Annotated in this window: 54 protein-coding genes (1 of these 54 cut by a window edge); 9 read left to right on the forward strand and 45 right to left on the reverse strand. The window is 67.2% G+C overall.

What is annotated here, in order from left to right:
- Positions 1–533: 533 nt before the first annotated feature.
- The 14 genes from tyrS to infC form a co-directional block, all read right to left on the reverse strand.
- Complete coding sequence (tyrS, locus tag EDF39_RS08765; protein WP_123942417.1) at positions 534–1,847, reverse strand: tyrosine--tRNA ligase; 1,314 nt, start codon at positions 1,845–1,847, stop codon at positions 534–536.
- Positions 1,848–1,856: 9 nt separating this feature from the next.
- Positions 1,857–2,459 (reverse strand): DNA-3-methyladenine glycosylase, encoded by a 603-nt coding sequence (locus tag EDF39_RS08770; RefSeq protein ID WP_233573106.1) that lies wholly within the window; start codon positions 2,457–2,459, stop codon positions 1,857–1,859.
- A gap of 113 nt (positions 2,460–2,572) precedes the next feature.
- The gene (argH, locus tag EDF39_RS08775; RefSeq protein ID WP_199726199.1) at positions 2,573–4,012 is read right to left on the reverse strand and encodes an argininosuccinate lyase; all 1,440 of its coding nucleotides are present in this window, start codon (positions 4,010–4,012) and stop codon (positions 2,573–2,575) included.
- Entirely contained in the window at positions 4,009–4,932 is a 924-nt protein-coding gene (gene argF / locus EDF39_RS08780; RefSeq protein WP_123942421.1) for an ornithine carbamoyltransferase, read from the reverse strand. The genes argH and argF overlap by 4 nt, the downstream gene beginning before the upstream one ends.
- Positions 4,929–6,137 (reverse strand): acetylornithine transaminase, encoded by a 1,209-nt coding sequence (locus EDF39_RS08785; protein WP_123942423.1) that lies wholly within the window; start codon positions 6,135–6,137, stop codon positions 4,929–4,931. Before EDF39_RS08785 ends, argF begins: the two co-directional genes overlap by 4 nt.
- Positions 6,134–7,084: an acetylglutamate kinase gene (gene argB, locus EDF39_RS08790; protein WP_055962464.1), complete on the reverse strand. Its 951-nt coding sequence runs from the start codon at positions 7,082–7,084 to the stop codon at positions 6,134–6,136. Before argB ends, EDF39_RS08785 begins: the two co-directional genes overlap by 4 nt.
- Before the next feature lie 10 nt (positions 7,085–7,094).
- The gene (gene argJ, locus EDF39_RS08795) at positions 7,095–8,252 is read right to left on the reverse strand and encodes a bifunctional glutamate N-acetyltransferase/amino-acid acetyltransferase ArgJ (protein WP_123942425.1); all 1,158 of its coding nucleotides are present in this window, start codon (positions 8,250–8,252) and stop codon (positions 7,095–7,097) included.
- Complete coding sequence (argC, locus tag EDF39_RS08800) at positions 8,249–9,295, reverse strand: N-acetyl-gamma-glutamyl-phosphate reductase (protein ID WP_123942427.1); 1,047 nt, start codon at positions 9,293–9,295, stop codon at positions 8,249–8,251. Before argC ends, argJ begins: the two co-directional genes overlap by 4 nt.
- Positions 9,296–9,350: 55 nt before the next feature.
- Positions 9,351–11,885 carry a phenylalanine--tRNA ligase subunit beta gene (gene pheT / locus EDF39_RS08805; RefSeq protein ID WP_123942429.1) on the reverse strand — a complete coding sequence of 845 codons (2,535 nt, stop codon included), beginning with the start codon at positions 11,883–11,885 and terminating at the stop codon, positions 9,351–9,353.
- Complete coding sequence (gene pheS / locus EDF39_RS08810; RefSeq protein ID WP_199726198.1) at positions 11,885–12,958, reverse strand: phenylalanine--tRNA ligase subunit alpha; 1,074 nt, start codon at positions 12,956–12,958, stop codon at positions 11,885–11,887. The genes pheT and pheS overlap by 1 nt, the downstream gene beginning before the upstream one ends.
- Complete coding sequence (locus tag EDF39_RS08815; RefSeq protein ID WP_055963856.1) at positions 12,958–13,761, reverse strand: RNA methyltransferase; 804 nt, start codon at positions 13,759–13,761, stop codon at positions 12,958–12,960. The genes pheS and EDF39_RS08815 overlap by 1 nt, the downstream gene beginning before the upstream one ends.
- 76 nt (positions 13,762–13,837) lie before the next feature.
- Positions 13,838–14,227, reverse strand: a complete 390-nt coding sequence (gene rplT / locus EDF39_RS08820; RefSeq protein ID WP_055962480.1) for a 50S ribosomal protein L20 — start codon at positions 14,225–14,227, stop codon at positions 13,838–13,840.
- A 41-nt stretch (positions 14,228–14,268) separates the two neighbouring features.
- Positions 14,269–14,463 (reverse strand): 50S ribosomal protein L35, encoded by a 195-nt coding sequence (rpmI, locus tag EDF39_RS08825; protein WP_055962484.1) that lies wholly within the window; start codon positions 14,461–14,463, stop codon positions 14,269–14,271.
- Between the two features lie 50 nt (positions 14,464–14,513).
- Positions 14,514–15,146 carry a translation initiation factor IF-3 gene (infC, locus tag EDF39_RS08830; protein WP_084816184.1) on the reverse strand — a complete coding sequence of 211 codons (633 nt, stop codon included), beginning with the start codon at positions 15,144–15,146 and terminating at the stop codon, positions 14,514–14,516.
- Between the two features lie 271 nt (positions 15,147–15,417).
- On the opposite strand from infC, the gene EDF39_RS08835 reads away from it, so the two are divergent.
- Positions 15,418–15,777 (forward strand): DUF1844 domain-containing protein, encoded by a 360-nt coding sequence (locus EDF39_RS08835; protein ID WP_123943370.1) that lies wholly within the window; start codon positions 15,418–15,420, stop codon positions 15,775–15,777.
- Positions 15,778–15,828: 51 nt separating this feature from the next.
- On the opposite strand, the gene EDF39_RS08840 is transcribed toward EDF39_RS08835, so the two are convergent.
- The 6 genes from EDF39_RS08840 to EDF39_RS08865 form a co-directional block, all read right to left on the reverse strand.
- Positions 15,829–16,623, reverse strand: a complete 795-nt coding sequence (locus tag EDF39_RS08840; RefSeq protein ID WP_123942438.1) for an SseB family protein — start codon at positions 16,621–16,623, stop codon at positions 15,829–15,831.
- Complete coding sequence (gene priA / locus EDF39_RS08845; RefSeq protein WP_123942440.1) at positions 16,623–17,369, reverse strand: bifunctional 1-(5-phosphoribosyl)-5-((5-phosphoribosylamino)methylideneamino)imidazole-4-carboxamide isomerase/phosphoribosylanthranilate isomerase PriA; 747 nt, start codon at positions 17,367–17,369, stop codon at positions 16,623–16,625. Before priA ends, EDF39_RS08840 begins: the two co-directional genes overlap by 1 nt.
- A 64-nt stretch (positions 17,370–17,433) precedes the next feature.
- Positions 17,434–18,078: an imidazole glycerol phosphate synthase subunit HisH gene (gene hisH, locus EDF39_RS08850; protein WP_123942442.1), complete on the reverse strand. Its 645-nt coding sequence runs from the start codon at positions 18,076–18,078 to the stop codon at positions 17,434–17,436.
- Positions 18,075–18,698 (reverse strand): imidazoleglycerol-phosphate dehydratase HisB, encoded by a 624-nt coding sequence (hisB, locus tag EDF39_RS08855; protein ID WP_123942444.1) that lies wholly within the window; start codon positions 18,696–18,698, stop codon positions 18,075–18,077. The genes hisH and hisB overlap by 4 nt, the downstream gene beginning before the upstream one ends.
- The gene (locus EDF39_RS08860) at positions 18,695–19,798 is read right to left on the reverse strand and encodes a histidinol-phosphate transaminase (protein ID WP_123942446.1); all 1,104 of its coding nucleotides are present in this window, start codon (positions 19,796–19,798) and stop codon (positions 18,695–18,697) included. The genes hisB and EDF39_RS08860 overlap by 4 nt, the downstream gene beginning before the upstream one ends.
- Before the next feature lie 191 nt (positions 19,799–19,989).
- Positions 19,990–20,388, reverse strand: a complete 399-nt coding sequence (locus tag EDF39_RS08865; RefSeq protein ID WP_055962506.1) for a LysM peptidoglycan-binding domain-containing protein — start codon at positions 20,386–20,388, stop codon at positions 19,990–19,992.
- Positions 20,389–20,614: 226 nt separating this feature from the next.
- Here EDF39_RS08865 and lexA point away from each other — a divergent pair, with 226 nt between their 5' ends.
- Positions 20,615–21,322: a transcriptional repressor LexA gene (gene lexA, locus EDF39_RS08870; protein ID WP_123942448.1), complete on the forward strand. Its 708-nt coding sequence runs from the start codon at positions 20,615–20,617 to the stop codon at positions 21,320–21,322.
- A gap of 79 nt (positions 21,323–21,401) precedes the next feature.
- Here the strand turns inward: lexA and hflX are convergent, their stop codons facing one another.
- Positions 21,402–22,937: a GTPase HflX gene (gene hflX, locus EDF39_RS08875; RefSeq protein WP_123942450.1), complete on the reverse strand. Its 1,536-nt coding sequence runs from the start codon at positions 22,935–22,937 to the stop codon at positions 21,402–21,404.
- A 41-nt stretch (positions 22,938–22,978) separates the two neighbouring features.
- On the opposite strand from hflX, the gene EDF39_RS08880 reads away from it, so the two are divergent.
- Positions 22,979–23,587 carry a class I SAM-dependent methyltransferase gene (locus tag EDF39_RS08880; RefSeq protein WP_123942452.1) on the forward strand — a complete coding sequence of 203 codons (609 nt, stop codon included), beginning with the start codon at positions 22,979–22,981 and terminating at the stop codon, positions 23,585–23,587.
- 83 nt (positions 23,588–23,670) lie between these two features.
- Here the strand turns inward: EDF39_RS08880 and dapF are convergent, their stop codons facing one another.
- From dapF to thyX, 13 genes are all read right to left on the reverse strand, one after another.
- Positions 23,671–24,546 (reverse strand): diaminopimelate epimerase, encoded by an 876-nt coding sequence (dapF, locus tag EDF39_RS08885; RefSeq protein WP_123942454.1) that lies wholly within the window; start codon positions 24,544–24,546, stop codon positions 23,671–23,673.
- Positions 24,543–25,475, reverse strand: a complete 933-nt coding sequence (gene miaA, locus EDF39_RS08890; protein WP_233573105.1) for a tRNA (adenosine(37)-N6)-dimethylallyltransferase MiaA — start codon at positions 25,473–25,475, stop codon at positions 24,543–24,545. Before miaA ends, dapF begins: the two co-directional genes overlap by 4 nt.
- A gap of 11 nt (positions 25,476–25,486) precedes the next feature.
- Positions 25,487–27,052 (reverse strand): tRNA (N6-isopentenyl adenosine(37)-C2)-methylthiotransferase MiaB, encoded by a 1,566-nt coding sequence (gene miaB / locus EDF39_RS08895; RefSeq protein WP_123942456.1) that lies wholly within the window; start codon positions 27,050–27,052, stop codon positions 25,487–25,489.
- Positions 27,053–27,124: 72 nt separating this feature from the next.
- The gene (locus tag EDF39_RS08900; protein ID WP_123942458.1) at positions 27,125–28,003 is read right to left on the reverse strand and encodes a regulatory protein RecX; all 879 of its coding nucleotides are present in this window, start codon (positions 28,001–28,003) and stop codon (positions 27,125–27,127) included.
- The gene (recA, locus tag EDF39_RS08905) at positions 28,000–29,109 is read right to left on the reverse strand and encodes a recombinase RecA (protein ID WP_123942460.1); all 1,110 of its coding nucleotides are present in this window, start codon (positions 29,107–29,109) and stop codon (positions 28,000–28,002) included. The genes EDF39_RS08900 and recA overlap by 4 nt, the downstream gene beginning before the upstream one ends.
- Positions 29,110–29,490: 381 nt before the next feature.
- Complete coding sequence (locus EDF39_RS08910; RefSeq protein WP_055962522.1) at positions 29,491–29,715, reverse strand: DUF3046 domain-containing protein; 225 nt, start codon at positions 29,713–29,715, stop codon at positions 29,491–29,493.
- A gap of 157 nt (positions 29,716–29,872) precedes the next feature.
- Positions 29,873–30,181: a helix-turn-helix domain-containing protein gene (locus EDF39_RS08915; RefSeq protein ID WP_055962525.1), complete on the reverse strand. Its 309-nt coding sequence runs from the start codon at positions 30,179–30,181 to the stop codon at positions 29,873–29,875.
- A gap of 147 nt (positions 30,182–30,328) precedes the next feature.
- On the reverse strand, positions 30,329–30,820 hold the full coding sequence (locus tag EDF39_RS08920; protein WP_123942462.1) for a CinA family protein: 492 nt from the start codon (positions 30,818–30,820) through the stop codon (positions 30,329–30,331).
- Positions 30,817–31,458 (reverse strand): CDP-diacylglycerol--glycerol-3-phosphate 3-phosphatidyltransferase, encoded by a 642-nt coding sequence (gene pgsA, locus EDF39_RS08925; protein ID WP_123942464.1) that lies wholly within the window; start codon positions 31,456–31,458, stop codon positions 30,817–30,819. Before pgsA ends, EDF39_RS08920 begins: the two co-directional genes overlap by 4 nt.
- A 4-nt stretch (positions 31,459–31,462) precedes the next feature.
- Positions 31,463–34,381 (reverse strand): DNA translocase FtsK, encoded by a 2,919-nt coding sequence (locus EDF39_RS08930; RefSeq protein ID WP_123942466.1) that lies wholly within the window; start codon positions 34,379–34,381, stop codon positions 31,463–31,465.
- 192 nt (positions 34,382–34,573) lie between these two features.
- Positions 34,574–36,250: a ribonuclease J gene (locus tag EDF39_RS08935; protein WP_055962538.1), complete on the reverse strand. Its 1,677-nt coding sequence runs from the start codon at positions 36,248–36,250 to the stop codon at positions 34,574–34,576.
- 73 nt (positions 36,251–36,323) lie between these two features.
- Positions 36,324–37,301: a 4-hydroxy-tetrahydrodipicolinate synthase gene (gene dapA, locus EDF39_RS08940; RefSeq protein ID WP_055962541.1), complete on the reverse strand. Its 978-nt coding sequence runs from the start codon at positions 37,299–37,301 to the stop codon at positions 36,324–36,326.
- A gap of 25 nt (positions 37,302–37,326) precedes the next feature.
- On the reverse strand, positions 37,327–38,079 hold the full coding sequence (gene thyX / locus EDF39_RS08945) for an FAD-dependent thymidylate synthase (RefSeq protein WP_123942468.1): 753 nt from the start codon (positions 38,077–38,079) through the stop codon (positions 37,327–37,329).
- A gap of 80 nt (positions 38,080–38,159) precedes the next feature.
- On the opposite strand from thyX, the gene EDF39_RS08950 reads away from it, so the two are divergent.
- Complete coding sequence (locus tag EDF39_RS08950; protein ID WP_055962546.1) at positions 38,160–39,068, forward strand: TIGR01777 family oxidoreductase; 909 nt, start codon at positions 38,160–38,162, stop codon at positions 39,066–39,068.
- A gap of 53 nt (positions 39,069–39,121) precedes the next feature.
- Here EDF39_RS08950 and EDF39_RS08955 read toward each other — a convergent pair whose 3' ends face one another.
- Together EDF39_RS08955 and dapB are read right to left on the reverse strand one after the other, a co-directional pair.
- Positions 39,122–39,568: a hypothetical protein gene (locus EDF39_RS08955; protein WP_370275176.1), complete on the reverse strand. Its 447-nt coding sequence runs from the start codon at positions 39,566–39,568 to the stop codon at positions 39,122–39,124.
- A gap of 37 nt (positions 39,569–39,605) precedes the next feature.
- A complete protein-coding gene (dapB, locus tag EDF39_RS08960; protein WP_123942470.1) occupies positions 39,606–40,349 on the reverse strand; it encodes a 4-hydroxy-tetrahydrodipicolinate reductase in 744 nt (247 codons plus the stop codon).
- A 30-nt stretch (positions 40,350–40,379) separates the two neighbouring features.
- Between dapB and EDF39_RS08965 the strand changes: the two genes are divergently transcribed.
- Entirely contained in the window at positions 40,380–40,865 is a 486-nt protein-coding gene (locus EDF39_RS08965; RefSeq protein WP_123942471.1) for a GNAT family N-acetyltransferase, read from the forward strand.
- A 147-nt stretch (positions 40,866–41,012) separates the two neighbouring features.
- Here the strand turns inward: EDF39_RS08965 and EDF39_RS08970 are convergent, their stop codons facing one another.
- Together EDF39_RS08970 and EDF39_RS08975 are read right to left on the reverse strand one after the other, a co-directional pair.
- Positions 41,013–41,615 (reverse strand): histidine phosphatase family protein, encoded by a 603-nt coding sequence (locus EDF39_RS08970; protein ID WP_055963877.1) that lies wholly within the window; start codon positions 41,613–41,615, stop codon positions 41,013–41,015.
- Between the two features lie 11 nt (positions 41,616–41,626).
- Complete coding sequence (locus EDF39_RS08975; protein ID WP_123942473.1) at positions 41,627–42,997, reverse strand: pitrilysin family protein; 1,371 nt, start codon at positions 42,995–42,997, stop codon at positions 41,627–41,629.
- Between the two features lie 256 nt (positions 42,998–43,253).
- Between EDF39_RS08975 and EDF39_RS08980 the strand changes: the two genes are divergently transcribed.
- Positions 43,254–43,886, forward strand: coding sequence for a TetR/AcrR family transcriptional regulator (locus EDF39_RS08980; RefSeq protein WP_233573103.1), 633 nt, complete (start codon positions 43,254–43,256; stop codon positions 43,884–43,886).
- A 124-nt stretch (positions 43,887–44,010) separates the two neighbouring features.
- Here the strand turns inward: EDF39_RS08980 and EDF39_RS08985 are convergent, their stop codons facing one another.
- Together EDF39_RS08985 and EDF39_RS08990 are read right to left on the reverse strand one after the other, a co-directional pair.
- Complete coding sequence (locus EDF39_RS08985) at positions 44,011–45,084, reverse strand: aldo/keto reductase (RefSeq protein WP_233573102.1); 1,074 nt, start codon at positions 45,082–45,084, stop codon at positions 44,011–44,013.
- Between the two features lie 542 nt (positions 45,085–45,626).
- Positions 45,627–47,900, reverse strand: a complete 2,274-nt coding sequence (locus EDF39_RS08990; RefSeq protein WP_123942475.1) for a polyribonucleotide nucleotidyltransferase — start codon at positions 47,898–47,900, stop codon at positions 45,627–45,629.
- Between the two features lie 338 nt (positions 47,901–48,238).
- On the opposite strand from EDF39_RS08990, the gene EDF39_RS08995 reads away from it, so the two are divergent.
- The gene (locus EDF39_RS08995) at positions 48,239–49,540 is read left to right on the forward strand and encodes a lytic transglycosylase domain-containing protein (protein WP_123942477.1); all 1,302 of its coding nucleotides are present in this window, start codon (positions 48,239–48,241) and stop codon (positions 49,538–49,540) included.
- Positions 49,541–49,695: 155 nt separating this feature from the next.
- Here the strand turns inward: EDF39_RS08995 and rpsO are convergent, their stop codons facing one another.
- Complete coding sequence (gene rpsO / locus EDF39_RS09000; RefSeq protein ID WP_055962559.1) at positions 49,696–49,965, reverse strand: 30S ribosomal protein S15; 270 nt, start codon at positions 49,963–49,965, stop codon at positions 49,696–49,698.
- An 86-nt stretch (positions 49,966–50,051) separates the two neighbouring features.
- A complete protein-coding gene (locus EDF39_RS09005; RefSeq protein WP_123942479.1) occupies positions 50,052–50,531 on the reverse strand; it encodes a VanZ family protein in 480 nt (159 codons plus the stop codon).
- Positions 50,532–50,699: 168 nt separating this feature from the next.
- On the opposite strand from EDF39_RS09005, the gene EDF39_RS09010 reads away from it, so the two are divergent.
- On the forward strand, positions 50,700–51,422 hold the full coding sequence (locus tag EDF39_RS09010) for a M50 family metallopeptidase (RefSeq protein ID WP_233573101.1): 723 nt from the start codon (positions 50,700–50,702) through the stop codon (positions 51,420–51,422).
- Between the two features lie 26 nt (positions 51,423–51,448).
- Here the strand turns inward: EDF39_RS09010 and EDF39_RS09015 are convergent, their stop codons facing one another.
- The gene (locus EDF39_RS09015) at positions 51,449–51,988 is read right to left on the reverse strand and encodes an adenine phosphoribosyltransferase (protein ID WP_123942481.1); all 540 of its coding nucleotides are present in this window, start codon (positions 51,986–51,988) and stop codon (positions 51,449–51,451) included.
- A gap of 181 nt (positions 51,989–52,169) precedes the next feature.
- Here EDF39_RS09015 and EDF39_RS09020 point away from each other — a divergent pair, with 181 nt between their 5' ends.
- A complete protein-coding gene (locus tag EDF39_RS09020) occupies positions 52,170–53,195 on the forward strand; it encodes a glycoside hydrolase family 6 protein (protein ID WP_158613196.1) in 1,026 nt (341 codons plus the stop codon).
- A gap of 17 nt (positions 53,196–53,212) precedes the next feature.
- Here the strand turns inward: EDF39_RS09020 and EDF39_RS09025 are convergent, their stop codons facing one another.
- Positions 53,213–55,534, reverse strand: a complete 2,322-nt coding sequence (locus tag EDF39_RS09025) for a UvrD-helicase domain-containing protein (RefSeq protein ID WP_370275177.1) — start codon at positions 55,532–55,534, stop codon at positions 53,213–53,215.
- 160 nt (positions 55,535–55,694) lie between these two features.
- Positions 55,695–56,443, reverse strand: the 3' portion of a protein-coding gene (locus EDF39_RS09030; RefSeq protein WP_123942485.1) for an aldo/keto reductase. It continues 94 nt past the right edge of the window; 749 of the gene's 843 nt are visible here — the last part of the coding sequence; its start codon lies off the right edge, out of view; its stop codon occupies positions 55,695–55,697.

Below are 56,443 nucleotides of genomic sequence, written 5' to 3' on the forward strand. Positions count from 1 at the left end.
CCACTACACCGAAGGCATAGATCCACTGAATGCCGAGGTATAATTTGGCATTTGACAATGTGCACGCTGTTGAGTTCTCAAGGACCAAACGCACCTGAGACCCGATGATGTTTATCATCTTCGCTCAAGGCAACTTTGAAACCTTATCCACCCCGTCGGGCCCTGTCAAACCCGCTCTTTCGAGAAGATCTAACGGACTTCAAGAGCCTCAGAGGCCCTTGCGCCCAGCCTTGGCCGGGAGGTGGAGGACTTGCAACCTTACTCACAACCGGTTCGAAGTTCAAGACCGAAGTCGAAGAAGAACCGGGGAGAAAGGGCCCCCGCTTGAGGCCGGTAAGAGGAGCCGCTAGGCCCTTCCGTTTCCGTTCCTTTGGGGTGACAAGAAGAAACAATACGGGCGGATGAACACCTCGGCAAATCTCGGCTGCATCCCGGGCGTGTCGTCGATGAGAGGCCCGGAAATACGGGGGTTTACGCACGATGGCCCGGTTTTCTCCCTATGGGGAGCACACCGGGCCATCAACGTCACCGCCTCAACTCGAGACGGTCACACCGGCGAGGGTCTTCTTGCCGCGTCGAAGAACAGCTCGCTTCCCGTCGAACGCGAGTGACACCACGAGTGCCGAATCATCACTGATCCGCTCGTTGTTCACGTAGATGCCGCCCTCGGCGGCCGCCCGGCGAGCTGCCCCGAGCGACGCCACTAGTCCGGTGGCGACGAGAGCCTGCGACACGGTGGTCGAGGGATCGACGATCGCGTGCGGCAATTCGGCAATCGCCGCTTCGAGTACCTCGGAAGGGAGAACCGCCAAGTCGCCCTGACCGAAAAGCGCCGCCGAGGCGTCGATGGCGGCTTGCGCGGCCTCGGTGCCGTGAACCAATCCCGTCACCTCGAGAGCAAGACGCTTCTGAGCTTCGCGAGCGAACGGACGCTCGGCAACCTGCGTTTCGAGCCGCTCGATCTCAGCACGATCAAGGAACGTGAACACCTTGAGTCGAGCCACCACATCGGCGTCGTCCTGGTTCAGCCAGAACTGGTAAAACGCGTACGGCGAGGTGAGCGACGGGTCGAGCCAGACAGCGTTTCCTTCGCTCTTGCCGAATTTGGTGCCGTCGGAGTTGGTGATCAGCGGGGTGCCGATCGCGTGAACGGCGACTCCCTCCGTGCGACGAATCAACTCAGTGCCGCTGGTGAGGTTGCCCCACTGGTCGCTCCCCCCGGTCTGGAGCAAGCAGTCGTACGTGCGGTAGAGCTCCCGGAAGTCGAGCCCCTGAAGAATCTGGTAGCTGAACTCCGTGTAGCTGATGCCCGCATCGGAGTTCAAGCGGGCCGACACCGCGTCTTTCTTCAGCATCGTGTTGACTCGAAAATTCTTGCCGATGTCACGAAGGAACTCGATGGCGCTGAGCGGCTCGGTCCAGTCGAGGTTGTTCACGACACGGAGAGCGTTGGATCCTTCGCTCGAGAGGAACTTCTCGACGTGCACCCGGATGCTCTGCACCCACTCGGCCGTCTGCTCGCGCGTCTTGAGTACGCGCTCCGCCGTCGGGCGCGGATCGCCGATGAGTCCCGTCGATCCGCCGACCAACCCGAGCGGCTTGTGCCCGGCGAGTTGGAGACGCCGCATGAGGAGCAGCTGCACCAGGTTTCCGAGGTGCAGGCTCGGTGCGGTCGGGTCGAATCCGCAGTAGAACGTGATCGGGTCGCCGCCGAGGAGATCACGCAGAGCACCCTCGTCGGTGGAGACATGCACGAGTCCGCGATAGAAGATTTCGTCCCACACGGTGTCGAAGGTGGGATCGTTCGCCTGGGTGGCCAAGAGGTCGGCCGTAGTCTGACTCGTCACCCGCTAACTTTAGCCGCGGCGGCGCGAGACGGCGGGACGATACGCCGACACCGTCGGGTCGTCGGCGATCCAGAACCGCCAGGGGTAGGCGTTTGTGCCGGCGTGCCCTGCGACGCCGACGCGGGGGCCGGTTACGACGTCGAACGACTGCTCAGTCGGCAGCGTCAGTGTGAATGGCGGCGCGTCGATGGTCGCACCGTCATCGTTGAGCGAGATACCCAGCGCCGAGCCGAGCCGCCCGGGGCCTCGGGCGAGCTCGACGTCTCGGCGCGCAGCCGGTCGGCGTGACCTGGCCACCTCGAGACCGTCGATGATCTCACCGGCACGAAGCAACACTGCCGAAGCGGACCCTTCAGGCCCGCAGACGAGATTCAAGCACCGGTGGATTCCGTAGGAGAGATACACGTAGAGGGTGCCCGGGGCCAGCCACATGCTCGAGTTGCGGGCAGTCGGTCCGTTGTGGGCATGCGACCCCGGATCCTGACCCTGCCCCTGGTACGCCTCGACCTCGGTGATCCGAAGAGCCACGGGCCCCGACCGGAACACCGCGCCGAGCAACATCGGCGCCACCTCGAGCGCGGGCGCCGCGAGAGCGGCCGACACCGACGTCACGAATCAGAAGAAACGCTGGCCGGTGACGACCGTGTAGGTAACAGCCGCGACAACGACGAGCACGCACACCACGATGACCACCCGCAGCAGGACCGGCCGCCTCGGCTGATCACTCACGGCGTTGCCTGGAGTCCGAGATCGGCGACGAGGCCCCGCACCTGCGACGTCAACGAGACGAGCTGCTCGGCGACCCGGTTCGGCGCCGTGCCCCCGACCCCGTCGCGGCTGGCAATCGATCCCTCGACGGTCAGCACGGCACGGATCTCGGGGGTGAGATGGTCGGAGACTCCGCGGTACTGCTCATCGGTCGGCTCGTCGAGGTCGAGACCGTTCGTCTCGCAGAACTGCACGAGCGAACCGCTGATCTCGTGGGCGTCTCGGAACGGCACGCCCTGCTTGACCAGCCACTCGGCGACATCGGTCGCGAGCGAGAACCCCTGGGGAGCCAGCTCGGCCAGCCGACCCTCATCGAACTCGAGCGTCGCGATCATCCCGGTGAACGCCGGCAGAAGCATTTCGAGCTGCGTCACCGTGTCGAAGACCGGCTCTTTGTCTTCTTGCAGATCGCGGTTGTACGCGAGTGGCAGACCCTTGAATGTCGCGAGGAGTCCCGTGAGGTTGCCGATGAGACGGCCCGACTTTCCGCGAGCGAGCTCGGCGATATCGGGGTTCTTCTTCTGCGGCATGATCGACGACCCGGTCGAGAAGCCGTCGTGCAGCTTGACGAAGCCGAACTCGCGGGTGTTCCAGAGGATCACCTCTTCGGCGAGCCGCGACAGGTCGATGCCGATGGAGGCCGTCACAAAGGCGAACTCCGAGACGACATCACGGCTGGCGGTCGCGTCGATCGAGTTCTCGGTGGTTCGGTCGAAGCCGAGCTCCCGAGCGACGAGCGCAGGATCCAGGCCCAGCGACGATCCGGCCAGCGCCCCCGATCCGTACGGCGACGCACTCGCCCGCCGTGACCAGTCGCGGATCCTCTCGAGATCGCGCACCAGAGGCCACGCGTGAGCGAGGAGGTGGTGGGCGAGGAGCACCGGCTGAGCATGCTGGAGGTGGGTACGACCCGGCATCACGGCTGTCTCGTGCGCGGTCGCCTGCGCGACGATCGCGTCGATCAGGTCGGTGACGAGTCGCGCGATCACGAGGCCGTGGTCGCGGAGATACATCCGCACGAGAGTCGCAATCTGGTCGTTGCGGCTGCGCCCGGCACGGAGCTTGCCACCGAGCTCCGGTCCGGTGATCGACATCAGGTGCCGTTCAAGGGCCGAGTGCACGTCTTCATCGCTCTCGGCCGCCGTGTAGGTACCGTCAGCCACGCCGCGCTCGAGCGTGTCGAGAGCCGTGAGCATGCCGCGGAGCTCATCGGCGGTCAGGTAGCCGGCGGCGTTCAACGCGGTGGCGTGCGCGCGGGATCCTGCGATGTCGTAGGGGTAGAGCTGCCAGTCGAACTGCGTCGACTTACTCAGCGCCGTGAGCTCGGGGCTGGGACCGGATGCGAAGCGGCCGCCCCAGAGGGCGCCGGCCTCCGCGGCCCGATTGCCGCCCGTCACTTCTGCTCCAGGAGCCAGGTGAGAAGCGCCTTCTGCGCGTGAAGACGGTTCTCCGCCTCATCCCAGATGACGCTTCGGGGGCCGTCGATAACGTCGGCCGCTACCTCGTAGCCACGATCGGCGGGAAGGCAGTGCAAGAAGATGGCGTCGTCGTCGGCCTCGGCAAGGAGCGCCTGGTCGACCTTGTACGAGCCGAAGGTCGCGACCCGGTGAGCCTTCTCGTCTTCTTTGCCCATCGACACCCAGGTGTCGGTGACGACGATATCGGCGCCGCGAACGGCGTCGACGGCGTTGGTGATCACCTGAGCGGAGCCGCCCGTGGTGGCGGCGATCCGCTGAGCATCGGCGACGACAGCGACCTCGGGAGCGAACTCCTCGGGGGCTCCGATGCGAACATGCATGCCCGCCGTCGTGCCCGCGAGGAGGTACGACTGAGCCATGTTGCACCGGCCGTCGCCCACGAACGCGACGGTGAGGCCCTCGAGAGCACCCTTCTGCTCGCGGATCGTCAGCAGATCGGCGAGCAGCTGGCACGGGTGGAAGTCGTCGGAGAGGGCGTTGACGACCGGCACCGTGGTGCCCTCGGCCATCTCTTCCAATCCGGCCTGGCCGTAGGTGCGCCAGACGATGGCGGCGACCTGGCGCTCGAGCACGCGAGCGGTGTCGCTGGGCGTCTCCTTGCCCCCGAGCTGGCTCGAGGCGGTGGCGATGATGAGCGGGACTCCCCCGAGGTCGGCGATGCCGACGGCGAACGAGACACGGGTGCGCGTCGACGACTTGTCGAAGATCACGGCGACCGTCTGCGGGCCCTCGAGCGGACGAGCCTTGTAGCGATCCGCCTTGAGAGTTTCGGCGAGATCGAGGACGGCGGACTGCTCGGCGGGACTCAGATCGTCGTCGCGGAGGAAGTGGCGGGTCATGCGAGACCTTTCAGAACGGAGGTGAAGATCTCGGTGAACTCGGCGATCTCGGAATCGCCGACGATGAGCGGCGGAGCGATGCGGATGCTGGAGTCGTTGGCGGCATTGACGATAAGCCCCGCCTCGAGGCAGCGGGCCGAGATCTCGTTGGCGATCGGCTCGTGCAGGCCCACTCCGATGAGGAGCCCGCGCCCGCGGACCTCCTTCACGTGCGGCGACGCGATCGCCGTGATGGCGGCCCGGATCTGCTCGCCCCGAACGCGGGCATTCTCGACCAGGCCCGCGGACTCGATCTCACCGAGAACCGCGTTCGCCGCCGACGTGGCGAAGGGGTTCCCTCCGAAAGTCGAGCCGTGCTGACCGGCCTCGAACAGGTCGCTGGTGTCGCCGAACGTCACGAGCGCACCGATCGGGATTCCCCCGGCGATGCCCTTGGCGACGGTGATCGCGTCCGGCACGATGCCGAACTGCTGAAAGCTGAACCAGGTGCCCGTGCGGCCGATCCCCGTCTGGATCTCGTCGAGAATCAGAAGTGCTCCGTGCTTGGCCGTCAGCTCGCGCGCGGCCTGGAGGAACCCCTCGGGAAGGTCGACGACGCCGGCCTCGCCCTTGATCGGCTCGATGATGATGCCCGCGACACGGTCGTCGATCGCGTGCTCGAGAGCCTCGATCGTCGTGTCGATGTGCTCCACGCCGGGAAGCATAGGTTCGAAGGGCTCGCGGAGCGCCGGTTTGCCGGTGAGGGCCAGGGCGCCCATGGTGCGGCCGTGGAACGAGGACTGGAGAGCGAGGATCCTGGTCTTCGTGCCATCGGGGCCCTTGTTGAGGCGCAGCAGCTTGAAGGCGGCCTCGTTGGCCTCGGCTCCTGAGTTGCCGTAGTAGACCCGACCCTGCTCGCCGGCTCCCGAGATGGCCTTGAGGCGCTCGGCGAGTTCGACCTGCGACGGCGTCGCGAAATAGTTCGAGACGTGGATCAGCGTCGCGGCCTGCTTGGAGACCGCCTCGACGAGAACCGGGTGGGCGTGGCCCAGGGCGTTGACGGCGATACCGGCGAGGAAGTCGAGGTAGCGCTTGCCCTCGACGTCCCAGACCTGGCAGCCTTCGCCGCGCTCGAGCATGACCTTGGGGGTCGAAAGGCTCTTCATGATGGAGTCACCGAATCGGCGCTGCCACGTGCCTTCGGTGGTCGGGGTGGTCGTGGTCATGACTGTCCTCTCTTCTGCTCGTGCGTTCGTCTGCTGTTGGGGATGACCTCGGTGCCCGCACCGCGCTGGGTGAAGATCTCGAGGAGGATGGAATGCGGAATGCGACCGTCGATGATGGTCGCCCCGCCGACGCCCGCGACGACGGCGTCTAGGCAGGCGGTCATCTTGGGGATCATGCCGCTCTCGAGGCTCGGCAGGAGGCCGGTGAGTTCGTCGACGGTGATCAGCGCCACGAGCGAGTCGCGGTTCGGCCAGTCGGAGTACAGACCGGGCACGTCGGTCAGCATGATCAACTTGGACGCCTGCAGGGCGATCGCCAGGGCGGCCGCCGCGGCATCGGCGTTCACGTTGAGCGCCGAATCGGGATCCATGTCGTTCACGGCGATGGAAGAGACGACCGGGATCCGGCCGGCCGCGATCTCGGCGAGGACGCGCGACGGATCGACGTCGGTGATGTCGCCGACGTGCCCCAGATCGAAGGTCTCGCCGTCGACCTCCACGCCGCGGACATGCCCTTCGAAGAGCTTGGCCTCGTCGGTGCCGTCGCTGAAGACACCGCGCGCGAGGTCGCCGTGCTCGTTCATCATGTCGACGATCTCGCGGTTGACCTCGCCTGCCAGCACGTCGCGCACGACCGAGATCGCCTCGGTCGTCGTGACCCGATATCCGCCACGAAACTCCGACTCGATGCCGGCCGCCTTGAGCGCGGCCGAGATCTGCGGCCCTCCCCCGTGCACGACGACCGGGTGCAGCCCCACCGTGCGGAGGTACACCATGTCTTCGGCGAAGGCGCGCTTGAGATCGTCGTTGATCATGGCGTTGCCACCGAACTTCACGACGACCACCCGGTCGCGGTAGTTCAGCAGCCACGGCAGCGACTCGATGAGGGTCGCCGCCTTGACCGCGGCCAGGGCCTGCTCGGACTGTGTGGCGTGCTCGGTATCCATGCTCACGCCCTCAGCTCGAGTACGCGCTGTTCTCATGCACGTAGTCGTGCGTGAGATCGTTCGTCAGGATGGTCGCCGTCGCGGGGCCGGCATGCAGATCGAGAAGGATCCGCAGTGCTCGCGGACTCATATCGCAGTCGGTCACGGGGCGGTCGGGTGCGCCCTTGGCACACAGTCGCACCCCGTTGAACGAGACGTCGACGTCGTACGGGTCGAACTGCGCGCTGGTCGTACCGATGGCGGCGAGAACGCGGCCCCAGTTGGGGTCGTTGCCGAACACCGCGGCCATGAGCAGGTTGCTGCGGGCGAGCGACCGGCCCACCTCGACGGCCTCGTCTTCGCTGACCGCACCCACGACCTCGATCGTGATGTCGTGCGACGCGCCCTCGGCGTCACCCTGGAGCTGCTCGGCTAGGTCGGCGCAGAGGGCGGTCACGGCCCGGGTGAATGCGTCGTCGTCGGGAGTGATGCCCGACTCGCCGCTGGAGAGCAGGACAACCGTGTCGTTCGTCGACATGCAGCCGTCGGAATCGAGGCGGTCGAAGGTGACGTGCGTGGCGCTCCGGAGTGCGGAATCCAACTTCGCTGCCGGAACGTCGGCGTCCGTCGTCAGTACCACCAGCATGGTGGCGAGACCGGGTGCGAGCATACCGGCACCCTTCGCCATACCGCCCACGACCCAGCCGTCGCCCTGAACGACCGCCTCTTTGGCGTGCGTGTCGGTCGTCATGATGGCAGTCGCCGCAGCTGTGCCGCCCGTCGGGCTCAGTTCGACGACCGCGGATTGGGATCCTGCGATCACCTTGTCGCGGAAGGTCTGGTCGCCCACTCCGATAAGACCGGTCGAGCAAACGACCACGTCGCCCGCGCCGATATCGAGCGCCTCGGCGACTGTCTCAGCCGTGAGGTGCGTGGTCTGGAAGCCGAACGGCCCGGTGAAGCAGTTGGCCCCGCCCGAGTTCAGCACGACAGCTCGGGCCTCACCGTCGGCCACCACCTGCTGCGACCAGATGACGGGGTGCGCCTTGGCACGGTTGCTCGTGAAGACACCGGCGACCGCGGCCCTGCGACCGCGGTTGACCACCAGCGCAACGTCGGGTTTACCGGTCGACTTGAGGCCGGCGACGACGCCGGAGGCCTCGAAGCCCTGTGCTGCTGTGACGCTCACGGGGCGACTCCGTTCGTGGTGAGACCGAGAGTCTCGGGGAATCCGAGGGCGATGTTCGTCGACTGGACGGCGGCACCGGCCGTGCCCTTTGCGAGGTTGTCGAGGGCGCTGACGACGATGACGCGGCCGGCTGCCTCGTCGACCGAGAGCCCGATGAGGCAGACATTCGCGCCGAGAGTGTCGGCGACTCGCGGGTACTCCCCCGCGGGCAGCACATGGACGAACGGCTCGTCGGCGTACGCGGCCTCCCACGCGCGGCGGATGTCGGCCTCGGTCACGCCGGGAGCGAGCTTCGCGGTGGTCGTCGCGAGAATGCCCCGCGCCATCGGCACGAGCATCGGCGTGAACGAAAGAGTCACATCGGTGGCGCCGGCGACCCGGAGATTCTGCTGGGTCTCGGGGATGTGCCGGTGGGTTCCGCCCACACCGTACGCAGAGGCCGAACCGAGCATCTCGCTGGCGAGGAGGTGGGGCTTGAGCGCTTTGCCGGCGCCCGACGGGCCCACCGCGAGAACCGCGACGATGTCGTTGGCCGACACCAACCCGGCCTCGACGCCCGGAGCGAGCCCGAGGGTCATGGCGGTCACGTTGCAGCCCGGCACCGCGATGCGGGTCGCCCCGACGATCTCGTCGCGCTGCTTGCTGCCGCCGGCGTGGAGCAACTCGGGCATGCCGTACGTCCACGCACCGTAGAACTCGCCGCCGTAGAAAGCAGCCCAGTCGTCTTCGCTGGTGAGCCGGTGGTCGGCGCCGCAATCGACGACGACGGTCTCGCTCGGCAGCTGGGCGGTGATCTCACCGGACTTGCCATGTGGCAGAGCGAGGAAGACCACGTCGTGGCCGACGAGGTTCTCGGGAGTCGTCTCGACGAGTGTCAGGTGCGCGAGAGAACGGAGGTGCGGCTGGGCCGCGATGAGCGGCTGACCGGCGTTCTTGAACGCCGTGACGTTGGTCACTTCGAATTCTGGATGCTGAGCGAGGAGCCGGAGGAGCTCCCCGCCTGCGTAACCGCTTGCGCCTGCAACGGCGACGGATAAAGGCATGTTTCTACCCTAATGTTCGACTGGACGGGATCGGGGCGGCGACGCCTCGCGACGGTCAGTCGCGGAGAGTCGCCCCGAATCGCTCGCCAGCCAGACGGACGGCGCCGGCCTTGGCCTCCGAGGCCTCGGCGGCGGTCAGGGTGCGATCGGTCGCGCGGAACCGCAGCGCGAACGTGAGGGACTTCGAGCCCTCATCGATGCCTTCGCCACGGTAGTCGTCCACGAGGCGAGCATACTCGAGAAGCTCACCCGCACCGAGCACGACCGATTCGAGCACGTCCCCGGCGGGCGCATCGACGCCGACGACCAGAGACAGATCTTGAGTCGCGATCGGGAACGCCGAGATCGGCTCGGGCTGCAAGTCGACCCGGGCGAGCTCCATGGCACGCTCGAGATCGAACTCGGCGACGACGAGCCCACGGGGCAGATCGAGCTCGGCAGCCAGAGCGGGAAGCAACTCGCCGGCGGCACCGAGGAGTTCGCCCGCGACCACCAGCTCGGCCGTGCGGCCGGGGTGCAGAGACGGGTGACGGCCCTGACGAACCGTCAGCTCGGCACCGATCGCGCGAAGAGCCACCCGCACGTCGTCGAGCACGTCGGCGAGGTCGGCCTGCACGGCGGGCTGCCCCGGCTGACGCTCGATCGTCGAACCCGTGCGCAGCAGTGCGAGGTGGCGCGGCTGCTCGGGAAGGCTGGCGTTCAGCTCGGCCAGCACTTCGTCGGAGGGCTTTGCGGCACCGACCGGGATGAAGTCCGTTCCCGGTGCAGCGGCTTGTGTGGCGGCATCCGGCGAGGCGACGAAGAACACCGAACCCGACTCGAACAGCGCGAGGTCGAGCAGACCACGCGAAATGTTGCGGCGGGCCGTCTCGAGAAGCCCAGGAATCAGCGACATCCGCATCTCGCCAGCGGCGGTGTCGAGCGGATTTGCCAGCGTCACCGGCGTGACACCAGCGGCGTGATCACGGACCGGCGCGAACGCCCCGTTCTTCTCCGGCGACAGGAACGGATACGCGAACACCTCGGTCAAGCCGGCCGCAGCGAGCCCGGTCGACACAGCACGGCGCAGAACCTGCTCGCGAGTGAGACCGCGACCGGGAGGCGCGACGGGCAGAACCGACGGAATGCGGTCGTAGCCCGTGATTCGAGCCACCTCTTCGACGAGGTCGGCATCTGTGGTCAGGTCGGGACGCCACGTCGGCGGCGTGACGGCGAAGCCACCGTCGACGACAGCGACGTCGGCACCGATCGCCAGCAGGGATTCTTCGACCTCGGCCGCGGTGTAGTCGACGCCGATGAGGCGCGAGGCGCGGTCTTCGGCGAGGAAGACGGAGGCGGGGGTGACGGATTCGTCTAACGAGGATCCGAGGACGTCGCTCGTTCCGCCTGCCAACTCCACCAGCAGTTCGACTGCGCGCTCTGCAGCCGGCGCAGCCACGGCCGGGTCGACCCCGCGCTCGAAGCGTCGCGACGCCTCGCTCGGCAGCTTGTGGCGGCGCGCAGTGCGCGCGATGCTGATCGGCTCGAAGGTCGCGGCCTCGATGACCACGTCTGTCGTCGTCGCCGAGACCTCGGTGCGCTCTCCGCCCATGACGCCGGCGAGGCCGACGGGGCCCTCGTCGTCGGTGATAAGGAGGTCTTCGACGTCGAGGGCGCGGTCGCGTCCGTCGAGAGTGGTAAGGTGCTCCCCCGGAGCCGCGCGACGAACGGTGAGACCGCCGACGAGCTTGTCGAGGTCGTAGGCGTGCAACGGCTGACCCGTCTCGAGCATCACGTAGTTCGTGATGTCGACGGGCAGCGAGATCGAGCGGACACCGGCGAGCCGGAGGCGGGAGCGCATCCACGGCGGAGTCGGACGCGTGGCGTCGATGCCTCGGACGACGGCCGTCGTGAAGGTGCTGACCCCGACTCGACCGCGGACCGGAGCGGCGTCGGCCACGGTGACGGAGAAGTCGCTGCGAGTCGTCGGCGTGAGTGCGGCTGCGGGATCCTTGAAGGCGGCCCCTGTGGCGTGCGAATACTCGCGGGCGACACCGCGGATGCTGAAGGCGTAGCCACGATCCGGTGTCACGTTGATCTCGACTGCTGCGTCGTCGAGCCCGAGCAGCGAGATCGCATCGGCGCCGACCTCGGGATCGAGGCCGAGGTCTTTGAGCAGCAGGATGCCGTCGTGCTCATCGCCGAGACCGAGCTCGCGCGTCGAAGCCATCATGCCGTCGGACACGTGCCCGTAGGTCTTGCGCGCCGCGATCGGGAACGGCCCGGGAAGCACCGCACCCGGCAGGCTCACCACGACCTTGTCGCCCACGGCGAAGTTGTGCGCGCCGCAGACGATGCCGCGCACGTCGGCTTCGTCGGTCTCGGGGTTCGGGCCAACCGCGATACGGCACCAGTTGATGGTCTTGCCGTTCTTTTGGGGCTCGGGCGTGAACTCGAGTACCTGCCCCACGACGAGCGGACCCGTCACGTCAGAGAGATGAACGTCTTCTTCTTCGAAGCCGACGCTCACCAGCGCCGCATGGACGTGCTCGAGCGTGACGTCTTCGGGAAGATCGACGTATTCGCCGAGCCACGAGAGAGGGACGCGCATCAGACCACCATTCCGAACTGCTCACTGAAACGAACATCGCCCTCGACCATGTCGCGCATGTCGTTGAGATCGTTGCGGAACTGCAGGGTTCGCTCGATTCCCATTCCGAAGGCGAAGCCTTGGTATTCGTCGGGGTCGATACCCGCCGCACGAAGGACGTTCGGATTGACCATGCCGCAACCACCCCACTCGACCCACCGCGCGCCACCCTTGGCGTTCGGCTGCCAGACGTCCATCTCGGCGCTGGGCTCGGTGAACGGGAAGTAGTTGGGGCGAAGGCGGATCTGCGCCTCGTCGCCGAACATCTGGCGGGCCAGGTGCTCGAGCGTGCCACGCAGGTGAGCCATCGTGAGGCCCTTGTCGATGGCGATGCCCTCGATCTGCGTGAAGACGGGTGTGTGCGTGGCGTCGAGCTCGTCGGTGCGGAAGACCCGCCCCGTGGCGACGTTGTAGACGGGCAGCTCTTTCGACAGGAGCGTGCGGATCTGCACGGGCGAGGTGTGCGTGCGCAACAGCAGGTGACGGTCGACGGGCTCGACGAAGAAAGTGTCTTGCATCGCTCGGGCCGGGTGGTCGGCATCGAAGTTCAGTGCATCGAAGTTGAACCACTCATGCTCGAGCTCGGGCCCCTCGGAGAGCTCCCACCCCATGCTTACGAAGATGTCGGCCATCTTCTCTTGCAGGAGGCTCAGCGGGTGGCGGCTGCCCTGACGACGCCGAACAGGCAGCGCGGTCACGTCGATGCGCTCGGACTCGAGTCGCGCAGCCTCTTCGGCGACGGCCAGCTCGGCCTCTCGAGCCGCGACAGCCTGAGCGACACGGCCCCGGGCTGCCCCCATCAGTTTGCCAGCGGCGGCCTTCTGATCGTTCGGCAGCGAGCGGAGACCGGCGTTCATGCGCGCCAGCATCGACGCCTCGCCGACATGGTCGGACCGCACCGCCTTCAGCTCGGCGACGGTGGAGGCCGCCTGAACCGCTTGTAGGGCGGAATCGACGGCACTCGCGACGGAGTCTTCGGAGATTGCTGGCGTGTCTGACACGAGAAGCAAGCCTACCGAATGCTCGCCAGGCATCAGGAGCGCTGAGCGAACGCACTCTCGTAGAGGCAGACCGACGCAGCGGTGGCGAGGTTCATGCTCTCAGCGTGGCCGTAGATCGGCACGACGACGGCGCGATCGGCGCGGGCGAGGTCTTCGTCGGTGAGCCCACGAGCCTCGTTGCCGAAGAGCCACGCGGTGGGGTCGGCGAGAATGCCCTCCTTGCGCGCGGCGAGGAGATCGTCGCCTTTCACGTCGGCGGCCAGCACTCGGACCCCTGCCTCGGTGCACCGAGAGAGGACGGCGGAGAGTTCGAGGCCGACCGCGACCGGAACGTGGAACAGCGAACCTGTCGTCGCCCGCACGACCTTGGGGTTGTAGAGATCGACGCTGCGCCCCGTCATGATGACGGCGTCGGCGCCCGCCGCATCGGCGGCGCGGATGATGGTGCCCGCATTGCCGGGGTCGCGGACCTCTTCGAGGATCGCGATGAGTCGCGGGCCGTCGTCGGCGAAGATGTCTTTGATCGCGGTCGGGAACTGACGGCAGACCGCGACGAGACCCTGCGGCGTGACCGTGTCAGCCATGGCCGTGAGCACCTGCTCGGTGACGAACTCGATCTCGACGCCCGCATCGACGGCAGCCTGAGCCAGCTCGGTGTACCGCTCGAGGGCTGTCGGCGTCGCGAACAGCTCGACCACCAGCTCGGGGCGGAACGTCAGGGCCTCGGTGACCGCCTGCGGGCCTTCTAACAGAAAAAGCCCGGTCTCAGACCGGGCGTCTCTCTTGGCCAGTTTGGCCACCGCCCGCACTCGCGGCGAACGGGGGTTGTCGATCATCTGGTTGCTGGGCACGCCCCCACCCTACGGGTAGAGCGGCGTGCCCAGCCACGAGACACGACCAGGGGAACGAAACCTACGCGGCCTCGACCTTGGGGGCCGACGTGTCGGCGGGAAGGGCAGCCTTGGCGGTTGCGACGAGGCCAGCGAACGTGGCGGGCTCGTTGACAGCGAGGTCGGCGAGGATACGGCGGTCGACCTCGACGCCAGCCAGGGCGAGACCCTGGATGAGGCGGTTGTAGGTGAGGCCGTTCGCGCGCGACGCAGCGTTGATGCGCTGGATCCACAGGCGACGGAACTCGCCCTTCTTGGCACGGCGGTCGCGGTACGAGTAGACGAGGGAGTGGGTGACCTGCTCCTTGGCCTTGCGGTACAGGCGCGAACGCTGACCGCGGTAGCCCTCGGCGCGTTCGAGGACGACGCGACGCTTCTTGGCGGCGTTGACCGCTCTCTTGACTCTTGCCATTGTTCTTAGTTCCTAACGATTAGACGGATGCCGACCAGGGGTCAGCGGCCGAGAAGCTTCTTGATGACCTTGGCGTCGGCCGGGGCCAGCACCTGGTCTTGGTTCAGGCGGGCCTTGCGCTTCGCGCTCTTGACCTCGAGGTTGTGACGCATGCCGGCCTGCTGCTTCATCAGCTTGCCGGTGCCGGTGACCTTGAACCGCTTCTTCGAGCCGGAGTGGGTCTTCATCTTGGGCATAGTCGTTGCTTTCTTCTCTGGAACCTCGGGGCGGAACGAGTAGGTGGTGCCTACTCGGCCGATGCCTCGGTGGTCGTGGTCTCGGCGACGGCAGCGTCGGCTGCCGCGGGGGCGGGGTGCTTGGGGGGCTTGTTGGCCTGCTTACGAGCCTCGGATTCGGCCTTCGCCTCGGCCTTGTTCTTCAGCGGGCCGATCACCATGACCATGTTGCGGCCATCGATCGTGGGGTTGTTCTCGACGGTGCCCCACTCGGCGACGTCTTCAGCGAAGCGCTGAAGCAGACGCACGCCCTGCTCGGGTCGCGACTGCTCGCGGCCTCGGAACAAGATCATGGCCTTGACCTTGTCGCCCGACTGGAGGAAGCCCTCAGCGCGCTTGAGCTTGGTCTCGTAGTCGTGCTTGTCGATCTTCAGGCGAAAACGGACCTCTTTGAGAATCGTGTTCGCCTGGTTGCGCCGGGCCTCTTTGGCCTTCTGCGCAGCCTCGTACTTGAACTTGCCGTAATCCATGATCTTTGCCACGGGCGGCTTCGAGTTCGGTGCAACTTCGACCAGATCCAGGTCGGCCTCTTGCGCGAGACGCAGGGCCATGGCGATGGGGACAACGCCCACCTGCTCGCCGGCGGGCCCGACAAGTCGGACCTCAGGGACGCGGATGCGGTCGTTGGTACGGGGATCGCTGATGCGGGACTCCTCTAATTCTTAATCAACACTCGACGGGTGGTCGGGCGGGCGAAAAAGAGGAAGTCACATGCCGGCTGACGCCAACACGACACCCTTAGAGCTGCTGGCCTCGAAACCTTCGTCTCGATGCCGTGCGGGGTGTAACTACCCGGTAACGTTGAAGTCGCGGGTGGGAGAAACTCCTCTTTCGAACAGGGCATAAAGCCCCGTAGCCGCATGAAGCCTAGCAGAGAGATCGCTTGTGAGCCACAACCCGCCAGTCGACGACCACATCTCCCCTTACGACACGGTGGGCGACGGGGTCGAAGAGATCGGGGCCGAGCGCGATATCGCCGATGTTCCGGCGGTCGAGGTCATCAACACGGTCGCGGTTCACCTGCTCAGTGCGAGCGCCGTCAAGCTCGGGCTCGCCGACGCACCCGAGACCCAGGTCGACCTCGACGAGGCCCGCAAACTCATCACGGCTCTGGCCGGGCTGGTTACTGCCGCGGCGCCCGAGATCGGCGACACCCACGCCCGCGCCCTTCGCGACGGGCTCCGTACCGTGCAACTGGCGTTCCGCGAGGCGTCGCCCATCGCCGATCCGGTGGGCAAGGGGCCGGGCGAGAAGTACACCGGCCCGGTCAACTGACGAGACGGTCCGCGGCGCCGCACCCGGATCCTTGTCGAGCGCGCTCTGTCGTCAGACCGCAGCCACGACGCGCACGGCCATGCTGTCGACGCGCGTCGCGATGATCTCATCGGACGCCCAGGCGGACTGCAGTCTCGCGAGCAGTGCTGCCAGCGCGTCGCGATCAAGGCCCGGCCGCAGCCCCAGCTCGACGACGAGCTCGGGGCCGCTCAGTCGTGCACTCGCCGACGAAGCGGCGACCGTGACGCTGGCCACGGACTGCTCGTCGGAGGTGGGACGCAGGAAAGCCTCCGCCACCTCGTCGTCGGCGTAGGACGCCACCCACGGCAGGTCTTGGGCGAGCGCCCACAGTGCAGGTCGCCGGACGCCGAACTCGGTCTCGGAGCCGGGGTCGAGCACCAGGAGCTCGGTCGACTCCCCCGCCGCCGCGATGGCCACGCGTCGAGCTTCGGCCGGCACAGGCCGAGCCGTGGGGTTCCAGGTCGAGAGGGCCGAGACCGAGGTGAAGGCCGGTAGCACGCTCCGCCCGTCAGGGCCTTCGACGGTGACGATCGCGAGTTCTTGAGTCTTGTCGACGGTCACGCCGTGCTCGTTGACGCCCTCGTCGCCCGCGTGGGCGATCAGCGGGATCAGCAGACGGGCCGAGCGCAGCGCGTCGACGACAGCCGATTCGCCGACCTCCTGGGCGCGGAAACGCTTCAGCGCGTCGAGAAGCCCTGCATCGGCTGTTCCGTCGTCGGCGGCGTAGGCCGTGTCGTGCGCCTGAAAAGTTCGCCCGGCCCAGGGTATGCCCCCACTGTCTCGATCGGAATCGCCGTGATCGCCGTGGCGGGAACTCTCCGCCATCAGCGCCCGGCGACGTCGAGGGCAGCCGCAAGAGTGAACGCACCGGCGTACAGCGCCTTGCCCACGATTGCGCCCTCGAGGCCGTGGGGCACCAATTCGCGAAGAGCGATCAGGTCGTCGAGGCTTGAGATACCGCCGGACGCGACAACGGGGCGATCGGTCTTCCCCATGACCTGCTTCAGCAGCTCGACGTTGGGGCCCTGGAGGGTGCCGTCTTTCGTGACGTCGGTCACCACGTATCGAGCGCAGCCTGCGTCTTCGAGCCGAGCCAGCACCTCGAACAGGTCGCCGCCCTCTTTGGTCCAGCCCCGTGCGGCCAGCGTGGTGCCGCGCACGTCGAGCCCGACCGCGATGGCGTCGCCGTAGCGAGCGATGACGGACGCCGCCCACTCCGGGTTTTCGAGCGCGGCCGTGCCGAGGTTGATGCGTTTGACGCCGGTCTCGAGCGCTGCCTCGAGGGACGCGTCGTCGCGGATACCACCCGACAACTCGACGTGGATGCCGGTGACCTGCTTGATCACACGGTGGATGACCTCCCGGTTGTGCCCTCGACCGAAGGCGGCGTCGAGGTCGACGAGATGCAGCCATTCAGCACCCTGGTCTTTCCAGTCGGCTGCTGCATCGACCGGGTCGCCGTAGTTCGTCTCGGTGCCGGCCTCCCCCTGGGTGAGGCGGACCGCCTTGCCGTCGGCGACGTCGACAGCCGGAAGAAGGGTGAGGGCGGGGGTGGAGGTGATCTCGCTCATGGTGCTTTCTGGGGAGGAAGGGCGGAGAGATGAAGGATCCGGCACGGCCGGCTTCGTCGGCGGGCTACAGCGTCTGCAGCCAGTTGGTCAGCAGGCGGATGCCGGGTTGTCCCGACTTTTCGGGGTGGAACTGGGTGGCCCAGAGGGGGCCGTTCTCGACCGCGGCGACGAACGGACCGCCGTGATCGCCCCAGGTGACGAGCGGGCCCTTGCGGGCCCCGTGCCCCTCGAGGCTCCAGGACTGGGCCGCGAAGGAGTGGACGAAGTAGAAGCGCTCGTCGCGGACGCCGTCGAAGAGAAGCGACTCGGTCGGCGCGTCGACGGTGTTCCAGCCCATGTGCGGCAGAACCTCCGCCTTCAACTCGTCGATGACGCCGGGCCATTCGCCGAGGCCGTCGACCTCGGAACCACGCTCGACGCTCCGGTCGAAGAGCACCTGCATTCCGACACAGACACCGAGGACGGGTCGGCCGCCCGCCAGACGCCGATCGATCTTTTCGGCGCCGCGGACGGACTCAAGCTGGCTCATCACCGCGGAGAACGCACCGACACCGGGAACGAACAACCCGTCGGCTTTCGCCACGCGGTCGCTCTCGGCAGTGAGCTCGACATCGGCGCCGGCGAGCTCGAGCGCTTTGATGGCCGAGTGCACGTTGCCGCTGCCGTAGTCGAGCACGACGACCCTCGGGCGGGCACCGGCGGCCGTCACAGAGCACCCTTCGTCGAGGGAATACCCTCGACGCGAGGATCGGGCTCGACGGCAGCCCGAAGCGCCCGAGCGAAAGCCTTGAATTCTGCTTCGGCGATGTGGTGCGGATCACGACCGCCGAGCACGATGATGTGCACGGTGAGCCCCGCGTGGAACGCGATCGCCTCGAAGACGTGGCGAACCATCGACCCTGTGAAGTGGCCACCGATCAGGTGCATCTCGAACCCGGCCGGCTCGCCCGTGTGCACGAGATAGGGACGACCGGAGACGTCGACGACCGCCTGCACCAGCGCCTCGTCGAGGGGCACGAGCGCGTCACCGTAGCGACGGATGCCCGCCTTGTCTCCGAGCGCCTGCTTCAGCGCGGTGCCGAAGGTGATGCCGATGTCTTCGACCGTGTGGTGCACGTCGATGTGGGTATCGCCGGTGGCCTTGACACTGAGGTCGATGAGTGAGTGCTTCGAGAGCGCGGTGAGGAGGTGATCGAAGAACGGCACCGACGAGTCGATGCTCGCCGAGCCCGTCCCGTCGAGGTCGAGAGACAGGTCGATGCTCGACTCGCTCGTGGATCGACTGACCGACGCGGTGCGATCGCGGAACGCCTGGGACGCTGTGCTCATGCTCCGAGCCTAATGTCGCTCATGGCCTCGAGGAACGCCGTGGTCTCAGCAGCCGTGCCGGCGCTCACGCGCAGGTGCCCCGGGATCGCGAGATCGCGCACGATGATGCCGCGAGCGAGGAGCTGCTCGAAGACCGCCTCGGGATCGTCGACGCCGCCGAAGAGGACGAAGTTCGACCACGTCGGCCACGGGTGATAGCCGAGCTCGGTGAGCGTCTCGACGATACGGTCACGCTGCGCCTTGATGTCGTCGACCATGGCGAGCATCTCGTTGGCGTGCCGGAGGGCGGCGACGGCGGCGGCCTGCGTCAACGACGACAGGTGGTATGGAAGCCGCACGAGTCGGAGCGCGTCGATCACCGCAGGGTCGGCGGCGAGGTAGCCGACTCGGGCACCCGCGAACGCGAACGCCTTGCTCATAGTGCGGGAGACGAGCAGACGGGGTCGCCCTTCGAGGAGCGTGACCGCCGAAGGTCGATCGGCGGGCATGAATTCGGCGTACGCCTCGTCGACCAGGACGATGCCCCGGGCAGCCTCGTAGGCCGCCTCGATGGTCGCCAGCTCGACCGGCGTGCCCGTGGGGTTGTTGGGCGCGCACAGGAACACGATGTCGGGATCGACCCGGCGGATCTCGCGGGCGACCGTCTCGGGCGAGATCTCGAAACCCTCGTCTCGAGGCGCTTCGACCCACTCGGTACCCGTGCCCCTGGTGATGATGGAGTGCATCGAGTAGGTGGGGGGAAACCCGAGAGCGGTTCGGGCCGGCCCGCCGAACGCCTGCAGGATCTGCTGAATGACCTCGTTAGAGCCGTTCGCCGCCCAGATCTGCGCCGGCTCAATCGCCTCATCGGGCGCGAGGGCAGCACTGAGATAGCGAGCCAAAGCCTCGCGAAGGGGCGTGAACTCTCGGTCGGGGTAGCGGTTGACCTCGAGTACAGCGGCGGCGACGGATTCGACGATGTCGCGAGCCACGTCTTCGGGAATCGGATGGGTGTTCTCGTTGACGTTCAGCGCGACAGGCACCTTCTTCTGAGGTGCGCCGTAGGGCGACTGACCTCGGAGGTCGTCGCGAATGGGAAGGTCGTCGAGAGTGATAGCCACAGCACCATTTTATGGGGCGGTCTCGCGCCACGACTGCGTTCTCCACAGGCTCTCCGCTGTTGGCGACTCCGGGCCGCGACTTCAAACGGCGGCTGCAGGCGGCACCGGATGTGGCCCACTGTCTGCACCCGACCGGAGACGCGAACGGCGCCACGCGTGAGCGCGGCGCCGAGGGACGGTCAGAAACCTGATCAGCTCTGGCTGTACTGCACCGGGATGGCGAGCGACTGGCCCGGCATGACCTGCGTCGAAGAGAGGTCGTTCAACTTGACGATGTCGGAGATGACGTCGCGCGGGTCGGAGTCGGGAGCGACGCCCTCTGCCACCTGCCACAGGGTCTCGCCCGCCGCGACGGTGACGTGGTCGAAATGGACGTTGCCCGCGGAACTCGTCGCCACGGCGCTGCCACCGGTGAGCAGGAAGCCGGCAATGAGGGCGAGTGCGGCAACGACGACGGCGAGCGTCAGAACCAGTCGACCACGGCGCGTGATGCGGAGGTGGGTCGGCACGTTGGTGGGGACCGGACCCGAGGTCGAAACCGTCGCGGCGCGGGAGGTAGAAGGAACCAGTGCGGTGATCGTAGCGCTCATGCTGTTGCCTCTCTTATCGAATGCGATCGGCCCGTAAGACTGCGGACTCGAAGGCGTGTTCCGAACATATCTTCGATTACAGCCGATTTCAAGGGCTCGGTACCAGAAACTCGACAAAAAACACGCGACACACTCGAACATGTGTTTGTTCTGCCATATCTGACCGGATACAGTTTCGATCGGTGGGATCAGTAGACCAGCGACCACCGACATTCGAGAGGGCGAGATGGCACGCGAGACCGCACGACGCGAAACCCAGGGCGATCACGGCGCCGACGTGACGTCTCTGAAGAAGGCCCTCACCGCGAAGCAGACGCTGATTCTCACGGCGATCCGTGACTCGATCGGCAGCCGCGGTTACCCGCCGAGCATGCGCGAAATCGGCGATGCGGTCGGGTTGGCCTCTCTCTCCAGCGTGACGCACCAGCTCAATCAACTCGAGCTGGCGGGAGCGATTCGCCGAGACCCGAACCGGCCACGCGCTCTCGAGGTTCTTCTCGAAGACCCGGCCAAGTCGGATCCTGAGCCCTCGATCGTCCGTTATGACGACGACGACAACATCACCGCCCGGGTGCCCCTGGTCGGCCGAATCGCCGCGGGTATTCCGATCACAGCGGAGCAGCAGGTCGAAGACGTCATGCCGCTGCCCCGCACGCTCGTCGGCAAGGGCGAACTGTTCATGCTCAAGGTCGTAGGCGAATCGATGATCGACGCTGCGATCTGCGACGGCGACTGGGTGGTCGTCCGTCAGCAGGGCAACGCCGAGAACGGCGAGATCGTCGCCGCGATGCTCGACGACGAGGCGACCGTCAAGGTCTTCCGTCAGCGCGACGGGCACACCTGGCTACTCCCCCGCAACTCGAACTTTGAGCCGATCGTCGGCGATCACGCGCAGATCCTCGGCAAGGTCGTCGCTGTGCTGCGGTCGCTCTAGTAGCCCTCGGAAGTACGAAGACCGCCCTCGAGCCGAAGCTCGGGGGCGGTTTTCGTGCACTCGGCAGAAGTGTCCGCCTCTAGTGCGCGAACTCCTGCAGTGTCGGGGCGTCCTGCGGATAGACCCGGGCTGTCACCCGAGTGCCCTCAGCGACGTATTCGACGTCGACGACGCGTCCGATCTCGTGGATTCGAGACACGACATCACCGCGATCGAACGGCACGAGTAGATCGAGCTCGACCTCGGGCCGGGGCAGCAACTCGGCGATCCGCGCTCGCAACTCGTCGATACCGGCGCCCGTGCGGGCCGACACGAAGATCGCGTCGGGCACCATGCCCTGGAGTACCAGCCGCTGGCTCTCGTCGATCAGGTCGCTCTTGTTGAAGACGACCACCTCGGGAATGTCACGCCCGTCGACCTCCGAGATCACCTCTCGAACCGTCGCCAGCTGAGCAGCCGGATCGGGGTGCGATCCGTCGACGACGTGAACGATGATGTCGCTGTCTTGCACTTCTTCGAGAGTCGACCGGAAGGCCTCGACTAGCTGATGCGGGAGGTTGCGCACGAATCCGACGGTGTCGGAGTACGTGAACGGCCGGCCATCGTCGGTCGACGACTTGCGGACGGTCGCGTCCAGCGTCGCGAACAGGGCGTTCTCGACGAGAACCCCGGCGCGGGTCAGACGGTTCAGCAGGCTGGACTTGCCGGCGTTGGTGTAGCCGGCGATCGCCACGCTCGGAACCGTGTTGCGCACCCGGTTGGCCCGCTTCGCGACTCGAGCCGGCTTCATCTCTTTGATCTTCTTGCGAAGAATCGCCATGCGGGTGTGGATGCGGCGACGGTCGAGTTCGATCTTCGTCTCACCCGGCCCACGGGAGCCCATTCCGGCGCCCGCGCCACCGACCTGGCCACCGGCCTGGCGCGACATCGAGTCACCCCAACCGCGCAGTCGCGGGAGGAGGTATTCCAGCTGGGCCAGTTCGACCTGCGCCTTGCCCTCGCGGCTCGTGGCGTGCTGGCTGAAGATGTCGAGGATCACGGCCGTGCGGTCGATCACCTTTACTTTGACCACGTCTTCGAGCGCGCGCCTCTGGCTCGGAGCCAGCTCGGTGTCGGCGATGACGGTGTCAGCGCCAAGGGCCAAGACGGTGTTCTTCAATTCGAGCGCCTTGCCCGACCCGAGGTACGTGCTGGGGTCGGGGTTGGGGCGACGCTGCAGGAGCCCATCGAGGACCACCGCGCCCGCGGTCTCAGCCAACGCCGCCAGCTCGCGCAGCGAATTCTCGGCGTCGCCGAGCGACCCCTGCGAGTACACGCCGATGAGAACCACGTTCTCCAGCCGAAGCTGTCGGTACTCGACCTCGGTGACGTCTTGCAGCTCGGTGGAGAGGCCGGCCACCCGCCTAAGCGCCTGCCGGTCTTCGCGGTCGAACTGATCGCCGTCGTGGTGATCGTCTCCGGTACCGTCGCCTCTCGTGTCGAGACCCTGGGTCTGGATGGCCTGGGCCGGCGAGAAGACGGACAGGCCGGCTCGCGACGAGGCATTGCTCAGGATCCGGTCGACGACGTCGTCGCGCTCGGCGCCCTTCTCCTCTGTGGTGCTGTGCTCTGTCATTCGAGTCACATTAGACCTTTCGTGTTCAGTAATCTGGGGTGATGACCAGCGATCACTACTTCTCGAGCTCCCCCTCGAGCGAGCTCCGACCGAGAGAGATCACGGTCGAGCTCGCCGGGCGTGAGCTCACGCTGGCCACCGCCGCGGGCGTCTTCAGCCCGGGGCGGATCGATCCGGGTACCGCGGTACTTCTTGGATCAATGCCGACGCCACCGAGCGACGGCACTTTCTTGGATGTGGGATGTGGATGGGGGCCGATCGCGCTCACTCTCGCCCTTCGGTCGCCCGAGGCAACCGTGTGGGCGGTCGACGTCAATGAGCGCGTCCTCGAGCTCCTTCGAGAGAACGCCGCTCGCGTCGGCCTCACTAACGTCAACGCCGTGCTGCCCCAAGACGTTCCCGATGATCTCGTCTTCGACGGAATCTGGTCGAACCCGCCCATCCGAGTCGGTAAAGAGGCTCTGCACGGCATTCTCAGCCAGTGGCTGCCTCGCCTTGGCATCGACATGGAGGCGTACCTCGTCGTGGCGAAGAGCCTCGGCGCCGACTCGCTCCAGCGATGGATGAACGAGACGATGGCCGAGATCGTCGAGGTCGAACGAGAAACCACGTCGAAGGGGTATCGCGTACTCCGCGCAGTTCGGCAATAGTGGCGCTTCGTTGAAAGGTACGTCGAACCCGGCGAGCGACTGGGTCAGATGGTCTTCATGCGAGAACACTAACCCGCGAGGCGTCAGAGAACCAGGTCTCCGGTGAAGACGAGCTCTGCGGGACCACTCAACGAGACGTGCTCGCCGTCTTCCGTCGCGAACATTCGCACGCCGACGGTGCCACCGGGAACGTCGACCCGCCACTGATCGGGCGCCGAAGGCCCCGCCCAGTAGCGAACGGCAAGTGCCGCAGCCGCCGCACCCGTGCCACACGAGAGAGTCTCACCGGAACCGCGCTCGTGCACTCGCATGCTGATGCGCCCGATACCGTCGGCGACCAGCGGGTCGGCGGGGACGACGAACTCGACGTTGGCCCCGTCGACAGGATTCGGCTCGAGGATCGGCACCACCGTGAGATCGACGTCGGCGAGCTCGTCGGCCGAGGCGAGAGCGACGACGACGTGGGGGTTGCCGACGGTAAGACCGAGGCCGGGCCTCGCCGCATGCAGATTACGAGCCCGCACCTGGGCCTCGTCGGTCAGGCCCCACCGCCCCAGGTCGACCTGGAACCCCGACCGGTTGATCTGAACGTCGCGCACGCCAGCCCTGGTGCCGATCGCCAGGGTCTCACCCGGCTCGAGCGTGACCAGGCCCTGCTCGAGGAGGTACTTCGTGAAGACGCGAATGCCATTGCCGCACATCTCGGCCACACTTCCGTCGGCGTTGTGATAATCCATGAACCACTCGGCACCGTAATCTTCGGCCAGACTCGACGCACCCTCGGGGTGGCTGTCGCTGCGCACCGCTCGGATCACGCCGTCGCCGCCGACACCGAATCGGCGATCGGCCAGCGCGCGGGTGCGATCCGGTGTGAGATCGAACGAGCCATCGGGGTCGGAGAACAGCACGAAGTCGTTACCCGTGCCCTGGCCCTTGGTGAAGCGGACGGTGGTGGTCACCCCACGAGTGTATCGGCGGCGGCTGACACGGATCCTGCGCTCCCTGCCGTCGACCAGGCGACCCTCGGATACCGCCGGAACCAGCTCACCTGTCGGCGGGCGTACCTCCGTGTGAGCAGCTTGGTAGAGTCTTTCGCCTCGCCCTCGGAGACCTCGCCGCGCAGCTGCTGCAGGGCCTGGGAGTAGCCGATGGCTCGGCTCGCGGTCACGCCCCGTTCGATCCCCTGCTCTCGCAATCTCTCGACCTCGGAGAGGAGCCCGTCACGCCACATGCCGTCCACTCGGTCGTCGAGTCGCTCGACGAGGATTTCACGCGTCTCTTCGAGCCCGAAAAACGCGGGCGAATGCCACGTCGGGGCGTCGTCGGGCAGGCCCACCGCGAACGGCTTTCCCGTGAGCTCACCCACCTCGAGCGCTCGGACGATACGCCGGCCGTTGTACGGGCCGATCGCCCGCGCCGCCTCCGGATCACGCTCGAGGAGGAGGCGGTAGACGACACCGACCCCCTCTGCCGTCAACTGCGACTCGTATTTGTGGCGGACGACCTCATCGGTGCCGGGAAAGGCGAAGTCGAAGACGGCCCCCGACACGTAGAGACCTGAGCCGCCGACCAGGATCGGGACGGCCCCGCGGTCGAAGATGCCGCTCGCGACCTCGCGTGCCCGTCGCTGGTACCACTCGACGCTGGCCTCGTCGGTGACGTCGAGTTCGTCGAACAGGTGATGCGGGATACCTCGGCGTTCGGCAACCGGAAGCTTCGCGGTGCCGACGTCCATGCCCCGGTACAGCTGCATCGCGTCGGCATTGACTATCTCGGCGGTGCGCCCGCGAGTGGCGAGTGCGTCGGCGAGGTCGAGCGAGAAGGTCGATTTACCGGTACCGGTCGCCCCCACGACGACAGCGAAATCGAGGCGCGGCAACGCGCTCACTGGCGACGCGCCTACCGTTCGGAGTCGAACGAATCGTAGATCGGCGTCGTCGACACCCGAAGCGTGGGCAGGCCGAGCGACACCCGCGGCTTCGTGGCCGACGTCGCACCCGTCGAGCCGCTGGGCACACCGCAGGAGGCCGCCTGGGCGAGATCCCACGCGTCGCCCGCTCGGGTACGCCGAACGGAGAACGGGGTCGTCACCGTTTGATCGGCAAGCAGGTAGAACGGCTTCGCCTCGGTGATCTCGACCGTGACCATGTCTCCGGGACGGGGCGCCTCGATACCCGCGGGCAATTCGAAGTGCACGAGACGCGAGTCTTGCGCGCGACCCGAGAGCCGGTGTGTGGCCTCGTCTTTGCGCCCCTCGTTGGTTGCCACCAAGAGTTCGACCACTCGCCCGACCTGCTTCTCGTTCTCTTCGTACGAGATGCGGTCTTGCAGAGCGGCGAGACGCTCGAAGCGCTCCTGCACGACGGCCTTGGGAATCTGATCAGCGTAGTCGGCGGCGGGTGTGCCCGGTCGGACGGAGTACTGGAACGTGAACGCGGTAGCGAACCTCGACTGCTCGACGACGCGGAGCGTCTCTTGGAAGTCGTCTTCGGTCTCGCCGGGGAACCCCACGATGATGTCTGTGCTGATAGCCGCATCGGGCATCTGCGCGCGGACACGATCGAGGATGCCGAGGAACTTCTCGCTGCGATAGCTGCGGCGCATGGCCTTGAGGATCCGGTCGCTCCCCGACTGCAGGGGCATGTGAAGCTGCGGCATGACCGAGGGTGTGTCAGCCATCGCGTCGATGACGTCGTCGGTGAAGGCGGCGGGGTGGGGGCTGGTGAACCGAATGCGCTCGAGACCGTCGATCTGACCGGCGGCACGAAGCAGCTTCGCGAAGGCGCCCCGGTCTCCGAACTCGACGCCATACGAGTTGACGTTCTGCCCGAGGAGCGTCACCTCGACGGCGCCATCGTCGACGAGGGCCTGGATTTCGGCCAAAATCTCGCCGGGACGGCGGTCTTTCTCCTTGCCCCGGAGCGCGGGCACGATGCAGAAAGTGCAGGTGTTGTTGCACCCGACCGAGATCGAGACCCATCCGCTGTACGTCGAGTCGCGCTTCGTCGGCAGCGTCGAGGGGAAGACGTCGAGCGACTCGAGGATCTCGAGCTGCGCCTCGTCGTTGTGACGCGCGCGCTCCAGCAGAGTCGGCAGAGCGCCCATGTTGTGCGTTCCGAAGACGACGTCGACCCACGGCGCTCGGTCGAGGATGACCGACTTGTCTTTCTGGGCGAGGCATCCCCCGACAGCGATCTGCATGCCCTCGTGGTTGCGCTTCGTCTGGGCCAGGTGCCCGAGCGTGCCATAGAGCTTGTTGTCGGCGTTCTCTCGCACCGCGCACGTGTTGATGACGACGATGTCGGCCTCGGCCCCGTCGGCGGGTACGTAGCCGGCAGCTTCGAGCGATCCGCTGAGTCGCTCGGAGTCGTGGACGTTCATCTGGCACCCGAAGGTGCGCACCTCATAGGTGCGTGCGCGGGCATCCGTAGGAACGGGTGCGCTGGTTTCGAGGACCGTCGACATAGTGCTCCAGTGTAAATCTTTGCGGGCCGCGCCTCGTACCCGACGATGTCGGAGCCGAGAATCCGCGACCCCTCACTCGAATCGAACGCCCCCGCGCGATCCCCCGCCGCGGGGCCCACCCCGGGGCAGAGCCTTCTCGACCGCTCGACGGATGACCTCCGACCGGTAGCCCCGCCGCATCAGGTAGCCGTTGAGTCGCCTCTCGGCAGTTGCCTGGTCGAGACCGCGGAGCTGCCCGGCGCGCTTGGTGGCCCAGTCGTCGGCGCGCGCCTGCTCCTCGTCATCGTCGATCTCGGCGATGGCTGCCTCGATCGACTCCTGTGCGACACCGCGCTGACGGAGTTCAGCCGTGATAGCGCCCTTGCCCAAGCCCTTGCGATCTTGCTTGCTGCGGACCAGGTTTTCGGCGAGCTCATCGTCGTTGAGCAGCCCGACTCGTTCGAGACGCTCGATCTCTTCAGCGACGACCTCGTCAGGGAGATCACGCGATCGAAGGGTCTTGGTCATTTCGGCCGATGAGACACCCCGGCGGGAAAGCGCATGCAGGCTGATGTTTTCTGCTCGAGCCTTGGCCGCGTCGTACGTCTCTTCGGGTTCGGGTTCTGTTTCGGGCTCGGGCTCGGGCTCGCGCTCGACGTCCGGGCCGGCTTCGGAGCCCTCAGACCGGGCCGCGAACGCGGCGTAGGTCGGCAGGGCCGAGACCACGGCACCGTCAGGCTCTGCCGCTTCACGGCCCCGCGGCGACACAGGCCCGTGTGAGGAATGCCCATCGATGTCGGCGATCCCGCCATCGGCTGCCTCGGCGTCGCCCCGAGTGGCCCGCGCCTCGAACGACGCGGACTCGTCGGGGTCAGCCCACTCCGGCTCGTCAGGTGCCCTGGTGCCCGGCTTTGCCCACCCGGCCCCGAAGAGCGGGGTTACCGGCGCGAGGCGATCGTCGTTGTCGCTCATGCGCCCTTGCGCTCTGCCAGCTTGCGCTGGATGGGTGCGACCGACGGAGCGGCTGCCGGTGTCGCGGCTGCTGCGGCCGCGTCGTTTGCGGCCTTCGCAGCCGCACCGTCGGCGCCGACGCCGAGCTTGGCCAGGATCTTCTGCTCGATCTCGAGAGCGATCGACTTGTTGGACAGCAGGAAGTTGCGGGAGTTCTCTTTGCCCTGCCCGAGCTGGTCGCCCTCGTAGGTGTACCACGCGCCCGATTTGCGCACGATGCCGTGCTCGACACCGAAGTCGATCAGGCTGCCCTCACGCGAGATGCCAACACCGTAGAGGATGTCGAATTCGGCCTGCTTGAACGGCGGTGCCATCTTGTTTTTGACGACCTTGACGCGGGTGCGGTTACCCACGGCATCGGTGCCGTCTTTGAGAGTCTCGATGCGACGGATGTCGAGGCGGACGGATGCGTAGAACTTGAGGGCCTTACCACCGGCGGTCGTCTCCGGGCTTCCGAAGAAGACTCCGATCTTTTCGCGCAGCTGGTTGATGAAGATCATCGTGGTGCCGGTCTGGCTGAGACCACCGGTGAGCTTGCGAAGCGCCTGCGACATGAGTCGAGCTTGGAGGCCGACGTGAGAGTCACCCATCTCGCCCTCGATCTCGGCGCGCGGCACGAGGGCTGCGACGGAGTCGATGACGACGAGGTCGATCGAACCGGAACGGACCAGCATGTCGGCGATCTCGAGCGCCTGTTCACCGGTGTCGGGCTGCGACACGAGAAGGGCGTCGATGTCGACGCCGAGCTTCTTGGCGTACTCCGGGTCGAGGGCGTGCTCGGCGTCGATGAAGGCGGCGATGCCTCCGGACTTCTGAGCGTTCGCGATCGCGTGGAGGGTGAGGGTCGTCTTACCCGACGACTCAGGCCCGTAGATCTCGACGATTCGACCCCGAGGAAGCCCACCAATGCCGAGCGCGACATCCAAGGCGATCGAGCCCGTGGGGATGATGGCGACGGGAGCGCGCTCGTCGCTCCCGAGCCTCATGACGGCGCCCTTACCGAACTGGCGGTCGATCTGGGCGAGTGCGGTCTCGAGGGCTTTCTCGCGGTCAGCAACTGAGGGCATGGTGTTCTCCTTGGATGACATCCGGTGCGGATGGGCGGTGCGCCTATAGGCTGTCGTGCCCCGACCGGCCGATGGTGCAAGGCCGGATGTTCTTCGACAAGGCTCAGGGGAAGCGCTGGTGAAAAGAACGCTACGGAGAACCACCGACACTCAGAGCGGCAGCAGGCCCTCCGTGGAGAACCGGGCCCCAGCGAGCCCCTGTGAAGACGAGGCTAACACTCAACCGAACACATGTTCGAGTGGCCCAGGGGCGGCGTGTCGCTCATGCCGCTGCCCGAATTCGAAGGAAAAACCGGCACACGCGACCGCGGGCATGCGGATCCGGGGCTGCGCGGCGCCAGATCTCCTTCAAATTCGGACGGGAGAAGGTCGGCGGCCCGATCAGCTCCGCGGCTTCGGCAGACCCACGCCGTGACGACGCTCCACCGGCACGTCTTCGGCGTCGCAGAGCGCCAACCACACGTCGCGCGGCTCATCTCCGCGGGCGATGGCCGCGTCGGCCGACACATTGCCGAGCGCCGGGAGCACGGCATCGCGGGTCACGACCCGGCCGTAGCCCTCTCCGAACTCGTCGATCACAGCCCGGGCGAATTCACTCTTGCGCACCGGTCGAGGCTACCCGCCCTGTGGGAAGTGAGCCGTCGGATCCTGAAGTTCGACTCCGCGCGGGCGAACCCGCGAGCGTGACCCACCTATCAAGCCCCACACGAAAGAACGCCCCGACCAGAAGGCCGGGGCGTCCGAAGCTCGAAGCGGAGTGCGACTAGCGGACCGCGAGGTCGGCGTCGAACTCGGCGACGAGGTCGTCGGGGAGCGTGTCGGGGATGCGGTTCAACCCCTCGATAACCGCCATGCGGTCACCGACTTCACGCATGATGGTGGAGATAGGCGTCTCGAGAGCATCCGCCACAGACGCGAGGATCTCGGAGCTGGCCTCTTTCTGGCCACGCTCCACCTCGCTGAGGTACCCGAGCGCGACGCTGGCCTTCGATGCGACCTGACGAAGCGTGCGACCCTTTTGCAAGCGGAAGTCACGAAGGACGTCGCCGATTTCTTGACGTACGAGAACCATAGGGACCCTCCTTCTGAGGACGACCCACCGAAGTCGAAGTACTTCTGTGGGTGAGTAACACTAACTGTCGTCGCTGGTGTAACTGTAGCCAGCAGGCTTTGAATGCGCCGTGTGTACCTGCGAGATGTAACGAGACCGAAACCCTGTCTATTCCCGAGGCCGTTCGAGCAGTCGCTGAAGTGCTGAGAGTGATTCGTCGACGGTAGCCGATCGGATTGCTGTTCGGTCACCCTCCAGTGCGAGGGGTACGACCTCGGAGTGGTCTTGCCAGACGATCCCGACGTAGACAGTGCCGACAGGCTGGCCGTCCTGCCCCTCCGGCCCGGCGACGCCCGTGGTGGCGATGCCGATGTCGGCCTGACGGTGCCCGAGCGTCAGACGCTCGCGGACGCCCCGCGCCATCGCGATCGCGACGTCGGGGTGGACAGCGCCGTGCTGGGCCAGGAGCGACGCCGATACTCCGAGCAGGGAGTGCTTGACCTCGGTCTGATAGGCCACGACTCCCCCGGCGACGACCGCGGAGGCGCCGGGAACGGAGACGAGCTCGGCGACGAGCAGGCCGCCGGTGAGCGACTCCGCGACGGCGATGGTGAGGCCCCGTGCACGGAGCGAGGCGACGACGTCGACGACGAGGGTCATGCGCGGGCTCGCGAATGGCGGAGGGCGACCCGCATGTAGTCGAGGCCGGAGAGCACGGTCGCGACGAAGGCAGCTGACATGACGACGATGTTGACCCAGGTAAACCAGTCGCCCAGCCAGGTCGTGAACGGGAAGAGCGCCAGCGTGAGGGCGACGCCCTGCAGCAGGGTCTTAAGCTTGCCGCCGCGCGAGGCCGGGATGACCCGGTCGCTGAGCGCCACGAACCGGTAGACCGTGATGCCGACCTCGCGGATGAGGATCACGATGGTCACCCACCACGGCAGTTCGCCCAGCAAGCTGAGGACGATGAACGCGCCACCGGTCAGCACCTTGTCGGCAAGCGGATCGACGATCTTGCCGAAGTCTGAGACCAGATTCTGTCGTCGGGCCAGGAACCCGTCGAGGCTGTCGGTCAGGATCGCCACCACGAAGATGACCGCAGCCCAGATGCGCAACGACCCCATCTCGCCATCGTCGACGAGGAGCAACACGAAGAACAGCGGCGCCATGAGGATCCGCACCACCGTGATGATGTTGGCGATGTTGGCCGTCGAAGCCGGGCCGTCACCGCGGCGGACGATGCGGCCGGTGAACGGGAAGGCCTTGGCGCGGGGGCTGCCAGCGGGATCGTGACTCATGGCTCTAGTCTCGTCCCGTCAGGCCCCAGGCGTCTTCCGACTGCTCGTCGTCGCCGTCCACCTCGCGATATCCGCGGGTCATGTCGCCCACGGGGTCGGCGCTGTAGATGTCGGCGCCGTCGTCGGGGCGGGAGATCGAAGGATCCGGGGAACCCTGGCTCGAGGCCGGCGCATCCTGCCCGCGCAACCGTGCGAGCACCCCCGGCAGCTGCTCCACCGTCACGAGCACGTCTCGCGCCTTCGACCCCTCCGAGGGCCCGACGATGTCGCGTGACTCCATGAGGTCCATCAGGCGTCCGGCCTTGGCGAAGCCGACACGGAGCTTGCGCTGCAGCATCGACGTCGAACCGAACTGGGTCGAGACCACGAGCTCGGCCGCGGCGAGGAGGAGTTCGAGGTCGTCGCCGATGTCGCCGTCGATCTCTTTCTTCTCGGTGACCTGGGCCACGTCGGAGCGGTAGTCGGGTCGAGCCTGACGGGTGACGTGCTGGACGACCTCGTTGATCTCGCTCTCCTGCACCCAGGCGCCCTGCACACGCATGGCCTTCGAGGCGCCCATGGGGAGGAACAGGCCGTCACCCTGACCGATGAGCTTGTCGGCGCCGGGCTGGTCGAGGATGACCCGCGAGTCGGTGACGCTCGTCACGGCGAATGCGAGCCGCGACGGAACGTTGGCCTTGATGAGTCCGGTGACGACGTCGACCGACGGACGCTGCGTCGCGAGGACGAGGTGGATTCCCGATGCCCGGGCCAGCTGCGTGATGCGGACGATCGAGTCTTCGACGTCTCGGGGCGCGACCATCATGAGGTCGGCGAGTTCGTCGACGACGACCAGGAGGTACGGGTACGGCTTGAGCTTCCGCTCGCTCCCCTGTGGCAGGACGATCTCGTTGTTCACGACGGCCTTGTTGAAGTCGTCGATGTGACGGAACCCGAACGACGCGAGGTCGTCGTACCGCATGTCCATCTCCTTGACGACCCACTGGAGCGCCTCGGCGGCCTTCTTGGCGTTCGTGATGATGGGAGTGATGAGGTGCGGCACGCCGGCGTAGATGGAGAGCTCGACGCGCTTCGGGTCGATCAGCACCATGCGCACGTCGCTCGGCTTGGCGCGCATCAACAGCGAGGTGATCATCGAGTTGACGAAGCTCGACTTACCCGAGCCGGTCGAACCGGCCACGAGGAGGTGGGGCATCTTCGCGAGGTTGGCGACGACGTACCCGCCCTCGACGTCTTTGCCGACGCCGATCGTCATCGGGTGGCTGCTCTTGGTGGCGACCGACGAGCGGAGCACGTCGCCGAGCGACACGATCTCGCGGTCGGTGTTCGGGATCTCGACGCCGATCGCGCTCTTGCCGGGGATCGGCGAGAGGATCCGCACCTCGTTCGAGGCGACCGCATAGCTGAGGTTCTTCGAAAGGGCGGTGACCTTCTCGACCTTGACGCCCGGCCCGAGCTCGATCTCGTAGCGAGTCACGGTCGGTCCACGGCTGAAGCCGATCACGCGAGCGTCGACGTTGAACTGGGTGAGCACCTCGGTGATGGCAGCGACGATGACGTCGTTCGCCTCGCTGCGCGTCTTGGCCGGGTCGCCGGCGCTGAGCGTCGAGACGGCTGGCAGCCGGTAGGGCGTGTCGCTGGCCTGGTCGTCGACGATCTCGAGGCTCTGCGGAGCCTCATCGTCTCCGGGCTCGAAGAAATCGGCGGCCGCGTCGGACGGCCCGAGGTTCATGGCCGGGACGACGGGAGCAGGCGTGGGGACGGGTGCGGAGGGTGCGGTGAACGCCTTCGTGAGTCCGTCGGATCCTGCGGTTGCCGCCGTCGCAGCGGACGCGTTCGCGACCGCCTGCTCGGCGAAACCGAGGTCGCTGAGAAGGTCGGTGCGAGTGTCGGGTGCGTCGTCGGACGGCGAGCCGGTGATGACCTCGGTGAACGACGCCTCGGCGGGCTCGGCCTTGGCCTTGCGACCGCGAGGCTGGCGACCCAGCGCATCTGTCGGGGCCGTCTCGGCGACGACCGGGGAATCGTAGGCGGGATCTTCTTCGCGGCCGCTCTTGTTTCGGCGCCACCACGGCATCTGCTCGGCGTCTTCGTCGGTCGCGTCGTCGAACTCGGCGGCCTCGCTGCGTTGCGCTGCGACCGAACCCGGCTGCGGTGCGCCGAAGAGGTAGGAGTAGAGCTCGTGGAGCCTGTGGCCGATGTGATTCGGCGGGGTCTTCGTGATGATGAGCAGCGAGAGCGCCAGCACGATGCAGACGATCGGCACGGCGACCCACGCGGTGAGCAGGCTCACCATCCACGAGGCGACGACCCAGCCCAGGATCCCGCCGGCCGACGCCAGACCGACCATCCCGCCGGCGGCTTCCGGTCGCCCGCCGAAGATGTGGCAGAGACCCGAGATCGAGACCACCATGAGCCCCAGGCCGATGCCGATGCGGGTGTTGTCGTGCACGGATGCCGGGTGCCGGAAGAGCCACCCCGCGAAGACGACCATGATGACCGGGAGGGCGTACGCGACGCGTCCGAACAGGCCGCCGAACGTGTAGTGGTCGAGTGCCATCGCGATCGGATCGGTCGGGTTCAGCCACTCGACGACCGCTCCGGCGATGGCCAGGAGAACGAGGAAGAAGGGCACGCCGTCGCGGCGCTCGTCGGGGTCGAGCGACTCGCGACCGAGAACGCGGAAGCCCGCGCCCACCACGTGGGCCAAGCCGAGCCAGGCCCGAGTGCCGATGCCGGGCCCGTGGTTGATGACGACGGGCGACTTGGAAGCGGGGAGCTTCTTGGTCGGCGTGGCTCTGGTCGCGGCGGTCTTGGCGGCGGCGGTCTTGGCGGGCGACTTGGAAGCGCCGGAGCCGCCCGCGCGCGAGGCAGCGCGACCCGTGGTGCGGGCGCGCGGCGAGGGCTTAGTGCTCGTAGGCATGCCGCAAAGCTACCTTGCACCACTGGTTGAAGGTGCATCTGGGGCGCGCGTGTCAGTTCACAGGAGTCACAGGAGTCACGTTGGTGGGGGCCGGAGGGCCTGCAGGAATGACGTGAGGGGGTGGCGAGTCGCTGCGTCGCCGGACGACCGGAGCTTGTCGGAGGTCCGGCGCCGCGGCGACCCGCCGCGGAATCAAGCTGAGATGACGACCGGAACGATCATTGGACGACGACGGTGCTGGCTGTTCACCCAGCGGCCGACGGTGCGACGGACGACCTGGCTGAAGGCATTCGCGTCGCGGGTGCCGTTCTCGGCCGCCTCGGTGAGCGCCGCGAGGATCTTCGGACGGACGTCGTCGAAGACGCGCTCGTCTTCGGCGAACCCGCGCGACTGGATCTCGGGGCCCACGACGACGCGACCGGTGGTTGGGTCGATCGCGAGGAAGATGCTGATGAAGCCCTCTTCGGACAGCACACGGCGATCCTTGAGGTCGGCCTCGGTGATCTCGCCCACGGTGGAGCCGTCGACGTACACGTAGCTGAGGTCGAGCTGCCCGGCCACGGTCGCGACGCCGTCTTTGAGGTCGACGACGATGCCGTCCTGGCCCAGGATGATGTTCTTGCGCGGCACACCCGTCTTCTCGGCCAGCGCGGCCGACGCGTAGAGGTGGCGGTGCTCGCCGTGGACCGGGAGCACGTTCTTCGGACGCAGGATGTTGTAGCAGTAGAGCAGCTCGCCGGCCGACGCGTGGCCGGAGACGTGCACCTTGGCGTTGCCCTTGTGGACGACGTTCGCGCCCAGCTTCGTGAGCCCGTCGATCACTCGGTAGACGGCGTTCTCATTGCCGGGGATCAGGCTCGAGGCGAGGATGACCGTGTCGCCCTCGCCGATCTCGATCTGGTGCTCGAGGTTCGCCATGCGGGCGAGGACGGCCATCGGCTCACCCTGCGATCCGGTCGACATGTAGACGATCCGGTCGTCGGGGAGGTCTTTGGCCTTCTTCGAGTCGATGAGGACGTTCTCGGGCACCTTGAGGTAGCCGAGGTCGGCCGCGATCGTCATGTTGCGGATCATGGAGCGACCCATGAAGGCGACGCGGCGGCCGTTCAGGTGCGCGGCGTCGAGCACCTGCTGCACACGGTGCACGTGGCTCGAGAAGCTCGCGACGACGACGCGACGAGGCGCGCGCGACATGATGTCGTCGAGAACGGGCCCGATGTCGCGCTCGGGGGCGGTGAATCCGGGCACGTCGGCGTTGGTGGAGTCGGGCAGGAACAGGTCGACGCCCTCCTCGCCGAGACGCGCGAACGCACGGAGGTCGGTGATGCGGTCGTCGAGCGGGAGCTGGTCCATCTTGAAGTCGCCGGTGTGCAGCACGAGGCCGGCGCTGGTGCGGATCGCGACTGCGAGAGCGTCGGGGATCGAGTGGTTGACCGCGATGAACTCGAGCTCGAACGGGCCGAGTTTCTCGATCTGCCCCTCTTTGACGGCCAGCGAGTACGGCTGGATGCGGTGCTCTTTGAGCTTCGCCTCGACCAGCGCGAGCGTCAGGGTCGAACCGATCAGCGGAATGTCTTTGCGGAGACGGAGGAGATACGGAACGGCGCCGATGTGGTCTTCGTGGCCGTGCGTGAGCACGACGCCGAGAACGTCTTTCAGGCGGTCTTTGATGGGACCGAAGTCGGGCAGGATCAGATCGACCCCGGGCTGGTGCTCCTCGGGGAAGAGCACGCCGGCATCGACGATGAGGATCTTGCCATCGAGCTCGTAGGCGGTCATGTTGCGGCCGATCTCGCCGAGACCACCGATCGGGATCACTCGCAGAGTGCCCTTCTCGAGGGCGCGGGGAGTCTGGATTGTCGTAGGCATATGTTCCTTGGGTGTCGAAGTCGAGGTCGTGAACCTCCGGTGTAGGTCTGGTGCCGGTCGGAGCCGGCGAACGCTAGCGCGTAGTGCCGTGGATCTTCGGCAGGGCGCCGCCCGCGGCCGCGTTGCGGTCGGGGCGGAATCGCGAGAGGTCGACGCCGGGAATCTCGCCCACGTGCGACAGCTCGTCTTCGATGAGGGCAGCCTCGGTGTCTTCGGGGCCGACGAGGGGCAGGCGCACGCGAGGGCTCGAGATGCGCCCCAGGCCGTGCAGGATGTACTTCGCGGCGACAGTGCCGGGCACGTGGGTCATGACGGCGCGCACGAGGGGCTCGAGCTGCTGGTGCGCGAGGGTCGCGGTGTGCAGGTCGCCCGCGTTCACTGCGTCGATGATGGTGCGGTAGGGCGCCGCGGCGATGTTGGCGGTGACGCCGATGAGGCCGGTCGCTCCGATGGCGAGGTGCGGCAGCACGTTCGCGTCGTCGCCGGAGAAATACATCAGATCGGTCTGATTCAACACCCGGCTGACCTCGGCGAAGTCGCCCTTGGCGTCTTTCACCGCCACGATGTTGGGGTGCTTCGCCGCGCGGAGGATCGTCTCGTACTTGATCGGGATACCGGTGCGGCCGGGGATGTCGTAGAGGATGACGGGCAGGTCGGTCGCGTCGGCGATCATGCGGAAGTGCGTCAGTACGCCAGCCTGAGTGGGCTTGTTGTAGTACGGCGTGACGATCATGACGCCGTCGGCGCCCGCCTTCTCGCTGGCCTTGTAGAGCTGGATCGCGTGGGCAGTCTCGTTCGAGCCGCCCCCGGTGATGATCTTGGCGCGGCCCGAGGCGACGTCTTTGCCGACCTCGACGAGCTTCAGCTTCTCGGGGTCGGTGAGAGTCGAAGTCTCGCCCGTTGTGCCCGTGACGACGATGCCGTCGGCACCCGAGGTGATGCAGTCGTCGATGTGCTTCTCGACGCCCGGCCAATCCACTTCACCGTCTGCGGTGAAGGGGGTGACGAGTGCGACGAGGACCTGCCCGAAGGGGTTTGCGATGTTCGACACCCCCCTAGAGTATCGGCACGTGCCCCTAGGGGGCGACGCGGCCGTTCTTGCCGAAGGCGGCGTAGGTCAGCGGCATGAGCTCGGCCCAGATGTCTTCCATCTTTTCGGCGCACATCTCGATCTCGCGCTGCGGGAACGACGGGAAGTGCGTGCCCTCGCGCTTGGTGCGAAGAGACAGGAAGTTCATGAGTGAGCGGGCGTTCACGGTGACGTACATCGACGAGTAGATGTTGAGCGGCAGGACGATGCGCGCGACCTCGCGGGCGACACCCGCCTCGAGCATCTTCTGGTAGGCGTCGTAGGCGAGCGTGGAGGAGGCTCTCGTCGCCTCGGAGACGAGCTCGTACTGCTCCGGGCTGCCAGGCAGGAAGTCGTAGGCGCCGGGCTTGCCGACCTGCACGAGGTTACGGGTCTCGCCAGGCACGTAGAACACCGGGTTGAGCTCACGGTAGCGGCCCGACTCTTCGTTGTAGGACGCCATGCGGTGCCGCATGAACTCGCGGAACACGAAGATCGGCGCCTGCACGTAGAAAGTCATCGAGTTGTGCTCGAACGGCGAGCCATGTCGGTCGCGCATGAGGTAGTTGATGAGGCCGGCGCCCTTGGTCGCCTGCTCGCCGTCAGCGGAGGCCTGCGCACCGTCGAGGGTGAGCTCGCCCATCGTCGAGACACGCGCAGCGAACAGCACGTCGGAGTCGTGGGCGCTCGAGCGGACGAGCTCGACCGTCACGTCGCTGCGGAATTCGATTTCGGGGGTGGCGGGGGTCTCTTCAGGCACGGCTCCGAGACTACCCTCCGAGCACCCCCGGACACCGCCAGCACCCCCGTCTAGTGTGAGGACTCGACGAAGGGCAGGCAATGACGGGACAGAACGAGACGGGTCTCACCGTGTTGATCGCGGGAGCATCGGGTTCGATCGGCACGGAGGTGACCCGGCAGGCAAAGGCGCAGGGCCACGAGGTGCTGAAGCTGGTGAGGCGACCCACGACGAAACCGGACGAATTCACCTGGTCGCCGTCCGCCGGCATCATCGACTACAACCTGCTCGATCGCGCCGATGCGGTGATCAACCTGTCGGGTGCGTCGCTGACGAAGCTCCCATGGACCTCTGCGTACAAGCACGAGATCCTCGAGTCGAGAGTGACGGCTACGCGCACGCTGGTAGACGCCATGCAACACGCCGAACACCCGCCTGCGACTTTCTTGAGCGGCTCCGCCGTCGGAATCTACGGCGACCGTCCGCTCGACATCCTCACCGAGGACTCCCCCCGCGGCGAAGGCTTCCTCGCCGACGTGGTCGCGGAATGGGAAGACGAGGCGAAAGCCGCCCCCGAGGCGACGCGGGTCGTCCTGCTCCGAACGGGCATCGTCATCGCCCCCGGAGGCGCCATGAAGCCGCTTCTCGCCCTCACGAAGGCCTTCCTCGGCTCCCGTCTCGGCACCGGCACTCAGATCTGGCCCTGGATCAGCCTTCACGACGAGGCCGCCGCCATCGTTCACCTGCTCACCAGCGACGTCTCTGGCCCGGTCAACCTGACCGGCCCGGTCGCAGCAACGAGCGACCGCATCACGGCTCGAACGGCAGCTGATCTCGGCCGCCCGTACAAGCTCGCGGTGCCCGAGTTCGCCATCCGCACCCTGCTCGGCGACGCCGGCCAGGAGATGCTCCTCTCCAGCCAGAAGGTCACCCCGCAGCGACTCATCGACGACGGGTTCGACTTCCGCTTCGAGACCGTCGAAGACGCGCTGGACGACCTCATCAAGTAGGGCGGGGCCCGGCGGGGTGATCACACCGAAGGATCCGCCGGCTCGCCCTCGAATCAGGCCGACGCACGGCGCCTGAGCCCGAACGACCTCCGGATCGCCCCACGGGCCCGGCGTCGGTCGCCGCAGGCGTCGTATGCGAGCCCCAGCCGGAACCACGCGCGCCAGTCGTCCGGGGCTGCTCGAGCCGCCGCGGCGTAGGCGGGGAAGGCTACGTCGGCGGCTTCGCGCTCGTAGCGGCCCGATGGGCGACGCGGCAGGTCGTCGACGGGCAGGGCGTCTTCGGCCTCCAGCTGCTTGACCATGCGCTCGGTGAGAATGCCGAAGCGGATCTCGAACAGCAGCGCCGCGACCCCGATGATCGGCAAGACGAGCAGGGCGACGCCGATCACTATCGCGATGGGCTCGCCCGCGGCCATGAAGAGCACGGCCCGCTGCCCCACCAGCACGAGGTAGAGCACCAGCAGGGCGCACATGACGAGAGCTGCGATGCGGCCTTTCACCGTCGGATCCTGACGTCGGTTAGTGCGACTGAGTCGCTCATGCGGCGGGAGAGCCGAGCGGAAGCACTCGATCGAGCCCCACGACGACGCCCACGGCGGCGGGTGCGGCGGCGAGAGCGACCAAGATGCCCTTCTCGTACGCGGCCTGCGAGGTGGTGTCGTGGGTCAGCGAGAGCGTCTCGCCCGAGCCGCCGAAGACGACCTCCTGTCGGGCCTCGATGCCGGGAAGGCGGAGGCTGTGCACGGGCACGCTGGCGATCTGCTGCCCGCGGGCGCGCTGGTCGACGTGCGGGGCGCGCACGGGGCCGAGGTCGCGACGGGCGTCGGCGATGAGCTCGGCCGTGCGAATGGCCGTGCCCGAGGGCGAGTCGACCTTGCCGGGGTGATGGGTCTCGATGATCTCCACGGAGTCGAAGAACCGAGCGGCCATGGTCGCGAAGGTCGTCGCGAGGACCGACCCGACCGAGAAGTTGGGGATCACGAGAACGCCGGGGCCGTCGACCTCGGCCACCACGCGACGGAGATCGGCGAGCCGGGGCTCCGACCAGCCGGAGGTGCCCACCAGCACGGGAATCCCGGCGCGCACGGCCTTCTCGACGATGCCGGGGCTCACCGCCGGCACCGTGACGTCGACGACGAGGTCGGCCCCGAGCAGCTCGTCAAGCGAGTCGCGCGACGACAGCCCGGCATGCAGTTCGAACCCGTCGGTCTCTTCGATGAGGCGGAGGAACAGCTGGCCCATCCGCCCGGTGGCTCCGACGACAGCGACGCGTATGGACATACCTCCAACCTACCGGGCTCGGTAGCATCGATGCTCGTGGTGCACTACCGAGAACTTCCCGTCGACGCGCCCGAGGCGCACGCCCTCCTGGACGCCTATTTCACCGAGCGCATAGCCACCTTTCCCGATCCGGTCGGCTACAAGACGGCCTTCCCGGATGCTTCGCTCTTCACTCCCCCGCACGGGGTCTTCGTGGTCGTCGACCTGTCAGACGACGAACGGGGCTTCGCCTGCGGCGGAGTGCGCAGGATCCGAGACGGTGCGGCCGGCAAGGTCCAGTACGAGATCAAGCACCTCTTCGTGGCGCCGTCGGGCCGGGGTCGAGGGCTCGGCAAGGCTCTGCTCGGCGAGCTCGAGCGTCGGGCGCGCGCGTTCGGCGCGACGGAGGCCGTGCTCGACACGAACGACAGCCTGACGGCCGCGGGCGGCCTCTACCGCGCGTCCGGCTACGCGACGATCGAGCCGTACAACGACAACCCCAACGCGACCCACTGGTACGCCAAGCCCCTTCTCTGACGCCTCGCCCTCCACCAGCCCGCAATAAATTAGGCGGTGGTGGACGAAGACGCCGCCGGTCGATCGGAGCGTGTCGGAGATCCGGCGCCGTCTACGCCCGCCGCGGTAGGTACGAGATCCGGTGGGCGGCCGTCTGCCGCCCCAGAATCACAGCGGCTGCTCGACCGGAAGGCCCGTCCGCAACTCGACCGGAAGGTGACCGAGGTCGTTGTGGGTCACGAGCTCGGGCGGCTTGGCGGAGCGCACCCGGATGATCGTCAGCCCGCAGTTGGCCTGGTTGACGCCCATCCAGCGCCACGACGGCGCCCCGAACACCTCGCGCACGAACCAGCCGATCACGAAGTTGTGGGTGATGAGGAGGTCGTGACGGTCTTCGCGCGCCGGGGTCAGCCACTCGGCGACCGCATCGGACATCTGTGCCTCGCCGGCCTCGATCTCTTCTCCGGTGACCCCGCCGAAGAACGGCTTGTAGGCCTGCGGCATATCGGGGGTCGGCCCCGATGGGATGCAGTCGAAGAGGAGGGTCGAGGGCTCGGGGGTGAGGGCCGGCATCATCTCGGTCATGATGGTCGCCGTCTCGGCAGCCCTCTCGAGTGGCGAGTGCCAGGCCGCGTCGAAGGGGACGCCGCCGAGTCGTGCGGCGATGGCGCGGGCCTGTCGCTTACCGCGTTCCGAGAGCGGCCCGTCGGGCAGACCGTATTCGGCGTCCTGCTGTTCGCCGTGTCGGACGAGGTAGAGGTAGTGCGACACTGTCGCCTCCTTCATCGGGTTTCGGGCGGCGTCGTTGCCGCGCCGGAAACGGTCGAGGCGCCGAAGAGCTCGGGCTCGATGTCGCCGACGACCACGGTGGACAGTACGCCCGAGCGGAGTTCACCGGCGAGAGCGGCGACGTCGTTCGGGGTCACTTTCGCCAGGCGGGCGAGCGATTCATCGAGATCGATGAACTCACCCATCGAGATCTCTGCCCGGCCGAGGCGGTTCATTCGCGTGTCGCTGTCTTCGAGAGCGAGGGCGGCGGCACCGCCCAGCATGCCGAGGGAACGCGAGTGCTCCTCGTCGGTGATGCCGTCAGCGGCCAGCCGGTCGAACTCCTCGAGCAGGAGAGTGGTTACCTCGCGCGCGTTTCTGGGCGCGCACCCGGCGTACAGCCCGAAGAGGCCCGCATCGGAGTAGCTGGCCGCAAACGAGTAGACCGAGTACGCGAGACCGCGCTTTTCGCGGATCTCCTGGAAGAGACGTGACGACATGCCTCCACCGAGGACGGCGTTCAGAATGCTGAGGACCGGTCGTCGGGCGTCGGTAAGGGACAGCCCGGGCACGCCGAGCAGCACGGTCGCCTGCTCGAGCGGCCTCGGTATGACCTGGGTCGGAACGCCCTGCGACAGGGGACTGACGAGGGTGCTGCGGCGCTCGACGGGTGCCCCCGGTGCATCAGGCCAGCCTGCGAGACTCAGGGCGGCCTCGATCCGACCGACGAGGGCCTCGTGGTCGACGGCTCCCGCCACGGTCACGACGAGGTCTTGCGGCCGGTAGTTGGCTCTGTAGTGGTCGACGACGTCGTCGCGGCGTGCTGCGCGGATGCTGTCGGGCGAGCCACCGATGGGTCGACCGAGCGGGTGCTCGCCGAAGACCGATTCGAAGAGGCGTTCGCTCCCGACATCGGCGGCGTCATCGTCGGCCATTGCGAGCTCGTCGAGGATCACCCCGCGCTCTATCTCGAATTCATCGGGGTCGATCGTCGACGAGGTGACCATGTCGGCCAGGACGTCGACGGCCATGTCGAGGTCGACGTCACGCACTTTGGCGTAGTAGCAGGTGTACTCCTTGGCGGTGGCGGCATTGTGCTCCCCTCCGACCGACTCGAAGCTCACCGAGATCTCGAAGGCACTCCGAGACGGGGTGCCCTTGAACAGGAGATGCTCGAGGAAGTGCGTCGAACCGCGTTCGTGACCGGTTTCGTCTCGGGAGCCGACGGCGACCCAGAATCCGACCGTGGCGCTGCGGGAACCCGGCATGCTCTCGGTCAGTACACGCGCTCCCGTCGACAGGACGCTTCGCCGGACGAGTTCACCTCCGGAAGCGCGGAAGGAGAGGTCGGCGACATCGAGGGGAAGAGGGACGGCACCGTTCATCGGGCACCCCCGCGCACGAGTCGATTCAGCACTGCTTCGTTCATCGCGTCGAGCCTACGGGATGGGCGACACCCGAACTGGGGTACGCAATTAGTGGACAGACAGACTCGTCTGTTTGTCCTCCTGTGTGATACTCTGGTTTCACCGACCGGGTCCGCTTGAGGCCGACTCGATCGGCGGCTAGCCGGACGTTCGATGTCGGCACCGTCGTTATCCCCTTCGACGGCCCTGCCGAATGTCCTCAAGGAGCCACGCTGTGACGGTCGAATTCCCCCCATCGGCCGTCCAGCGTTCCCTCCTCGTCGAGCCCACCGCAACCCGGGCCCACCAGCCCGGTCCCGGTGCCAAGCAGCGCGTGTTGACCACGTCCGACCGCCTCTTCTACGACGAGGGCATCCGCACGGTCGGCGTCGATCGCCTCATCTCCGAGTCGAGCGTGACGAAAGCGACGTTCTACAAACACTTCGGCGCCAAAGACAACCTCGTGGTCGACTACATCGGTCGACGGCACGCGTCCGCCGTTGCCGAGGTCGAGGCCATCACAGCCCGCGAGCCCGACGCCACCGGCGTGATCCGCGGCGTGATCGCGTCGATCACCGCCGACATCCAACGGCCCGAATTCCGCGGGTGCCCATTCGTCAACGCGGCTGCCGAGTTTGCGAATTCGTCACACCCGGTTCGCCAGGTCGTTCTCCAGCACCGCGAGTGGTTCACCGACACCCTTGTGGAGCTCTTCCGCAAGGCGGGCCACCCACTCTCGGGCGACGCCGCCGACGAGTTCCTGCTCGCCCGCGATGGCGCGATGGTCGGCGGCTACGCCGGCGACCCCATTGCCTCCACCGCCGCGCTGTCCCGGGTGGCCGAGCGACTCCTCGCCGACTGCGTCTGACCCCCGCTCAGCGCGCCCGCACGGCGGCAAGTGGGGCACGGCGACTGTCGGGCACGGCACCCAGCGAGCACTGCTCCTCGTGAACACTGCCCCTCGCGACCACGGCGCCCCGTGAACTCTGCTTCTAGTGGGCGCTCACCCGGTCGAGCTCGGCCACGTCATGGCGCGTCAGCTGCACGCGAGCAGCCTCGACGAGCTCGATCACCTGCGACGGAGAGGTCGCGCTGACGACCGGCGCCACGACGTTGGGCTTCGTCAGAAGCCAGGCGAGGGCGACTGCCGAAGCCGGGGCGGCATGCAGAGAGGCGATCCGATCGACCTCGGCCAGGATCCTGAGGTTCTTCTTGGTGAGCAGCTTGGCGACCTCGCTGCCCCTCCGGTGCCCTTTGACGTCGGCGCGGCGGCGGTACTTGCCCGAGAGGAAGCCGCTCGCCAGGGCGAATCGAGGCATGACGGCCAAGCGCTGCTGCGAGGCGACCTGCGCGAGGTCGCGCTCGTACTCGGAGCGCTCGACGAGGTTGTAGCGGTTCTGCAGCGCGACCATCGGTGCGACGCCCAGCATTCCGGCGGCGATTCGCGCCTCATAGAGACGATTACCGGAGTGGTCTGAGCCGCCGAACCAGCGCACCTTGCCGGCACGGATCAACCGGTCGACCCCCAGCAACGTTCGCTCGAAGGCCACATCGGTGTCGTCGACGTGCAGGTACAGCAGATCGATGTGGTCGGTGCCGAGGCGCCGGAGCGAGGCCTCGACGGCGCGTTCGATCGAGAGCGGCGTGAGACCCGGGTTGTCGAGGCTCTTGCCGATCTTCGTCGCGAGGACCACGTCTTCGCGCATGCGTCGCGAATGCATCCACTCGCCGATGAGCTCTTCGCTGCGGCCGTCGCCGTACGAGTCGGCCGTGTCGACGAAGTTGCCGCCGACCTTGAAGTAGGTGTCGAGCACGTCGAAGCTCGATTTGTCGTCGGCCGTCCAGCCGAACACGTTTCCGCTCAGCGCCATGGGGAACACGCGCAGGTCAGACGTGCCGAGGCGGCGCCGAGGCTGGATGATGCCGAGGTCGACAGGCACCGTGGAGATGGGCGACGTGAGTGCGGCCCGACGCCCGTGGCGCTGGCTCGGCGCCTCGGTTGCCGGAGCAACGACGTCGGATGGCACGGTGCTAGGAGTCTCGATGCTCGAGGGCGACTCCGTCACCTGCGTCTCCTGATCCCTGGGTTGAGACGACAATACGGTCTCCTCGTCCAGTCAACAGCGCGCCGCACCAACTCGTTACCAAATTCGCCACCCCAATTCGGGAAAAACGAAGGATCCCACGGGGCACGCTCCACAGCCACCTCATCGTGACCATTCAGCAGACGCAGAGTCAGCGCAAGTGCTCCCCTCAGGGGCCGTCCGTAATGTTCTTCTCGTGCGGTTCCTGGGAGGGTTCCGGGGCATCGTTCTTCGTGGTGGGGAGCGGTGTCGTCACTATTGCATCGGTACGCATGATCGATGCCAGAAGGGCCGGGCCGCGGTGGGGATCGCGGTTCCGGCCCTTCGCCAATTCTCGGGTCGGGCACGCTGTGCCGCGTGGCGGGTGCCACGCGCCTAGTGCCACGTCCCGAGTGCCGCCTAATGCCGTCTACGGCGGGGGCCGCCCGGCATTCGGCGGCACTCAGCACACTGATCAGGCACAACGAGAACGCCCGCCCCTGCCGAAGCAGGAACGGGCGTTCGTCGATCAGTCAGCTCGAGGGTCAGACCTCGACGGAGGCGTCAGTCGACTCCTCGGTCGCGCCGGAACCGTCGGTGTCGGCCTCGTCGGCCACGACCGGGGCGAGCGAGAGCTTGCCGCGGTCGTCGATCTTGGTGATCTCGACGAGGATCTTCTGGCCAACTCCGAGCACGTCTTCGACGTTCTCGACGCGCTTGCCACCGGCGAGCTTACGAACCTCGCTGATGTGCAGCAGGCCGTCTTTGCCGGGGAGAAGCGACACGAACGCACCGAAGGTCGCGATCTTGACGACCGTGCCGAGGAACTGCTCGCCGATCTCGGGGTTGGTCGGGTTCGCGATCGCGTTGACCTGCGCACGCGCGGCCTCAGCGGACGGACCGTCGACAGCGCCGATGTACACGGTGCCGTCTTCTTCGATGGAGATGTCGGCGCCGGTCTCGTCCTGGATGGCGTTGATCGTCTTGCCCTTCGGGCCGATCAGCTCGCCGATCTTGTCTTGCGGGATCTGGACGCTGATGACGCGAGGAGCGGTCGGAGCCATCTCGTCGGGGGTGTCGATGGCGCTGTTCAGCACGTTCAGGATGGCCGTGCGGGCCTCCTTCGCCTGCTTGAGAGCGGCGTCGAGCACAGCCGAGGGGATGCCGTCGAGCTTCGTGTCGAGCTGGATCGCAGTGACGAACTCGGAGGTACCGGCGACCTTGAAGTCCATGTCGCCGAGGGCGTCTTCGGCGCCGAGGATGTCGGTGAGAGCCGCGTAGCGGGTCTGGCCGTCGACCTCGTCGGAGACGAGACCCATGGCGATACCGGCAACCGGAGCCTTGAGCGGCACACCGGCGTTGAGCAGCGACAGCGTCGAGGCGCAGACGGAGCCCATCGAGGTGGAGCCGTTCGAGGAGAGCGCCTCGGAGACCTGACGGATCGCGTAGGGGAACTCTTCGCGGCTCGGCAGGACGGGGACGAGGGCGCGCTCGGCGAGGAAGCCGTGGCCGATCTCGCGACGCTTCGGCGAACCGACACGGCCGGTCTCACCGGTCGAGTAGGGCGGGAAGTTGTAGTGGTGCAGGTAGCGCTTCTTCGTGATCGGGCTCAGCGAGTCGATCTGCTGCTCCATCTTGAGCATGTTCAGCGTGGTGACGCCCAGGATCTGGGTCTCGCCGCGCTGGAAGATGGCGGAACCGTGGACGCGAGGAATGACCTGCACCTCGGCGTCGAGCGGACGGATGTCGGCGAGGCCACGACCGTCCATGCGGATCTGCTCCGTGAGGATGCGCGTGCGGACGACCTTCTTGGTGACCGACTTGTACGCACCGGAGACCTGGCCATTGGCCGCGGCGGGCAGTTCGCCGGCCTCGACCTTGGCGGCGACAGCCGCCTTGACACGGCCCTTGAGCTCGTCGTCGGCGTTCTGGCGCTCGACCTTGGCGGCGATCTTGTAGACGGCCTTCAGCTCTTCTTCGGCGACAGCGGCGACGGCCGAGTAGACCTCGTCGGTGTACGGCGGGAAGACGGGGTAGTCGGCGATCTCTTTCGCGCTCTGCGCGGCGAGCTTCGACTGAGCCTCGACGAGGACCTTGAGGAACGGCTTCGCCGCCTCGAGACCCTGTGCGACGACGGCCTCGTCGGGCTTGACGTCGCCGCCCTGGATGAGGCCCCAGGCGTGCTCGGTGGCCTCGGCCTCGACCATCATGATCGCGACGTCTTCGTTGCCCGCGGCGTCGGTGACGACACGGCCGGCGACGGTGAGGTCGAAGACGGCGTCTTCGAGCTGCGACGCCTTCGGGAACGCGACCCACTGGCCCTTGATGAGCGCGAGGCGCACACCGGCGACGGGGCCGGAGAAGGGCAGACCGGAGATCTGGGTCGAGGCGCTGGCGGCGTTGATGGCCAGAGCGTCGTAGAACTCGTCGGGAGCGATGCTCAGGACGGTGATCACGATCTGGACCTCGTTGCGGAGACCGTCGACGAACGACGGACGCAGCGGCCGGTCGATCAGACGGCAGACCAGGATCGCCTCGGTGGAGGGGCGACCCTCACGACGGAAGAACGAGCCGGGGATCTTGCCCGCGGCGTACGAGCGCTCTTCGACGTCGACGGTCAGCGGGAAGAAGTCGAAGTTGTCTTTCGGGTTCTTCGAGGCGCTGGTGGCAGACAGAAGCATGGTGTCTTCGTCGAGGTACGCGGCGACGGCTCCCTGAGCCTGCTGCGCGAGACGGCCGGTTTCGAACCGGACCGTGCGGGTGCCGAACTTGCCGTTGTCGATGACGGCTTCGGCGAACTTGATTTCTGGACCCTCCATATGGGGGTTTTCTCCTCTTTGTTTTGAATCGTCTCCCCGTGTGGGAGGCGATGTCACTCAGTAGGAGCAGGAGGCTTCGAGGCACGAGAGGTGCGCACACGAACCCGGAGCGCCGAGAGTGGCGCCTGCGGTGGCGTATGCCTGGTCAACAGTAGAAACGCTCGGGCCCGACTCGAAAACGACGTCGAGGCCCGAAGATCACCACCGGTGACCAGCTGCTGCCAGCCTGGTCCTATGTGGTCGAGAGTAGCACCAGGCGATATTTTTCCTCCTGGCACGCGCCGAATGTGGCTCATGTGACTGGTGTTACTCGTGTGATCGGCGTTATGGTCGGGACCATGCCATTCGCCCGAGTGCGCCCGCGCACGCTGCGCCACCGTTCGCTGACCGTCGTGAGCGCGGTGGCCGTGGTCACCGTGACCTGTGGGATCCTCGTCTCTCCTCTGTCGGCGTCGGCGTACCCGTCGTGGAGCCAGGTCGAAGCGGCCAAGGGCAATGCCAGCGCCACGAAGAAGCAGGTCGCGAAGATCACGTCGGCCCTCGACGGCCTCGAGCAGGCCGCTGCCACGAAGAGCCAGGCGGCGCTGCAAGCCGACGCCGCGAACTCCGAGGCCCAGCAGAAGTATCAGGCCGCGAGCAGCCAGGCCGATGCCCTCGACGCCGAGGTGGCAAAGCAGAAGACCAAAGCGGCCGAAGCCCACCAGGAGGCCGGTCAGCTCGCGGCGCACCTGTTCCGTATCGGCGGCTCGTCGATGGAGGGTCAACTTCTCACCGGCGAGAATGCCGACAAGACGCTGTACAAGCTCGGCGCCCTCTCGCAGCTGACGACGCAGTGGCAGACCGTGCTCGACCAGGCCACCGTCGCGAGTCGTTCGGTCTCGTCGCTGAGTGACCAGGCGAAGGTTGCCGCCGATGAGCGCGACCGTCTCGCCGCCACCGCGAAGACGGCCCTCTCGACCGCGCAGTCGGCCCAGCAATCAGCCGACGACGAGGTGGCGACCGCCACCCGCACGCAGTCGACCCTCTACTCACAGCTCGCCGCGCTGAACAGCACGTGGGCCACCCTCGAGAAGAAGTACCGCCAGGGCGAGGCCGCCAAAGCCGCCTACGCCGCGCAGCAGAAGCGGGCAGCCGAGGCCGCCGACGCGCTGGCCGCCCAGCAGGCCGAGGCAGCGAGGAAGGCTGCGGCGCCGGTTGCAGCGGCGCCGGTCTCGTCGGGTTCGTCAGGATCGAGCGGGTCGGGCGGATCCTCGGGTTCCGGGTCGTCGGGTGGTTCCGCTTCTTCGGGTGGCTCAGGATCCGCCGGAGGCTCGCTCGGGTCGGGCGTCGTCGACGATCCCGCCGGAGCCCAGGCCTACGCCCGCGGCGCCCTCCCCTCGCACGGCTGGGACTCGTCGCAGATGTCGTGCCTCGTGCTGCTCTGGAACCAGGAGTCGGGCTGGCGCACCAGCGCCCTCAACCCGTCGAGCCAGGCGTACGGCATTCCGCAGGCGCTCCCGGCGACGAAGCTCGCGACGGCCGGACTCGACTGGCAGACGAACTACCGCACCCAGATCAACTGGGGCCTCGGCTACATCGCTGCGGCCTACGGCTCCCCCTGCGGCGCCTGGTCGCACGAGGTCGCCCACAACTGGTACTGATCTGCCGCGACAGTCGACGCCCAGCACACCGGAAAGACTCGAGGATCCGGGTCTGCCGACCACAACGAGAACAGCCCGCCTTCCGAAAAAGGCGGGCTGTTCGAGTGAAGAGTGTAAGCCGCGAGCGACTTTGCTTCAGTTATCGAGAATGGTCGTTATCGACGCAGTCCGAGACGCTCGATGAGAGCGCGGTACCGCGTGATGTCGACATCGCTGAGGTAGCCCAGGAGGCGACGACGCTGGCCCACGAGCAGAAGCAGGCCACGACGCGAGTGGTGGTCGTGCTTGTGCTCTTTGAGGTGCTCGGTGAGGTCTTTGATGCGCTGAGTCATCACAGCCACCTGAACCTCGGGGGATCCCGTGTCGCCGGGGTGGGTCGCGTATTCTTCGATGATCGCAGTCTTCACTTCGGGTGCAAGTGCCATAGCTGGATCCCCTTTCAGTCGTTGCGCGGTGCTCGGCGCCGGATGCGCGAGCTCTCTTTCTCCGCGGCCGTTGGACGGCAACCTGCCTAGCGTACCAGCCCGGCAGGCTCCCGACGAGCCGGCGTCGAAACAGGCTTGCGGCCCGCCGACGCGAACGGCAGGAACATCAGCCGCAGCACGAGGGCGATCATCACGCCGATGAAGCCGCCGATGCCGTTGTGCTGGATGTCGGCGGCGTCGCTCACGCGGGAGGAGAGGAACGAGCCCTGGAACGCCTCGATGCCCGCGGAGAGGAGAACGCAGAGCCCCACGGCCACGAAGAAGAGCCGCTTCGGAAAGAACAGGGCCAGGAAGAAGCCGAGCGGCACGAACATAAGGGCGTTCGCGATCGACTCGACGACGGAGAAGGTGAGCCAATTCGTGGCGTCGTGGCGTTCGAAGAAGCCGAGAGCCCGGTAGAGGTACTCCCCCGTCGTGTGCCCGTAGACGGAGGGGCGCAGGGTCATCCACGCGACGGCCATCAGGTACAGGACGGTCACGACGAGGAGCCAGGGACGAAAGCGCATCCGAACAGTGTGCGGCACGGGCACCGGGTGAGCCTGTGTGCATCCGGTCTATCCGCTGATGGGATCGGTATTCGGGCCTGGAGGACGACGGCCGGTCATCCTTCCGGGTGAGAGGAGGGCCGCCAGCGGGCGACCGGGACTGTCAGCGGCTCTCTCTAGGCTTGCGGCGTGGACATCCTCGCCTCGCTCTGGTCACGGGCAACCCAGACTTCTCCGCCCCTCGAGTTCGCGATGCTCGCCGGGGCTCTCGTGGTCGGGGCACTCCTCGTCGTCCTCCCGGGCACCTGGCACACGGTCCGGCACGCCGTGACGGTTGTGCACGAGGGCGGTCACGGTCTCGCGGCCGTCGTCACGGGGCGCCGCCTGACCGGCATCCGACTGCACTCCGACACCTCCGGCCTCACCGTGTCGAAGGGTCCGCGCACCGGGCCGGGAATGGTGATCACCCTGCTCGCCGGCTACACGGCACCCGCCCTTGCCGCACTCGGCGCCTCCTGGATGCTGAGCCGAGGGTATTCGGCGGGGCTCCTCTGGGCACTCCTGCTCGTGCTGGCTCTGATGCTGATCCAGATCCGCAACTGGTTCGGGCTCTGGGTGATCCTCGTCGGCGCAGCCATCGTGTTCGCCGTGACGTGGTTCGCCACCCCCGAGTGGCAACTCGTCTTCGGGCACGTGCTGGCCGTCGTGCTCGCACTCGGTGCACTTCGCGCCAGCATCGAGCTCCAGGCCAGCCGCACCCGCAGCCGCACGCAGCAGTCCGACGCCGATCAGCTCGCCAGGCTCACCCACTTGCCCGGGCTGTTCTGGGTGTTCGTGTTCGTCCTGGTGGCTCTCATTGCCGCAGTTGCCGACGTGTGGATGCTCGTGCCGCAGGGGCTGCTGACCGTCTGAGCCGCCGAACGGGCGGCCCTTCGGGGTCAGGCCGGGGCGGAGGCGAGCGCGTGCACGGGCACCCGTGAATTGAGGCGCCCACGACCATCGAGCCCGTCGAGCTCAAGCAGCACGGCGATGCCGACGACCTCGTAGCCGGCGCGTTCGAGCAACGTCATCGAGGCCTCGGCCGTTCCGCCCGTCGCCAGCACGTCGTCGACGACGAGCACCCTCGAGCCCGCGGGCAACTGGCCGGGGCGCAACTCGATCGACGCCTCGCCGTATTCGAGCGCATACGTCTCGCTGAGCACCTCGCCGGGGAGCTTGCCGGCCTTCCGCACCGTGAGCACGCCGGTGCCGGTCTGAGCGGCGATGCCTCCGGCGAGCGCGAAGCCCCTCGCCTCGATTCCGGCGACTGCGGTGAAGCCCCCTTCGAAGGGCTCGGCGAGGGCGGCGCACACGACGCCGAACGCCTCCGCATCGGCGAACACGGGGGTGATGTCGCGGAACAGGATTCCGGGCTTGGGGAAGTCGGGGATGACCGCCGTGAGGCGATCGATGAGCTCGGAGGCGCTGGAAGCAGACATACGCTCCAGCCTAGAGAACCGACTGCGGATCGTTCGCCTCGCCCCTGTGCCCCGGACTGGGGTGTCTCCCTCCCCCGAACGGGCGCTCGTTGTTTGCGTGCCCGGCTGGTGGACTTGGACGACGGCCGACGCCGAGTGCACGGTGTGCTCGCGGGGCCGATTTCAGGGGTGTCTCATCGCGATGTCAGGCCAGCGTCTTCGATGGATCGTGCGCGTCGTCGCGATGACGGGTGCCGCGGCCGTGGTCGGGGTCGGCCTGCTGCAGGGGATGGACGTGCACGCCGCGCCGGCGAAGGTGCCGACGGTGGCGCAGGTGCAGAAGGCGAAACCGAAGACGCTCTTTCCGGGCGGTCTCGCGACGCAGCCCGACACGAAGGCGGCCTCCGTCGTCGCCGACCTGAAGAAGGCGAAGCGCACCGCCGATGCGAGAGCCATCGCGCAGATCTCGTCGCAGCCCGTCGCGGTCTGGCTTGGCGACTGGTACACCACGGCCCAGCTCAAGAACGTCATCGCGAAGTCCCTTACCACTGCGGAGGCGCAACACCGCACGGCGACCTTCGTGACCTATGCGATTCCCGACCGCGACTGCGGCGACTACTCGGCGGGTGGGCTCACCGCGGCGCAGTACGGGCCGTGGAACAGGGTGATCGCGGCAGCCCTGAAAGGGCACCGCGCCGCCGTGATCGTCGAGCCGGACGCCCTGGCGATGATCAGCAACTGCCCCTCGGTCGAGAAGACCCGCGTGCCGCTGATCAAGGCGGCGGTGTCGACGCTCGCCGGTGCCGGCGTCACCACCTACCTCGACGCGGGCAACTCACACTGGGTCGACCCGGCCGTCATGGCTTCCCGCCTCCGAGCCGCCGGCATCGCCAAGGCCCGGGGTTTCGCAACCAACGTCTCGAACTACTACCCCACCACCGACGAGCGCGCCTACGGCACAAAGGTGTCGAAGCTCACCGGCGGATCGCACTTCGTCATCGACGTGTCGCGAAACGGAACCGGCTGGAAAGGCACCTGGTGCAACGCCACGGGCGCGGGCCTCGGCGTCAACCCGCGCGTCGGATCCGGTGCCACGAAGGTGGATGCCCTGCTGTGGGTCAAGACGCCGGGCGCCAGTGACGGCACCTGCAACGGCGGGCCGACCGCCGGCACCTGGTGGGAGGACTACGCCCTCGCCCTGGTGAAGAACCGCACCGCGACGAAGTAGCCCCCGAGCCGTCTTCTCTAGGGGACGTCGACCACGGTCAGCCGCTGCGTTGGCCGAGTCATCGCCACGTAGAGTGAGGCATTGCCCCGCGACGACAGCGCAAGGATCCGAGACGGCGAGACCACGACGACCGAATCGAACTCGAGACCCTTCGACGTCGCCGGGCTCAGCACACTGATGGGCCGGGTGAGCGAGGCTGTTCCGGGAGCGACCTGACCCGGGAACCGGGCGTCGAGCGTCTCGACGAGAGTCGTGACGAGCTCGGGCGGGGCGATCACGGCGAGGGTGCCGGAATCGTCGATGTCGCGGTCGACGACGACGGCCTCGAGCGTGGCTGCCGCAGGATCCTGCGAAGTCGTCTCTCGAACCGGCCACTCGCTGGCGCGCACCGACCGGCTCGGGGTGATCGCCAGTCCGCTCGCCCGGGCGACGCCCTCGGCGTACTCGACGATCTGGCTCGGGGTGCGGTAATTGACGGTGAGCTCTTCGAGACGCCAGGCGCCCTCGCGGCGGCGGCGGCCGAGGAGGCTCTGGAGGGCGCGCTCCCACGAGTCGGCCGATGCCGGCGACGACGCCTGGGCGATGTCGCCCACGACGGTGAACGACCGCAACGGGCAACGACGGGCGAGGAGGCGCCACTGCATGGGCGACAGCTCTTGTGCCTCGTCGACCACGACGTGACCGAAGGCCCAGGTGCGGTCGCCGCCCGCCCGCTCGGCGGTCGTCATGGAGGCGGCCCGCTCGGCGAAGTTGCCCGCGATGTCGGACGCGGTGACCATCCCCTCGACCTGCATGTTCTCGATCGCGCGCTCGGCGTTCTCGATGTCGCGCTTCTGCTGCTGCTTGCGGGCGCGCTTCTCGGCGTCGACCACCGCGTCGAATTCGCCGAGCAGCTCGGCGGCCTCGTCGAGCAGCGGAACGTCGCTGATCGTCAGCGCCTCGCCGCGGGGTCGCCGGAGGAGCGCCCGCTGCTCGGGGGTCCACTGGGGGGTCAGCGAGGCGAGCCAGTTGGGCCGGGCGTAGAGGTCGTCGAGGAGCTTCTGCGGCGTCAGCGGCAACCAGGCCGTGTTGAGGAGCACGCGCACGTCGTACGACTGGCGGATGTCGTCGCGGAGCACGAGTTCGTCGGAGTCGTCGATCGTGGTGCCGCGGGCCTTGAGCTGGGCGACGAGCTGCTTCGACAGGGCGGCGAGCGCGTGCTTGTTGAACGTGACGCGACCCTCGTTGTGCGGCTTGCCGCGCTCCTGAGCACGACGCATGGCCTCGGCGACCAGCTGCGGCTGCACCGTCATCCGCTCGCCGTCGATGTCGACCACGGCGGGCTCGGTCGGAACGATCTGCCGCGAGCGGACGGCGCGCTTCAGCAGGTCGGCCATGCGAGCCGACCCCTTGGCTGCAGCGACGTCGGGTGCGTCGTCGACCGTCGCCTCGACGCCGGGATAGAGGCCGCCGAGGCTCGACAGCACGACGCCGGACTCACCGAGTGACGGCAGCACCTGCTCGATGTAGCGGAGGAACGACCGGCTCGGGCCGACGACGAGCACCCCGGAACCGCGGAGGCGCTCGCGGTGCGAGTAGAGCAGGAACGCGGCCCGGTGCAGGGCGACAGCCGTCTTACCGGTGCCCGGCCCACCCTGGACCACGAGGACTCCGTCGAGGCCGGAGCGGATGATGCTATCCTGTTCGCCCTGGATCGTCGCGACGATGTCGGTCATGCGCCCGGTTCGTTGGGCCGTCAGGGCTGCCATGAGCGCGCCCTCGCCCTGCAGCTGCGCGTCGCCGCGGTCGAGCACGGTGGGGTCGAAGACCTCGTCTTCGATACGGGTGACCGCGCGCCCCTCGAGCGTCAGGTGCCGGCGAGCGCGGGCGCCCATCGGGGTCGCGGCGGTCGCCTGGTAGAAGGCGCTCGCACCCGGAACACGCCAGTCGAGGAGGATCGGGTGGTGCTCGGTGTCGCGGAGCCCGACCCGGCCGATGTAGCGGTAGGCGCCGGTGCTGCCGCCGCCATCGCTGCCGTCAGTGCCGTTAGTGCCGTCAGTGCCGTCGGTAGTGACGGTGTTGTCGGGGCGGTCGCCCGCACGCAAGGGGCTCGTCGTCTCGTCGGGCTTCTCGAGCTCGAGGCGCCCGAACGCGAGCCGGTCGTCCACCTCGCTCAGCTGGGCGAGAGTGTCTTCGTAGAGCCGCGCATACGCGTCGCGCTCGCTTCGGCTCTGATGATTGCCACCGACCATGTCGCGGCGGGTGGCGACCAGTCGTTCTCGCGCTTCCGCTTTGAGCAGGTCGAGGCGTTCGTAGAGCGTCGACACGTAGTCGCGTTCGCGGTCGAGTTCAGATGGCAACAGGCGTGCACTCCTCGGGAAAAGTCGGCCTCAATTCTACCCACCCGTGACCGGGCCCTCCGGACACCCCGTTTAACCGAGAAGACCCGCACGACCGGTGTGAACGCTCCCCTGGAAGGGGTGTTCGCACCGGTCGTGCGGGCCAGAGTCGCAGAGGGAGCTAGAACTCCTCGTGCGTCTCGGGGTCGCCGTCCCAGAGGCGTCCGCGCTCGAGGCCGGAGATACGCACCACCTCGTCGTCGCTCAGCTCGAAGCCGAAGACGTCGAGGTTCTCGCGCTGACGCCCGGCGTCGGCCGACTTCGGCAGCGGCACGGCGCCGAGCTGCACGTGCCAGCGCACCACGACCTGGGTCGGGGTGACGCCGTGGGCGGCCGCGATGTCGACGATGACCTGCTCGGTCAGCAGTTCGGACTGCTTGCCGATGGGGCTCCAGCTCTCGGTAATGATGCCGAGCTCGGTGTGCACCGCGCGAAGGGCCGCCTGCGGGAAGTACGGGTGCAGCTCGACCTGGTTGACCGCGGGAACCACGCCGACCTCGTCGATGACCCGGCGCAGGTGGGCCTCGGTGAAGTTCGAGACTCCGATCGAGGTGATGAGCCCGTCGTCCTGCAGCTTCTTGAAGGCCCGGAACGACTCGACGTACTTGTCGATGCGCGGCAGCGGCCAGTGGATCAGATACAGGTCGACGTGGTCGAGCCCGAGGTTCGTGCGGGTCTCCTCAAAGCTCGCGAGCGTCTCGTCGTAACCGTGGTGACGACCCGGCAGCTTCGACGTGACGATGATCTCGTCGCGCGGCACGTCGGTCTCGCGCACGGCGCGACCCACGGCGTCTTCGTTCTCGTAGTTGAGAGCGGTGTCGAGGATCCGGTACCCGGTCTCGAGCGCCGACTTCACCGCGTCGGTGCCCT

It is taken from the genome of Frondihabitans sp. PhB161 (assembly GCF_003814635.1).
Taxonomy (GTDB): Bacteria; Actinomycetota; Actinomycetes; order Actinomycetales; family Microbacteriaceae; genus Frondihabitans.

Bases quoted from the DNA above. Each gene is read 5' to 3' on its own strand.
- argF (WP_123942421.1), bottom strand. From the start codon at position 4,932: ATGACCCGCCACTTCCTCCGCGACGACGATCTGAGTCCCGCCGAGCAG.
- EDF39_RS08990 (WP_123942475.1), bottom strand. From the start codon at position 47,900: ATGGAGGGTCCAGAAATCAAGTTCGCCGAAGCCGTCATCGACAACGGC.
- pheT (WP_123942429.1), bottom strand. From the start codon at position 11,885: ATGCGCGTCCCTCTCTCGTGGCTCGGCGAATACGTCGATCTTCCCGAA.
- EDF39_RS08865 (WP_055962506.1), bottom strand. From the start codon at position 20,388: ATGAGCGCTACGATCACCGCACTGGTTCCTTCTACCTCCCGCGCCGCG.
- hisB (WP_123942444.1), bottom strand. From the start codon at position 18,698: ATGAGCACAGCGTCCCAGGCGTTCCGCGATCGCACCGCGTCGGTCAGT.
- EDF39_RS08975 (WP_123942473.1), bottom strand. From the start codon at position 42,997: ATGAACGGTGCCGTCCCTCTTCCCCTCGATGTCGCCGACCTCTCCTTC.
- lexA (WP_123942448.1), top strand. From the start codon at position 20,615: ATGGCACGCGAGACCGCACGACGCGAAACCCAGGGCGATCACGGCGCC.
- rplT (WP_055962480.1), bottom strand. From the start codon at position 14,227: ATGGCAAGAGTCAAGAGAGCGGTCAACGCCGCCAAGAAGCGTCGCGTC.
- EDF39_RS08900 (WP_123942458.1), bottom strand. From the start codon at position 28,003: ATGAGCGACAACGACGATCGCCTCGCGCCGGTAACCCCGCTCTTCGGG.
- EDF39_RS08915 (WP_055962525.1), bottom strand. From the start codon at position 30,181: ATGGTTCTCGTACGTCAAGAAATCGGCGACGTCCTTCGTGACTTCCGC.
- pgsA (WP_123942464.1), bottom strand. From the start codon at position 31,458: ATGAGTCACGATCCCGCTGGCAGCCCCCGCGCCAAGGCCTTCCCGTTC.
- EDF39_RS08815 (WP_055963856.1), bottom strand. From the start codon at position 13,761: ATGATCGACAACCCCCGTTCGCCGCGAGTGCGGGCGGTGGCCAAACTG.
- EDF39_RS09015 (WP_123942481.1), bottom strand. From the start codon at position 51,988: ATGTCTGCTTCCAGCGCCTCCGAGCTCATCGATCGCCTCACGGCGGTC.
- hflX (WP_123942450.1), bottom strand. From the start codon at position 22,937: ATGACAGAGCACAGCACCACAGAGGAGAAGGGCGCCGAGCGCGACGAC.
- EDF39_RS09020 (WP_158613196.1), top strand. From the start codon at position 52,170: ATGTCAGGCCAGCGTCTTCGATGGATCGTGCGCGTCGTCGCGATGACG.
- argB (WP_055962464.1), bottom strand. From the start codon at position 7,084: ATGGATACCGAGCACGCCACACAGTCCGAGCAGGCCCTGGCCGCGGTC.
- EDF39_RS08840 (WP_123942438.1), bottom strand. From the start codon at position 16,623: ATGGCGGAGAGTTCCCGCCACGGCGATCACGGCGATTCCGATCGAGAC.
- EDF39_RS08950 (WP_055962546.1), top strand. From the start codon at position 38,160: ATGACGGGACAGAACGAGACGGGTCTCACCGTGTTGATCGCGGGAGCA.
- EDF39_RS08935 (WP_055962538.1), bottom strand. From the start codon at position 36,250: ATGCCTACGACAATCCAGACTCCCCGCGCCCTCGAGAAGGGCACTCTG.
- pheS (WP_199726198.1), bottom strand. From the start codon at position 12,958: ATGCCTGGCGAGCATTCGGTAGGCTTGCTTCTCGTGTCAGACACGCCA.
- EDF39_RS08920 (WP_123942462.1), bottom strand. From the start codon at position 30,820: ATGACCCTCGTCGTCGACGTCGTCGCCTCGCTCCGTGCACGGGGCCTC.
- EDF39_RS08930 (WP_123942466.1), bottom strand. From the start codon at position 34,381: ATGCCTACGAGCACTAAGCCCTCGCCGCGCGCCCGCACCACGGGTCGC.
- EDF39_RS09005 (WP_123942479.1), bottom strand. From the start codon at position 50,531: ATGCGCTTTCGTCCCTGGCTCCTCGTCGTGACCGTCCTGTACCTGATG.
- rpsO (WP_055962559.1), bottom strand. From the start codon at position 49,965: ATGGCACTTGCACCCGAAGTGAAGACTGCGATCATCGAAGAATACGCG.
- priA (WP_123942440.1), bottom strand. From the start codon at position 17,369: ATGAGCGAGATCACCTCCACCCCCGCCCTCACCCTTCTTCCGGCTGTC.
- rpmI (WP_055962484.1), bottom strand. From the start codon at position 14,463: ATGCCCAAGATGAAGACCCACTCCGGCTCGAAGAAGCGGTTCAAGGTC.
- EDF39_RS08785 (WP_123942423.1), bottom strand. From the start codon at position 6,137: ATGACCACGACCACCCCGACCACCGAAGGCACGTGGCAGCGCCGATTC.
- EDF39_RS08880 (WP_123942452.1), top strand. From the start codon at position 22,979: ATGACCAGCGATCACTACTTCTCGAGCTCCCCCTCGAGCGAGCTCCGA.
- EDF39_RS08995 (WP_123942477.1), top strand. From the start codon at position 48,239: ATGCCATTCGCCCGAGTGCGCCCGCGCACGCTGCGCCACCGTTCGCTG.
- miaB (WP_123942456.1), bottom strand. From the start codon at position 27,052: ATGTCGACGGTCCTCGAAACCAGCGCACCCGTTCCTACGGATGCCCGC.
- dapB (WP_123942470.1), bottom strand. From the start codon at position 40,349: ATGTCCATACGCGTCGCTGTCGTCGGAGCCACCGGGCGGATGGGCCAG.
- EDF39_RS08965 (WP_123942471.1), top strand. From the start codon at position 40,380: ATGCTCGTGGTGCACTACCGAGAACTTCCCGTCGACGCGCCCGAGGCG.
- argC (WP_123942427.1), bottom strand. From the start codon at position 9,295: ATGCCTTTATCCGTCGCCGTTGCAGGCGCAAGCGGTTACGCAGGCGGG.
- recA (WP_123942460.1), bottom strand. From the start codon at position 29,109: ATGCCCTCAGTTGCTGACCGCGAGAAAGCCCTCGAGACCGCACTCGCC.